Raw genomic sequence first — 57,671 nt, forward strand, 5'->3', positions numbered from 1 at the left:
CAATCCTGGGCTTCGAGGCGAAGTGTGTTCATCCGAGCAAGAATCTCGGAATCCTGCTGCACCAAACGATGAATGACTTCCTTCTCATGCTCACTGGCTTGAGTATCAGAAAAGTGCCCTATTAATTGATCCACGACCACCTGCCGCTCTTCAATAAAAACTTCAAGCTGTTCAAAGTCCAGATCATATAAACTCAATAGGGTATTTGAAGTCATAATCTCCAGTTGGTTAATACATGCTGCTCTATCCATGAGCATTAGCAGATTGCTCTCCCTGACTAGCTACAATTTTAGATGCCTGTATCCAGGTCTCGCGCAATTCTGACAAATAACCCACCGCTTCTTCAGCCTTTGATTCATCACGCTGGATATTCGCCTCAACGAGCAAATAATTAGTATACTCGTACAAAGAAAACAAATTTTTAGAAACATCATAAGATTGATCCAATGTGCTCATCAATTCGCTTATAATCGTCTGGGCCTTGCCCAGATTCAAATTAGTCTTCTCAATATCCTGCTGCTGCATTCCGGCAATGGCCGTCTTAATAAAACGAATAGCCCCGTCATACAACATAATAACTAACTGTGCCGGATTCGAAGTCTGGACAGAGGACTGACGATATTTATCATATGGAGAAGTGATCAAAAGTCTCACCCTTTATTATAAAATTAATTACCTAGTTGGGCTAGCAAACTGGATGACTGTGACTGCATCTGTGACATCGCTTTTTCCATAGCAGCAAACTGTTTATAGTAACGATCTTCCGTACTTGCAATATTACGTTGCATTAAAGCAATACGGCTATTATATTGTTTTAATTGTCTTCCCATTGGATTTTCTTCACTGAAAGTGCTGGTCACATCCGTTGTAAAACGGTTTGTACCTGAACGATCCGATATTCTTTGAATCGCAACGGAGGCACTATCTGCCAGTTTATCGAAGATCCCGTCATTTGGTGCACTATCAGAACCTTGAAAAAGGTCAATAACGGCCTGAGGATTCGAGCTGAGTGCAGTTTTTAATTTGGCCTCATCCTTTATAACAAGCTTACCGTTCTCTGAGTAAAGACCTGTCGTTATTCCCATGGAGTTTAAAGGGCCTAATTTCTCTGAGATTATAGATCTCATGTCAGAGAGCACAGATTTAATAATATCATTGTTCTTCAACAGTCCGCTTTTTGCTTTATCAGTCCAGGTTAGAATTTCAGACTCTTTCATTTCCTTTTTCTGCTCTTCCGTAAGTGGCTTGAAGTCAGAATATTTGGTTTCCCGGATTGTACTATTCAAGGATTTGATTAGGTTATTGTAATCATCTATAAAACCTTTAATGGATTCTAATGCTTTATCCGGATCTGTTTGATTCTTTATAATGACAGGATTATCAACACCATTTTTCAAGGTTTCTTCCTGCAGCGTCAGCTGCACGCCATTAATTGTAAATGTATTCGTTCTGATGTTATCCAAACTTTGATCATTCACCTTAACAATGGCATCCGAGCCATCTTTTACTTTAGTCAGGGCATTGGCATCCTCTTTGAAAGGAACTGCACCTTTGAAAAGTGAAAGAAATTCATAGGCATTGCCGCCCATTTTGATCTCGTTCCCTGTGTTTGCAGTGATCGTTAACTTGCCTTGATCAAATGCAGCTGTAACTCCAGCTTTGGTACTACCATTAATTTTACTAATTACACTGGAAATAGACTCTGTTTCACTAAATACAAAGCTCTCTCCGTTAATAATGAAGCTGTAACCTTTCATGGGCGCACCGGGCTCTGGAGCTTTCCCATCTTTTAATTTCTGAAGGTCACCCAGTGTCTGTGTATCCGTAACACTAGACCCGGCACCATTTGTTTCTATTACTGTCTTTTTGGAAAAGAGCGCAATCAAGGAATTCTTGCCTGAAGGCGTCTCTACTTTGATGTCCCCAGCGGCTCCACCTGAACGCGATGCTAGTGACAATTTACCTGTCGCTTCATCATAACTCGCAAATACATCTGCTTGTAAATTTGAATTAACAGTCGATATGAACGAAGAAATCGTTGTTCTTCCGTTAAAGAGTGAATTACCATCTTTGTCCTTAAAGCTCACACCGTTAATCGTGATATCGAAACCCTTATTCAAATAAGCTTCAAGATCCGATTCATTCATTGCTGACATCTCGACTCCATCAAGATTAGCAAGAAATGTATTTCTGCTCACCCCTTGACCTAAACCGGACGTTTCAAGCGTTTTTGCACTTGCCAGCTTTTCCACTGAAACCTTCATATCCGCGGTAGTCGCACTGGCACTTGCCTCTGCTTTGACAGCTGTCGTATTGCCTGAAACGACAGACTTATTGGCGTTCAGTGCAGATGAGTTACCATATTTAGTGGTGAGTTTATTAATACGGAAATCATACAATTTACTGCTTAAATCACGATAACTCTCCCGCTGCCATTGCAGAATCTGTTTGTCCTGGTTCAATCGATCCAGCCTGAGATTTTTGGTGGCCATCATACTCTTGACCATACTATCAATGTCCATGCCTGAAAAGCCATTAACACGTGTAACCATTATGCACCTCCAGATCTATATTATATCTTTTCATCCACTAAAATCCCGGCAAGCTCCATCATCTTAGCAACTAAATCCAGTGTTTTTTCGGGAGGAATTTCCCGGATCAGTTCACCCGTATCTTTATTAAGTACTTTGACCATAATTTCATGTGTTTTTTCGTGAATACTAATATCCAATGTTGTCTGCGGGCCCTGGAGCGATTTTACGGCGTTTTCAATAGTCCTGATTAACTGCTCTTGACCAACGGACAGAGAGGCCCCCTGCTTCTCCAATTGGCTCAAACTCAAGCCTTGATTCACGCCTGAATTCAAGTCTGCTCGTTGTGCTTCAGTTCCTGAAGATAAATCTCCCTGTTGACTGACGGATGATGACGTTTTAGCGGATAATGAGAACTGTACATTCATCTTTACCACTACCTCCGGCTGCATATTTACTTTTTATATCGGTTTTCCTCAACGTTCTGATTAGAGCTACATGAAAAATATGTATAAAAAGACCTCGGTTAATCCCGAGATCTCAAAATTTGAGTTTAATTTTTGATCATGATGGACATATAAGCCATAGATTTAAAATGGTTACTTTCGAGTAGGTCCAGTACATTATTCAGATAATTCGAGTTGTGCTCAACGGTTTTTGCAAAAGATTGGACCAGCTTCACTACAAGATCTGTAGTTAAACCTTTGTGGAAACCTGACATACCGATCAAATGCAATTTGATCATGGAGAAATGAACCACCATCATAACATAATCGTCGAATACTTGACTTCTGCCAAATGGAAACAGATTCTTGAACACATAATTTACAAGGTAATTTTCGAGAATATATTCATGTTCATCCATGAAAGGTGCATAGTATTCTTCACTCGCAGTTCTATACCTTTCAGCAATTTCTTCCTCAGTAGAGTCCTCCGTGTACATAATCCCATTCAATGTTTCTACAACACACTCCATGTATCTGCCACCTTTTATGCCGTGACCAAAGCGATAATCCATAAGTTCTTTAGATAGCTTGAGCTGCACAATGTTGTTAACCGGTATATCCATTAAAGAATTCTTGGTATCAGGGTCTTCCAGCATATTTGAATACGAGGTAATCGTATTGAGTATTGCATCATAATTCCCTTCATTAACTTGAGATTGAATTTTCTGATAAAACAAACCTAGAAAAATCAGCCTCTCAGCTAATGTATAAACACGATTTTGTAAAACTTGAATTGTAAAAATCCGTAAATTCCAAAAGTATGGTATTAATTTGTTTTTCCCGTTAGGATTATCCGTAATAATTTGCTTGTTAACCCACACTTTCCCCAATACCTCTTCAATTTCATTAAATTGAATTCCCTCTGGCTTCAGCAATGTAAGTCTTGCTGCCTCAGGGCAGGATAGAGTTGTTGATTTCTCAAGCACTCCGTCAATGCTATTGATGCTCCTTGGATAACTGCTGCATACGTTAGACAGATAGTCTTCTCCTAAACCAAGCTGAATTTTGCATAAGTTTTCTTCAGAAAGAAAACCACATCTCCCCTGTTCATCCATATTAATTTTCGCATATTTCTGAACAGTAGGCTCTGAACGATGCCTTGAGACATTTTTATCAAATAATGGCTTTAGCTCGATATTTCGAGATTTAGAGTACTTTTTATAAGTCTGCTGATCAATATCCACTCTCCAGCCAATGCAGCATGAATCTTCACAAGCAGATCCGATACAAGCGAAATCCTGCATATATTCCGGCACCAGAATCGTTCTATTTTTAACGGTCATGTAGTCTCTCCTTATACACCTTTTGTAAATAAAAATAGATACCCTCACGTGGAAGATATCTATTTTAACTTGCAAATCATTAAATTTCCGAAGGAATTGGATAACCAATTCCTTCAGAATGAGATTAAACTTAACGAAGCAATTGCAGAACACCTTGTGGCTGTTGGTTCGCTTGAGCCAACATCGCTTGAGCTGCTTGTGCCAAGATGTTGTTTTTCGTTTGGGACATCATTTCTTTCGCCATGTCTACGTCACGGATACGGGATTCCGCTGCAGTCAGGTTCTCGGAAGAAGTTCCCAAGTTGTTGATTGTGTGCTCCAGACGGTTCTGAACAGCACCCAGTTTGGAACGTTCGCTGGAAACAGAAGCAATGGCTTTGTCTACAACAGTGATTGCATTAGCAGCATTAGTTGAGCTTGTCAAGTCAAGTGCTTTTTCTGCATTAGTGTTGTTCGTTCCATCTGTAACGTTGTTCGCTGAAGAGAAGCCTGTGCCTGATCCAACGATACCCAGAGCCGCTGCACGCATATCATTTACGCCCAGAGACAGCGATTGGTTTTGGTTCGCACCGATTTGGAAAGTTGCAGAACGATCTTCGTATTCAGCTGGAGAACTAACATCCGGAGCTGTTTCTACTTTGGTTGTTGCAGTTTTCAGGGCGAATGAACCTTTGATGTTACCATCGTTGGATGTATCTCCTGTTGCAGTAAATGAAAACTTAATACCATCAGCATCATAGTTCAGAGTTTCGCCAGCATCTAAAGAGAATTTAGTTTCAGACAACTTAGTTGCACCTGAAAAAAGCGAAGCTGTAAATGATTTACTAGCCTCATCCCACTCGATATTGAGTTTATCAGCATTAGCAATGATAGACTTGCTGTCGCCATCAACAACAATATCGGAGACAACTGCTGCAGCATCACCAGTAGTACCGCCAACAACCAAAGGTACTTTTGAAGCAACTGTACTGTGCGTACCTGTAGCATCTGCTCCGATTGTTTTCAAGTTAATGGTTACAGACTCCCCATCATTCCAGTCTTTGGCATCTGCTTCAGTGAAAGAGAAGTTAATGCCTTGATTGTTGTATGTGTAAGTTTTAGTTGCTGGATCGAATGCAACGTCATCTGCATTGATTTCAAGGGTCTTAGGTGTACCAGCAGTCGTATCTACCCCATCGAAGTCAACAGTGAATTTGTCACCATCTCTAGTGATTTTGATCTCGTTTTTACCTGCTGCTGCTGCTGGATCGATTTTCGTGAAATCGAACCCGTTGTCAGCTGTACCCGTGATTTTAACATCGACAGCCGCTTTGGATGTTCCAGACCATGTAATTGGCTCAGGTCCAACTTTGATCGTTTGATCAACAGCTTTAGTAACGTCTACTTTTGCACCTGGTGTAGTTACAGCTGCTTTTGTCATGAATTTATCAGACAAGTCACCGTTCAACAATTTCTTTGTATTGAACTCAGTAGTGTTACCGATACGGTTGATCTCGGAAGTCAGTTGGTTCATTTCTTTTTGAAGCTCGGAACGGTCTTGAGTTGTGTTTGTATCGTTGGAAGATTGAACTGCCAGCTCACGCATACGTTGCAGGATGGAGTGAGTTTCGTTCAAAGCACCCTCAGCTGTTTGGATCAAAGAGATACCATCTTGAGCGTTACGAGTAGCTTGGTCCAAACCACGGATTTGTCCGCGCATTTTTTCGGAAATTGCCAAACCAGCAGCATCGTCACCAGCACGGTTGATACGAAGACCGGAAGACAATTTTTCGATGTTTTTGTTAGTGTTAGCAGTGTTAGTGCTCAGTTGGCGGTGAGTGTTCAACGCCGCAATATTGTGGTTGATAATCATTGAGTGTTTCCTCCCTGAAATAAGTTAGTTCCACATCCTTGTGGTAAACGCCGCGACATTAAGGTCGGCCGCCCTGCCGAAGCAGCGTCTAAATTATATATCGACAGGAGGTCTGCAACTGTTTATAGCAAACTGGAATATTTTTAATCTTTTTTCGGTACAGAATTACGAAGCCGTTCCATAAATGCTTCCACATTGGCGGCAAGCGGTGCAGCAGAATCCCGGTTAGCTTCTTGAATAGATGCGTAGATTTCCTGACGATAGATATCAATATGTTTAGGTGCAGTAATGCCGATTCGCACGGTATCTCCCTCTACTGCCAATACTGTAATCTCAATCTGATCCTGGATGATGATGGACTCGCCTTTTTTCCGTGAAAGTACTAACATCTCATACACCACCCTTTGCAGATTCCAACTGTTCTTCTGGCCAGATCAGACATCGTGTTTTATAGCCGGATTGATGAAGCACCACTTGTTTCCCCGTTCTTTTCTCTGGGTTCAATACTACAGGTGCCAGTAAATTCATGGTTGATTGGCTGACTTGCTCCTGAATGGTGACCATAGAATACACTTGAACTTGATCTGTAATCTCTAACTCCTCCCGATCAGCTTCCGGCAGTTCAAAGCTGTAATCCGATGCAAACAAGAAGGGATTAACCAGCAAAAAAGAAAGCTCAGGCTCCTGAAACGATTGCAAGTAAACAAAAGGGGTATCTTCCCAAGGGATCAATGCAAATTGATGCTCATCCTCAAATCCTGGAAGTCCCTTAGGAAAGTGGAATATATCCTCTTCCTGAACTTCAATCTCTCCCCACATGCTTGTCTGAATCATATTCATATTAACAAAGCCTCCCATACGAAGATTTTACGTAAAAAAGAGCTGTAGATGTCTGCTTCAAGACTGTCTACAGCTCTACTTATATATTAGTCTACATTCCTATATCAATAGCAGGCGGTGTATACTGAATCGATGCATACTGCTTCACATAAATGTCCAGCTTACCCCTTTGATACTCGATCTCAGGCCGATTAATGGTGACATTCATTTCAGAAACAGCCGGTGTATACTCCAGTTCCGGAGCACGAACATTGAATCGTATATCTACGTTATCTATGGATGCCGGCCCTCTCATCTCGGGAAAAGAGGTTCCCTGCCAATCCTCCCCAATAATATTAGCGATGGTATTGCCCGACTTGTGAATCTCGGCCAGTTGATTGCCCTGCTGCACACGGTTCGCAATATTTTGCAAAAAAATCTGCTGCATGCCCGAGTATATTCGAGCATTCATATCAATCATATTTCCGCCGTTGTATGCTGCAAACGCTCTGGATTGATCTACATTCAGCTCTGGAGCATGGCTTTGAACCTTCAACTGGGCAGGCCTTGTATGTAGCTGCACATCAGCCTTGGGCTGACGCAACGAAAACTGCCCAGGGTCAGCGTCAATACTAAGTATAGAAGGTGTCGTTCTAATCTGAACAACAGGAAGAGTATTCATACTGCTCCCCCTTTTATCTCAAGAAATCCACTAGAGAAGGTGATATGATCTTGGAACCCGCTGACAGGGAAGCATTATATATATTTTCCTGAATTTTGGATTTCATAATGAGTTCTGCATAATCCGCGTCCTCAACCTTGGCCTGAAGGTCTGTCAAGTTCACACCCAAATCATCCAGACGCCCCATCATGAGATCAATACGATTTGTTTTAGCACCGATCTCAGAGCGGATCGCCAGCATCTTGTCCATTCTGCTATCAATCGTTCCCAGTTGGCTGGAAAGCTCTTTTTGATCGCCGTCTTTTAATGCATCAATAATATTATTTAAAATCACGAACAGATTATCCTCTTCCGTTTCGCTGCCAAATACCTCGTTACCCGTTACATTGATCGGCAGTTGCACACTTTCACCCACAATAAAATTAATCTTTCCTGTATCCGTGATCACCGAAGCTGCATCCGTGGTATCTGAAGCTCCGTCCGCATCTTTGGTGAACTGATATGGTTTAATATCATAGGTTTCACCATTGAAAATGTATTTACCATTGAGCTTGCTGTTTGCTACGTCAATAAGCTGCTCTTTTAACTGCATAACTTCTTCTTTGACGCTATCCATAGCAGACTGAGGGTTCGTACCCGTAGACGCTTGAACGGTCAACTCACGTAACCGCTGTACGATGCTGCCTGCCTGGTCCATGACGGTATCATTAAAATCCAGCCACGATGTCGCACTATCTACATTCTTCTGGTACTGTTCATTGGAAGAGAGCTCGGCACGGTACCGAAGAGAATAGGTAATGCCTACAGGATCATCTGAAGGTTTGTTAATTTTACGACCTGTTGCCATCTGTGTCTGGGTATTATTCATCTGTTGTGCGTTGCGATTCAAGTTCAGCAGCAGCTGCGAACTCAGCATGTTATTTGTTATCCTCATTGCTTGAAATCACTCCTTCCAATCCCTTATCTACCTACTGTACCCGTAGAGTTAATCAGCTTATCAAGCAGTTCATCATATGTCGTCATAAAACGGGCAGAAGCACTATATGCGTGTTGAAATTTTATCATATTAGCCATTTCTTCATCCAGAGACACACCGCTTACAGACTGACGCCGAGTCTCGACCTGTTGAGTGAGGAATTCCGTATTGGCTGTCTGGCGTGCAGCCTCCTGTGACTGGACACCAAGTTGTCCAACAATGGCACTGAACTGGGCACCAATCGTTGCATTACGCAGACCGTCAGCTGTCTTCATAGGGGTATCTTTAAGATTGGCGATTAGAATAGCCAGGGTGTTATTCCCCTTTACCAGACTCTCCGTCCCAGAGGTATCTGTCGTTGTACGCAGCGAGGTAGCAATTTTATTCGGGTCTGCCTGTATTTCGGCATTCAATGAAATATTCCCGGCCGTAATGGTCGTTCCCCCACCCGCTGCCGTGAAGAACGGAACACCCGGGGCAGTACCGCCACTCAAACTGTATCCGAGTTGATGCAGACCGTTGAGGCCTTTCACTGTAACCTTCAGATCGGACGTTAGTGTACGCGCTGTTCCCGTGTAGGTAACGCCCTCCAACACGGTGTTATCAGGCAAAACGGAACCCGCTGGAATGGTAATCGACATTTCACCGTTTGCAAGGGTATCAGCGAGGGTATCCATTTGCTTTTGGTAATCTGTCACTAAGGAGTCTCTGGATTTAATCATCCCATGAACTTCACCATTGGTAAGTGTACCTGCAGTAAATGCATCATTTAGAAAAGCAGCATCTACAGCGACTCCCACCTCTGCACCGGCGACAAGTGTCTCTCCGCCCATCTGGATCTCATAGCCTTGTGGAGAATCCAGCACACTAATATTTATTATTTTGGATAATTTATCTGCCATCAAGTCACGCTGGTCACGCAAGTCATTGGCATTATCGCCAAGTGACTCCACTTTTACAATAGCACTATTAAGATTAGCTATGTTACCGAGGTAACCTTGAATCTCATTCGCCTTCACATCTATGTTGTTATTCAAGTCTCTATTCAGATTATCCAGCTGTCGGCTGATCTGGTTCATTGCATCTGTGAGTGCAAGTGTTGTTTCTTTAACAATCCTGCGTGCAGTTACATCCTCAGGGTTTTTGCTCAGATCAGACCAGGATTTATAGAAATTATCCATAACGGTTCGAAAACCGGTGTCTGATGGCTCGTTCACAATCGCTTCAAGCTTCTCTAATGTATCTCGCTGAATGGACCAACTTCCGAAGTTGGTGTTCTCATTGCGGTACTGATCATCCAGAAATTTCTCGCGCACACGTGTAATGGAGTCAAATTCTACCCCTGTACCGAGTTGTCCCGGTGTTGTACTGTGCAGGAATGCAAACGGCTCCATAGGAATAGATGCCTGCATGTTTACCCTTTGTCTGGAGTACCCTTCTGTGTTCGCATTAGCTACGTTGTGGCCTGTTGTGCTAAGAGCGGTCGTCTGTGTAAACAAACTGCGTTTAGCCGTTTCAATGGAATGAAATGTAGATGTCACCTGGTTTCCCCCTAATTTAATCAGGCACGAGTGTCGAACAGGCCGATTCGCCCTGGATTGCCATGCTTATCAGCAGGATGCTGATAAGTTGCATCCTGTTCTGGCCTTGAAGCAAAAATGTCCATCGATAAATCAATAAACATGAGCGACTGCTCGATCAGCTTTTGATTTAATTGATTAATTTCTTTCAGTTCCTGTAATGTTCCCGCCAGCTTTTTCTGAACTTCAAACAATCGCTGCTTGTCAGCCGGATCAAAGATCAGCTTGGAAATCTCGGTAATATTCAGGTGCAGCATGGACTTGATGCCACGCTCCTGAAGCAGTTCGTGAACAGCATGTTGTCGTTCCGTCTCAAGCGGCTCCTGCTGCTTCATAAACTTGGATTCCTTATTCATGATAGCAATAAGCTGGTCTACATCATTTTTGACGATAACCTCTCGTTTGATCTGACTGAGCGCCAGCATATCGCGGTGACTTTGCTCCATCTGCTGCAAAACTGCAATTAATCTGTCCAGTGCTGCCATTACATAATCACCTATTCCTTATCAAAAGACTTAAAATACGGCAGCAGCTTGTCGGCAAGCTTACTGCTATCTACCTGATACGTTCCCGAGCTTACCTGTTCCTTCAGTTCCTGAATTCGCTGCAATCGTCCCGCATCCTGCGTACGTCCTTGTTCTTCAAGCATCTTCATCGCCTCCGGAGAAATGGATACTTCGTCCTTACGGCGGCTTTTCTTGGTTTCAGCCTGCTGATTGGATTCAACATTCCTCTGATATGAATTGATGGCTCCAATTCGACTTGGTTCATTGATTTTCATTCGAAGTGCACTTCCTTTCAGTTAAAATGTGACGATTTACGTTTTTCTTTCTTTATCTTTATGTGTTTAAAACGAGTAGGATAATAAAAAAAACCGATAATCTTTAATAAGTTTATCGGTACGTTCCAAAACATTTGTTATAGCATTATTCGGATTTAAGACCACGTTCCTATTAGTCCCGTAGTTTGTCGACAGCATTGTAGGTTCGTCCGCCTACTTGGTTGTTCTCCTTCTGACCTACTTCACGAGCAGCACTAGCCAGATCTTTCGTTAGTCTTGTACGGCAGGAATCACACATATGACCTTCACGAATCAACGTTCCGCATACTTCACAAGGATACATCATATTCGGAGCGTTTTCGATGGAAATACGTCCCTCACGAATAAATTTGGTGATGGTTTTAATTGACACCTCGGTCGCATCCGATAATTCTTGTATATTGGCGCCTTTATTCTCGCGCAGATAGTCTACACAGATCTGATATTCCTGCTCCATTTCTTTGATACAGTTCGAGCATACATCACGAAAATTCAATGCATACAATCTGCCGCAGCGAGGACAATTTCCTAGATTCATCGCCAAAACTCCCCTCTTAATCTCTCTTTCCCGACTAGCTAATACCTATAGATTACCTTATTTTCTCATATGAAGTCCATATATTATTTGCAAATATAAAACGCAGGCAGTTTGCGTAGATACGCAATCTATTTTATAGCTAAACTCTGCTATTAAACATAAATATTTACCTTGAGAAAAATAATATTTGCGTTTAACTGTATTTTAGAGAAAAACGGAGTGAACAGAAAGAATCTAAAAAAGCAAACATTACAAATCAGGATCTTGCTAATGTCAACGTATAAATACGCAACGGAATACCGGCATTATTTGCAGCAGCTAGAATGACCTGCCCGCAAGCATCCAATGTACTGCCGGTTGTGTAGATGTCGTCAATTAAAAGGATTTGTAAAGCTTTATCTACATTGTTGATCTGATCGGATGATTCGGGCATGGGAGAATGATTCATTCTCCTGAAGAATGTTGCGATATTCTGTGGATGAGTTTCTGGGTTTTGAGAACTTGGGCGGCCTTTATCATCCCAAATCTTTGTAATGAGATCAAGCCCGTCAGGATGAATAGAGAAAGCATGTTTCATCGTCTCGAATCGTTCGGCGCGAGATTTGAAGCTTTGTTTCCCGGTGTTGATCTGGCGCTGCAACAGATCAACACCGGGTATCCGGGCGGCGGTGGCAAGCCCTGCTGCCAGCCGCTCCGCCTGATTGAAGCCGCGCTCGGCCAGGCGCTCCTCGCTCACGGGAACATAGGTGAGCGCGTCAGGTCGCCAGAGCGGCTTTAGGGTTTCTTTTCCACATATACGGGTCAGTTCTTCGCTCATCGCTTGAAAGGCTTGAATGAGAAGTGCCGTTAGCAGCGGGGCGTAGCGCTCGTGTCCTCTAAATTTATACATGCTGATCCATTCTCTCATTAATTCATTGTACTGTACGGCGCTGCGATTACAGATGAAGGAGCGGCGCTGCATATGCGGACGGACACAGTCAGGGCACCCTACTCCCCGTCCGCAACGCTGGCAGCGAATTGCGCGAATCCACGGAATCTGCTGCACACAGCGTGTACATATCCCCGGATAGCGGGAGGACAACAGCGCTCGCGTGCCGCAAGTCAGGCAGGAGGAGCCGGGCGGACCGAGCAGATGGTGGAGTCCTCTGGTTAGCTGATGCGCACGTTCGAAGAGATGGGAGATGTAGTTCAACATGAAGCAGGGCTCCTTTCTTTACAATGTAACTCCCTAAGTTTGTAATGAGCGTTTAGTACGATGTTTCATTAACGCTTGAGGAAGAGGCTGCTAATTTTAATAAAAAAATGAATGTTGGCGAAAAGACACTTTTGTATGAACGATGATCCTGTAGAGAGCCTTTTCGGGTTCAGCTGAGAGTAAGATGAGTTATGATCGTTATTTGGAGACGGGTGGGTGCAGGTAGCCTTTGCGGCGGGCGATGGCATTCATTTTGCAAATCTGGGATACCGCTTTGACTTGAGAACGAGTCCGGCGTGAGGCGGCGAACACAACCCGGCCTGCCGGATCATCCAGGGAGCGCCCGGCCCGACCAGCCATCTGTACTAATGAAGCTTCATCAAAGAGCCCATTGTCTGCATCCAGAATAAACACATCACTGCGAGGTATCGTCACCCCCCGCTCCAGAATGGTGGTCGTTACAAGCAGGCGTATGGAGCGCTCGCGAAAAGCAATGACCTTGGGCGCCCGGTCCGCGTCCTGCGATGAAGTGCCTTCAATCGAGATATTCGGAAAAGTTCGGCGCATCAGCTGCACAAAGGCTTCGATTTGTGCGATTCGTGTTACAAAAACAAACACCTGCGCATCACGCTCCAGCGAAGAGCGAATGCTGCTCACGATGGGAGCGGGCAGCTGTTTACGCTTGATGCACTGGGCTACGGTTATCATGCGCATCAGCTTGGGTACAGGCAGCGGATGCCGATGAAAACGGACAGGTACCTTGGCATGTGCGAGCTTGCCTAGAGCGGCCTCTCGCTGCAGCCGGGCTGGCGGTGTAGCCGATAAATATACGAAATGTCCATCCGGCTTGCAGGAAGAAGCGGCAGCGTGAGCCAGCATGGGATCGTTATGATACGGGTAGGCATCCAGCTCGTCGATAATGACCAGATCGAATCCGTGATAAAAGCGCATAAGCTGGTGTGTGGTCGCCAGCGTGAGCTGAGCGTCTTTCCAGCGCTCCGCGCTTCCGCCATAGAGCGTAGCAAGCGAGGTGTCCGGGAAAGCTTTCGCCAGGCGCGGAGCCAGCTCCAGCACGACATCCCTGCGGGGTGTAGCGACCAGCGCTTTGCCCCCGTGATCCAGTGTGTGCTGGAGCAGAGGGAAAATCATCTCGGTCTTGCCGGCCCCGGTCACGGCCCAGAGCAAGAACCGCCCCGGCCCATCCCCTGCGGGAGGCCGGGCCAAAAACGCAAGCGCCGCGGCTGCTGCCGCGCTCTGCGCTGCGCTTAGCCCCCACCGGGCGAGTCCGCCGCCGGTGGGGGCCAGGGCCGTGCCCCGCGGTGCTTCGCCGCGTGCGGGCACGGCCCCTTGCGCTGCACTGCGTAGCAGCAGCGCACAGGCACGGCTGCGCCCCAATGCGAGGCATGCCTCGCAGTAGGCGCACGCCGCCAGGCCGCAGGCAGCGCAGGGCACGCGCTGCCTGGCTTCGCTGCCACAGCGGTGGCAGCGGGGCGCGCTTCGCGCGCGGCCAAGCCACGCGAGCCGGCGGCGCGTGGCAGGCCCTTGGAGGGCGGCTGTCAGCTGCAGCCGCCCATGCAAGCGCGCGAGCTGCGCAGCCGCGCGCCAGCCCCCGGGCGGCATGGCGGGCTCCGCCGCCAGCAGCGCCTCGGCCTCGGCCGCCAGCAATTGGCGGCCGCTCATGCGCTCAGCCAGCAGAGCAGCACACTGCTGCAGCTGAGCCCAATGCTCGGCGGGATAGGCCCCAGGCATCCCGCCCACAATAAACTGTGCAGCTGCACCTCTTCCTTGAACTCCAGTTTCACCACCCCCATCTTCTCTTTTACTAGTCATCCACCCACCTGCTTCACTCCCCTTCTCCCCCCATCCGCTCGCTCCCATTGCCACAGTCACAGCTTCTCTAGCCTCAATCTCACCTGAGTCCCGCTCGTACTCGAGCAGCTTTGTGTTCAGATAACATTGCCACGCTTCAACATCCCATTGAGTCATGCTGCGCACAGGCACAAACTGCTCCACGAGCCATGCGGCCTGACTTAACGGCAGCTGCAAGCTTAGAACCAGCCACTGATGAACCTGCCTACCACTCACACCCTCCAGCCACCACACGACATCGACCTGAATATCAAGAGACAGGATCATACTCCACTTTTCATCCGTGCGACATACATACAACGCCACCTTCATCTCTCCAACTCCTCTCTCGTGCGATTCAAAGACTTATCCAGAAACGCAAAAAAGCACATACTGCCGGCGGCTTCGCCGGAGCATGTGCTTCATGTTCCTGTCGTTTCACAGATATGATCTGGCCTCAGTATAACGATATTGCCACTTCATAAACAACCGTTTACTTCCCAACCCAGACTTTTGACAGCTGATCTGAGCCGGATTGGATATAGATTGATTCTCCTGGCTGCAGTACTCGTCCATTTACTTCAAAAGTAAATGTCGTGTCAGGCGAGGTACGATATAGATCAGGAATCTCTTCTTCTCCCCCCAGTTCATCTAACGCCTGTATATGATCATCAGCATTCTTTTCTTTATTCGCGCCAAGCTTACTGCTTGCATTCTCTACATTGATTGAGTATGACATATCCAAAGAGTCCTTATTCCCCTCAACGGCTACTGTACCTGCAGACAATAGCAATACAAGCGGCAGCAACATCAACTTGGTGTACCTTGCAAAGCATCGTTTTATGATAATGCCCCGTCCTGCAATAAACCTTTTCAAAGGCGCCTCACTTCCTATTCCGAAACCTATATAAACTTAAATTTTCTTAAATTCAATTATATGGATATTCTTTATAACAGTCAATACAACCGATAATTCCAGCCCTATCTTATTCTATTGCTCTTGATTTTTTCTTTAAAAATCGCGCAACTTTTCCCAATTTTCTCAGTCTATACTTTTAAGTTAAGACTTCTGACTTCAAAATGCTTCTCGGGCTCTAACCAAAGCAATAAATCCAGTATTTAACCATAGATTGCAATAAAACCCATATTCAATTTAAAGGCAGACTTGGCTACAATTACAAAAAAAGACTACAGCGTTGCGCTGTAATCTTTCTCCATATGAATTGCATATCAACATCTGCATCATATCATTGTCTTGCTTGCCTGAATCCGGCTTCATCACTGGATTTACGCAGATCAATGAGACGATAACCGCCATGCGCCTGCTTGCTGCGTTCAAGATCTGATGGCACAGCCGGAAGATAAGAAAGCTCCAGGCCCTGCTTCTGCATCATCTTCTCAATGATCGTAATCGTCTCTGCATCATGATGATCAGCGACCACTGTTAATGTAAAGCTCTTTCCACGATATAATAATTCCCGGCAAAGTGCTCGAATAATGCCCTCAATCCGTCCTGCCTGATTGGAAGGAATGAGCAGAATCTGCTCGAAGCCTTCGGACTCCGGGCGGGAAATATGGCGCTGGTGCATAACATGAACGGCCACTGCCGCCAGGAAGTATATAAGCAGAATCATAGTCAAATGAGCAACCATGGCAACTGCACCTCCTCGGAAGGTCATGCTCACCCATGGCGAACATCCCTGTATACAGCAGTATATGCTGCGTATTCCGAAGGGTTACAACCAACGCCGGTCCGTGCTCCGATTTGAACAGATGTTCAGCTCGCCCTCGCACTTTGTTCATTTGCAGTGATAAAGTCCATCAACCCGCAAACCAATCCAGCTACTGGAAAGGGTGCGAGTGAACACGGATTAAACGAACAAATAGTTTAGAGCGTAACCCAGCCATATTTGATGGAGTTGATAACAGCCTGTGTACGGTCGTCCACTTCCATCTTTTGCAGAATGCTGCTGACATGGTTTTTGACCGTTTTTTCACTGATAAACAGGAATTCACCAATCATTTTGTTGCTCTTGCCCTCAGCCATCAGACGCAGCACTTCGGCCTCGCGGCGTGTAAGTGGATTGTTGTCACCCGCCACAAATTTAACGCCGGCTTCCTTCGCAGTGCCTTCACTCATTGCACCTGTTTCGTTCAGATACGTCATGCGGCGAAGCTGCATAATCAGTTTGCCCGTTACTTTAGGGTGAATAAATGCATGTCCTTCATGTACCGAACGTATCGCATTAATCAGTGACTCTGCCTCCATGTCCTTCAGCAAGTACCCGTTTGCCCCTTTACGGAGTGTCTCGAATACATAGCTTTCATCATCATGGATGGACAAAATAATAACCTTCACATCCGGGAACAGCTCACGCAGCTTCTCGGTAGCCTCCACACCGTTCTCTACAGGCATGTTGATATCCATCAGAACGATATCCGGTTTTTCCTGATTACAGAATTCAAGCACCTGAATGCCATCGCCACACTCACCGATGACCTCAATGTCGTCCTCCATATTCAAAATGCGTTTCAATCCTTCACGGAACAGCTGATGATCATCAGCCAAAAGAACTTTAATTGATGTTTTTCCAGTATCACGGTTTTCCATCCTGCTACTCCTTTCCCTTATCCACGTTAGTCGGGATATGAATGACTATTTTGGTTCCCTGGTTCTCTGCGGATTCAATCTCTATTCTTCCCTCTAACAGTTCAACCCGTTCTCTCATCCCGATCAGACCGAAGTGGTTGTGGTCCTTGCTTTTCTTCGCAAGAAGCTCCGGTTTGAACCCAAGCCCATTGTCCTGTACGACAATTTTGACGAGCTGAGCCTGGTATGTAATTTCTACGACAACATACGTGGGATAAGCATGCTTGGCAGCATTAGACAGACCTTCCTGCACAAGGCGGTAGATTGCTGCCTCCATTGCAGAAGAGAGACGATGTTCCTTGCCTCTTGTTTCAAAAAGCGACCGGATTTTTGTTTTTACTTCAAAATCCTGCACATACTTCCTCAGCGTCGGGATCAATCCCAGATCATCCAGTGCCATAGGACGCAGATTGAAAATAACTTTTCTCATTTCTTCAAGACTTGAACGAACCTGGCCTTTCAAATCTACTATTTCGGCCTGGACCATCTTAAAATCCTGCTTAATGAGCATTCTTTCTACAATTTCCGTCCTAAGCACTAGATTGGCGAGCATCTGCGCAGGCCCGTCATGAATCTCCCGGGCAATCCGCTTCCGCTCTTCCTCCTGGGCCAAAATAATTTTCAAACCTATCATTTGTCGATTCTTGGCAGACTCGATGATACGGGTCACTTGACCTAACTCGCCTGACAAGTATTCTAGCACAACGCCCATCTGCGAACCAATGGTCTCGGCACGCTCAACAGAAGCCTCCACATTTTTGGCACGCTTCTGCAGATCATCCCGCCGGGCCTTTAGATACATTTCCTTCTCACGATAAATCATCAGATCCAGCTGCAACTGTGTCGCTTTTTCATACGCCTGCTTGATATCATGCTCCGAATAACGGACAAAGTCGCGGCTCACCTCGGTAAGCCGAATCCGGGAACGGCGGTAATTCAGCTCTAACTGATCTACTTTCTCGATCGTTTCCGCCGTTTCCTTCAGCACCGACTTCAACTCCTCGTTGAGCGTCTTCAGCTCCTCACGAGTGGAGTCCATGATTTCAAACATTTGATATTTGCTGTTTTCCATGACTTGTATGGCGTTTTTTATGACGCGGTCTATGGCATCGGCTTGTAAATCCACGTTTGTTCGACTCCATTTCTATCGTTTCCGGTATATATCATACCATATCACGATGAGATGGTAACGGTCTTCGTGTTCTGTTCCCATTTTACAGTCAGACCAAGCTGCTCCGAAACGAGTCTGAGAGGGACTAAAGTCCTACCCCCGCTTACATAAGGTGCAACTGATGCGCTCTGTCTTTTGCCATTCAGAACAAACTCTTTCTGACCTACCACCAGATCGATCAGCTTGCTGCCGCGAATCACGGTAATCCGCTGATTTTTGCTGTCCCAGCCCGCCTGTCCGCCGAAGGCGTCCAGCACGTGTTTGATGGGCACATATGTTGTTCCATTTTTAATGACTGGTGCTGCATCAATCGCTTTGGTTGTACCATTCACCGTCATCGACTTCTTTCCAAGCACGAGAGAAGCTGTTCCCGTTGGCAATCCGGCTTCGCTGGACTTGGATGGCATCGTGAAGGCAATATTGTCAAATGCCACCGTTCCTGTCATGGCGCGCTCATCCTGCCCCTCTTCCACGTTAACGACATACACACGCTTCAGTTTCGCCGGATAAGCCATGTTCAGCCCGTTCAGGTCCACATTCACCTTTTTCCATCCATTCCAGTCAATCGCTTTGGCCAGATCGGCATATACCGTTTTACCCTTGGCATCGGTAAACTCGGCACGCAGCCAGTTCAGGCTCTTGTCACCCATAACATCCATAGACATGGAGGTTGCAGAAGCAGAAACCTCACGGCCTGTTGAACCGTTCAGCTGAGCGTAAGCGTACATTTTGCCCGTTCCACCTGTCATGTCGTAGCTGAGCTGCAGCACCTTGGAGCCGGCCTTTTCACCTGTTCCTGCAACGACTGCCGCTGACCCTGTTACTCCTGCCGCATTCGTTGTGAAATTAATCGGATAATTCACGCTTTCGAAGTTTTCCCAGATGGTCTCGCTATCTGCTGCCGAGAGCACAACGACCGTACTGAAGCCATCATAACGACCGATCGCATAACCAACCTGCGCTCCATCATTCACAGAGGATACCGTCAACTGATCTCCTGCCACCTTGCCTTTGAAGCCTACAAATTCCCAGGTGAGCGAGTCTGCCGGTACAGTTACACTTTGCCCACTCTTCGTTGTCGCGGTCACTGGAATCGAAACTGTCGTACCCGCCTTGAGCGAACCAAGACCTGATCCTGCCGTCAGGGACGCCAGCTCACTGCCGCCCAGCACCGTGACTTTGATGGAGGAGGAAGCGCCACTGCTTGTAGCTGTCAACGTTGCTGTGCCCGGCTTCACACCTTTAACCGTTCCGTTGCTTACACTTACAATGTTATTGTTGCTTGATTTCCAGGTCAACGGAATATTGCCTGTGGCGATCGGGTTGTAATACGTGTCATACCCTTTCGCCGTATACTTGCCTTCCTGACCGGCAAGCAGTGTCTGACTGCCACTTACCGCAAAGCCCTTCAGCTTGCCTTCCGGTGCTGTCGAGAATACACCGAGTGTGTTCACCACTTGGCGCTGCTCTGTGCCGTACTCGGTATTAAACGTCAGACTTGCAGATTGCTCCCCAAGCGGACGTGTTACCATCGTCGTTGAGCCGCCGCCGTCCAGATTCATACCTTTCCACACCCCGATGCTCGTCATAAACGACTGAAGCTCGGTCAGTGACAACCCGCTGCTGTTGCTGTTTTTCTCCGCTGCAACAATGTACACATAACGCCCGTCCTGAGAATAACCTACCGCTGTTCTCGCACGAACGCCGCCAATACCGGACGCAACAATATCCCGTGAGAACGGTGTCGCTTGTCCGCCGTTGACGAGAATCGTATGACCGCCGATCATCATCTCCAGATTGCTTGGATCAACAGATTGTCCTGTCGTTTTGGCAACCAGCTTGTAGTCCGCGCCCAGTGTCTGGCCAACCGACAGATGACTCATCACCCAGGTTGCTGCAGTACCATGTGCCCGCAGTATGTAGCCGTCCTTGGGTACAGTCATATTTAATGCTTTTTTATCCGAAATCTGTGTGATGACTCCGTTCTGTACAAGCACCTCTGTCGGTGTGGTGGATGGATCGTTCGGACGTTTGGTTGACGTCCAGGCAGGTGTATAAATATACATGGAGTTGGCATGGCTGTATGTACCTGAACCCGTCTCAACTGTATAGTCCTCCTTATTTATCCCACGCAGAGCGAAGGTTGAACCATCCTGTGCCTTAATTGTGCCGTCAAACGAATATTCGTCGATCATCGGCTTGCCATCTTTGGTTACGGTGAGGGCATACATGCCTTTCAGCTCTGAAGGTGTGGACACCAATACCCCGTCAGAGACTTGTCCGCCAATCGGCGCGAGTTCCCCGGATACGTTGAAATAATCCCCGTTCACGGCAGCGACTGCACCGTTTTCCTTGGCCATGCCGCCTGTGCTTTGTTTGCTATTCAAGTTGCCGCCCTTACCCGTCATCACGTCCAGCTTCACATACGGATTCTGCAAATCCACCTGCACGACATCTGCAAGTACATTTACCTTCGAGCCAGAACGTGTCGTTGTATATCTGTATTTCATGAGCTTCGCACCCGAAGTCAAAATTTCCTCACTCAGCTTGCTTGTATTGGTTGATGCTGCCGCTGCCACAGACTGCCAGGATGTTCCCGACCACATCTGTCCACCCGCACTCATCACCGGTGCAATCCAGATCACACCTGCCAATGTCACGATCGCCCACTTCTTTGCTTTGCTATGCTTTACGTCTTCCAGCTGTTTCCCATGTTTCCCCAGCATGTTCGAAACGTCTCTCCCATCTTGTATATCAATCTTAGATATCACATCTATGCTGCCAGACAGCAATACATAGAGCGACCCCTAGTATACTCTTCTATTAATAGACTGTTTTTTGTGGAAAAAGTTACGCCAAAAGCCAACAATCAGACATAAATTGGCTATTGTTTAATGCATAAGACTCCTATTCTCTGTGTAATCTGCAATTCCCGAGAAAAAGACGCTTCAAGAAATATGCATTCTCGAAGCGCCCCCATATGATAACCAAAGTATAAAGCTATATAACTGACTCTATCGCCTCACAGGTAACCGAGTTTATCCAGAACTCTTTTCAGCATAACCGCTGCCTGTGCCCGAGTTGCATTGCCTTGGGGTACAAACGTATTCGTTGTCATTCCTTGAATAATGCCCGCTTGAACCGCTTTGGCAACGGAATCTTTGGATTGAATTTTTTTGTTATCCTTGAACTTGGATAAGCTTGAATTGGCCGACGTTTGCAGCGATAATGTCTGCCCCCCGTAATTCATGGCACGAACCATCATAATCGCCATCTGTTCGCGGGTAATCGCACGATCCGGCTTAAACGTACCGTCCGTATTCCCCGTGATGATTCCTGCTTCCGCGGCTGCACCGATATAAGCACTTGTGATGCTTCCGCCCCGAACATCCCTGAAACGGCTGGCTGCACTAGGTTCTGCCTTTAACCCGAGTCCTCTTGCTACCAGTTCAGCAAACTCCGCACGGGAGATATTCTCGTTAGGGCGATAATAGGTACCGTTAGGTGTGCTAATAATCCATTTGGCGGACAATTCCTTAATCACATCATTAGCCCAATGCGAATCGGTATCTGGATAACTCACCACATGATTGACAGGAACAACAGCCTGATTGCCATTCAGCTTGCCTTGAATAACGATCCGTCCTGGCATGCTCTTGGAAGAGCTCGGAACATAGGACAGCTGGAACGTTGACATATCCAGTGCCGTCATGCCTGATGTGTTCATTGGTGTATTGAGTGACACTTGCATGGACAGTTCACTCTTAACCTGCTGTTCAATCTGCTGCTCTGAAGCACCCTTACTTGCAAACACACGTACGTCTGTGTAGTTGGCAAGTTTCTGCGCGCCCGCTCCAGCGATTAAACTTTCTACCGTGCCCGAATCAGATAACGGCACAGTTTCCAATTGAACGTACAAAGAAGGTACTACCGTTCTGGAAGAACTGCTTTCATTAATTGGCGTGACCACCGATGAAGCTGCAATCGTACCCACACTGCGGCTCATGCCTGCCAGATCCAGCTTGGACAGCGCTACGGTCCAGAGACGGTCACCATACTTCACTCCAACTGTACCGTTGCGATAATTTCCGGCAATTTGCGTAAGCGTCGTAATCGGGAATCCAACATACGCAGAGTACTCACTGTCTGGAACCTCAAATACAACAGGCTGACTCAGCTTACCGGATGCAGATGCATATTCAAAAGCCTGACTTAACTTTGCCGCATCTACATTAAATTGACGAGTCGTACGGTTGTAGTGCGACATCGCGGACACGGGGGATGCCGTGCTATTGCTCATGACGAGCAGCGGCTGACCATAATTGGACGCATCCAGCTCACTTATCCAAGCCGGACGTCCTCCCGTCTGATTGTTTACAGGCAAGCTGCTGCTGGTCTGCTGCAATGTTAACGGCCCAAACGCCGGCACCGTTGTATTAGACGCATCTCGCAGGGGTACCGCTCCAGGCATGTAGCTAATCGTACCTGTAGGATTGTCAGTCCCCGTAGTGGAGGATAAATCTAATTTCAAGGTCACCACAGAGCCGGAAGCAGATGCTGACAATAACTTGGGACTGCCGCTGTTAAGCAATACGCTGAATTGAGCTAACGTTAAAGCCGTTTCAGGCTGAATCGCTTCACGGAATTGGATCTGGATGGTATCCCCCTGAATTACAGCAGCCAGAATTCTCCCGTTACCATAAGTGTAAGCGACTGGCGTCAGATTAATATAACCTGCGGGGTTATTGTTCAGATCGGTTAGGCGTGTGGCTCCTGGCACATACGATAACGTGACATTTTGTGTATCTTTGACCGCAGAAGCAAGGGTCAGCGTAACAAGATCATCTTCAATGTCTGAGTTGGTTACAAAAACAGGTTTACCATCAACCAGCACAGAATACTGGCTGTTCTGTGGTTTATTGGCTGGATTCAACGGCTCATTGTACCGCATCCATAATTTGTTGCCACTCACCTCCGCGCTTCTGAATTCAGGCGGCTTGGTGTCAATTGAATTGCGGACATAGAAGCCGGTGAATCCGGCAAGTGCCTGTCCACGGCTATCCTTTACAGGCCATGATCCCGGAGCATACGTGACACGAACGACCTCGCCATCCGTAATTGAGCGGCTCAGATTAAGAGTAACCACCGAGCTGCTGTTTACAGAGATGCTATTTACCCCTACAGCGATCTGATCAGCAGTTACACTGAACTGTCTTGCCGCATCCTGTGAGTTAACGTACACCGTTTCAGGATAATACAATGTGATTGTGCTGTAGTAAACATTTCCTTCCCGCGGCTTCGACATTACGGAGTCCAGCCCGTTATCGACATCACGTGCACCAAATGCGGCTGCCGCATTGTTAGACTGATCCGTTACCCGGTTGCCGGTTCCTGGCGTATATGCAATACGAACCACTTGTCCTGCCGCTACACCTGTATCCAGCACAACATACACACTGTCACCCGAGACGTAGGTCTGGCTGACATTGCGCTTCTCTCCATTCACCGTTACCGCATATGCGCTGCTAAACGGGTTGATGCTGGACAACCACTTGTCATATGTCAGACGAATCGTAGTATTGTTATGCATTTTAGCAGTTTTCAGGACAGGGGCAGTGGTGTCTTTGCTCAAGGTTTTGAATGTCCATGAGGTTGAACCACTGAGGCCTGTAAAAATATTTCCCGCCCGATCCCGATATGCATTGGCAGGCAGGTCCACCACATAAGTTGTGTTACTCTCCAGTTCACTTGATGGAGTAATAATCAGCTGTCTGCTGTTTGAACTATTGAAGACCGTTCGGGTTGAAACAATGGTGCCATTCGATTTTTTGAGAACAGGCGCTGTGAAATACCTTGTATCAAGTTCCTTGTTAAAGGTCACCGTCAAGCTTCCAGATACAGGTACATTGGTAGCCCCATTAACAGGCGAAAGCGATGTAACGGTTAATGCAGTTGGATCAGAAATAATGTTGAAACCCCACACATTACCGCTTATGCCGCTAACATCATTTTTATCTGCATCCTGCAAATATCCTTCAGGCATGACGATGTAATATGTAGTATTATTGCTCCAATCCTTGGATGGATCAATCTTGATCTGGGTTGTTCCCAAACCTGTTACCCGAGGTGCACCTGCATTAATCGGAATCTGTTCAAAGATCGTGCCGCCAACCCGGCCCTGATAGATCGTCATCGTACCTTTGCCAGCATTCACGGGTTTATTAAACGTCATCACGATATCAGTGGATGGAGTTACAATCGTTGCATTATCTGGAACCCTGCTAACCATTGCAGCCGAGCCCAGGCCTTGTGTGCTGAACGTCCACTCTTTCTTGGTCAAACCTGCAAAAGGTGTATTATCATCAGCATATACAAAGGTTTTATCATTAATTTCTACGTAGTATGTAGCGCCTGGAAGCGGCTTGCTAAGTGTAATGCTTACACGATACCCGCTGACCGAAGAATCTGTGCCCGCTCCAGTATCCGGAGTAGAAGGATCGGTAATAGGCTGCTGCGGATCAATGGTTACTTGACTACCGGTTGAGAGGATAAAGTCGACAACCGAATCATCATCCAGACGTTTCACCAAAATCATATTATTCGGAGTATCTGCCTTCTTCACCGGTTTATCAAAATCAATGATAAGCGGGGCCGTGGTATCTACATTTGTTGCGTTCACTGACGGTACGGTGTCCTTAACCCCTTCAACTAATGCGTTAGCCGCATAGGAGCGCTGTTCAGCTCCAGTCCAGCCAGTAAACCAGCCTTGAGCAGTTAAAAGTACAATCAACAAGCCCAGCATGCTTTTTTGGGCTATTTTTCTCATGTTCACTGACGTTCCCCCTTATTCCCATGACTTCATATGTCTGATATACAGACCTCTATATGTATTTCGGCTACTAAAGAAATATTTGTTAGCGATTTGGATATAAATCCCAATATATTTTAGATAAGAATACATAACAAAAGCTCCTGATTCCTGAACGGAACCAAGAGCTTCATTGTCGTTGAATGGTTTACAGACCCGCTTGAGACTTCAGCAATTCTGCTTTGTCCACTTGCTCCCAAGGAACATCGAGGTCTGTACGGCCAAAGTGACCGTAAGCCGCCGTTTGTCTGTAGATCGGACGGCGCAGATCCAGCATACGAATAATGCCAGCCGGACGAAGGTCGAAGTTGTTGCGTACAAGCTCTACCAGCTTCTCTTCGCTGACTTTGCCTGTTCCGTAAGTATCCACGTTGATGGATACCGGATTCGCTACGCCAATCGCGTAAGCGAGCTGAATCTCCACTTTATCTGCCAGACCCGCAGCAACGAGGTTTTTCGCTACATAACGAGCCGCGTAAGCCGCAGAACGGTCCACCTTAGTCGGATCTTTACCCGAGAACGCACCGCCGCCGTGACGTGCATAACCACCATATGTATCTACGATGATTTTACGTCCAGTCAGACCTGCATCCCCTTGAGGTCCGCCAATAACGAAACGCCCAGTCGGGTTAATGAAATATTTCGTTTGCTCATCCAGCAGCTCAGCTGGAACGACCGGTAGGATGACCTGCTCTTTGATATCCTTTTGAATCTGTTCCAATGTTGTCTCTTCCGCATGCTGCGTAGACACTACAATTGTATCGACACGAACCGGCTTGTCACCGTCGTATTCAATCGTCACTTGTGTTTTGCCATCTGGACGAAGGTAATCGAGCGTACCGTTCTTACGTACTTCCGCCAGACGGCGAGCGATACGGTGAGACAAAGCGATTGGCAGCGGCATAAGCTCTGGCGTTTCGTTGGTTGCAAAACCAAACATCAAACCTTGGTCACCTGCACCAATGTTCTCTGTTTCACGTGCCATTTGCTCTGGATCACGATGCTCCAGGGCAGCGTTGACACCTTGTGCAATATCAGCGGACTGCTCGTTCAGTGACGTCAGCACCGCACATGTATTATAATCAAATCCGTACTTGGCACGTGTGTACCCGATTTCCTTCACCGTATTCCGCACGATGGCAGGAATGTCCACATATTCAGACGCGGAGCTGATCTCGCCAATAACAAGCACGAGGCCTGTTGCCACCGAAACTTCGCACGCTACGCGAGCGTTAGGATCATTCGCCAGAAATGCGTCCAGCACGGCGTCCGAGATCTGATCGCAGATTTTATCCGGATGTCCTTCAGTTACAGACTCCGATGTAAAAAGATGTCGGCCTTTAATAGACATGAAGTTTCAACCTCCCATAACTATATAGTATGGCGATTGCCCGAACAAAACATAACGACGATTCGTTCACTATGCTCCCGAAGGCGCTTTACAGCATAATAAGGATACTGATCCGCATTCACGAAGACAAGGATTTTTCAGGTAATTGCCTCAACAAAAAATCAACCTTTCCCTAGTGGAAAAGGTTGCATACCTCATCTGCCATCTTATCGTATTTGTCAAGTGGTGTCAATTCAGGGACACGTAACGTATGAGTGCTACAGGTGCAGTTCTGCCTGGCGAATCAGGCGTTTCGTAATCTCTCCACCAACCGAACCATTCTCGCGGGAAGTAAGATGTCCCCACCCTTTATACTGCCCATATGAATGATCTGTAATCTCGCCAAGCTCCCCGCCAAACTCGGTATCTGCACCAGCCAGACTTCCACGTCCGCCATAACCCACATTCAGACCAAACTCCGCAGCAATTTCATACTTCATCTGATCGAGCATTTGACGACTTTCCGGTACGACCTTCCGATTGCTTCTAGCCATCGTTCCTGCACCTCCATTGATTAGTTGTCTACAAATATAGAGTGAGCAGGAACATATCCGGCTAGCCGTATTAATGTTTGTTAGAACTGGTTAATCTGAACAATCCCGTACAATAATAATGAATAATTGCTGAGGTCGCTGCACAACCTATTTCAACGTATATCCACCGCGTACCATGACCGTCAGGCTGTATTTGTTACCGTCCAGAACCGTAATGCCCCGTCCATCCTTTGGAAAAGAAAGCAGGTGATTGGTCGGCGCCGCCTGTCCATTCGTCAGGTCTACCCCGTCCGTCAGATCGGCTACACCATTCGTACCCTCACTGACGATCACCGCTTTGCCGCTGCGTACAATGAACTCCGCGCCCGATTTGCCGAGCAGCTGTTGACCCGGCTTCACGGTTACAATCTCCACGGCATCGGTTGCACCTGATACCAGCGGAGGAAGCCCCGGATCGGTACTGGAAACGCCCGTGCTTCCTGTTCCTGCCGATCCATTGTTGCCCGTGGATGTGCCCGGCGTAGAGCCAGTATTGCTGCTTGTTCCATTACTAGTGCTGTTTCCGGATGGAAGCTTTCCACCCAAGGCTTGTTGGATCTGCTGATCGACATAACTCTTCGTCACAACCGGATCGTCTGCGGTTCCCGGCTGAATCGTGCCTGCACCGGTGGCTGTATCGTTATATACGGCCCCAATCCACACACCGGCACCAATTGCCAGTGCGGCCAAAGATACTTTCATATATGGTTTCATGTGTGATATGTTCCTCCTCTGGTAATCTATTAACTTTAACTATAGAGAAAAAAGAGTGATGGGACAAGCAAAACCTCGCTCCCTTTGCAATGGGGAAGCGAGGTCTGCCTAGCGATTAGGGTTAGAATTATTGTTATTTGTTGTTACCGTTATTGTTGTCTGAACCCTCTTCCGGGAATTCCGGCTCTTCTTTTGGCAGTTTGGATGTGTCATAGCTGTAACCTTGCTCGGCCAAGCGGATACGTTGTCCTTCAAATACATCATAAAGTGCAACACGATAGGAGCCGCCACGGATTTTATCAAACACCCTGTCATCAATACTCCAGGTTAACGTCTGGTTAATACCTGTTTTCAGGTCAGTGGCTAATGCAAGCTCTTTGTCAAACACTTTGCCTGAACCGTCCGTCACGGACAGGATGTATTTATGTCCACTTTCGCCGCTATCAACCGCCTCTTCCTGAGTTAAGGAGTAGACCATTTCGAATTGAACGGATGTACCGCCACTCAGATAACCTCTGATATTGGCACCAGAGAATTTGAACGGATACAGATCAATATCATTCAAGGATGACAGTACAGGCAGCGATTTTGGCTGAATTTCGAAGGAAGTAGCATTAACATAAGCTGTAGCATCGCCATCCCCGGTAACGAATTTGTTATCCGCGACCCCTTCACCCACAATCAGACGCATATCAGATAACGTTTTGACGCTCTTCGGTACTTTCGCCCAGAACGTTACAATACTCTTCTGCCCCGGCCCTGGAACACGGTTCGCTTGCTTCGCCTCTGCTTTGTAATACATACCATCGGCTGTTTTGTAGTAACCTACCAGCTTGCCCAGACCGTTCTGTCTGAGCGATTTGTTTGTCATCTCAAACTCAGTATATACGATATCGGAAGACGATCCCGGATAGACGAACGTTCTGCGTACGCCAAGCTCTGTTTCTTTCTCCGAAGTGCCTTGTGTGAAGGATTTTCCTTCGGCAACATAAGCCAGCGGCTGAATCAATCCAGAGGTACTGAGCGTAATCCAGTCATTGGTCTCCTGTTCGCTTACTTTTTCCAGCAAGGTCAGTTCCAGACGGCCCATGCTAAGCTCTGATGGAATCTTCGTCAAAAGATATCCCTCCGTAACCATACCTGGACCCAGCAGCTTCCCGCCTTGAGCTTGAATCAGCTTCGTATCTCCGTCTATACGGGCCGAGTCAATCGTGAACATCGCTCCCAGCTCCGGCAGTTGTACCGTCTTCGTCGATGCGTTACGAATCGTGACCTTGGCAGCAATGATATCACTATCCATCCATGGAAGACGCTGCAAGGAACCTACAGACACACCGAATGTTCCTTTACTGTTTTTGATGACCGTCTCCGTAGTAAGACCATCCCCGCTCGTCACCGATTCAGGAATGGCATAGATGCCTACAGGGTAGGAAAACTCAAATCCGGCGGCAGAACCTGCACTTGAACCCGTGTCTTCTTTGCTCTCGTCCTTGGAGGACGGGGTCATCACCACAAATTTGATCTTGCTTGTGTCGCCATCCCCTTGAAGCGTAGAGGTCAGCTTAATCGTTTTGGTTGATCCCGGTTTTAACTTCAGATCATCCAAAGCCTTGGTTTCGATCGGATATGAAGTACCATCTTCGGTTCGAATCTCCAAAGCATATTTCGGAATCTTCACTTCCTTCTTCCCCTGATTCTTCAGAACCCACTGCATCGTCAGCTCATATTCCTCATCTTCCGCACGCACACGAGCGGACTCCAGCAGAGTCGATACGGTCTGTCCATCAATCGAAATCAGGTTAGGCTGATTCACTTCCGTATTCACATTCGTTTGACTTGCTTCAGGAAGCTGTAATGAAGCCACAGGAAGTGCAGTTTTCTCTTCTCCCTGCTCTTCCACAAGCAGCAGTTCTGATTTTTCTAGCTTGACTGCTGTAGGTAAAGAAGCCATTAAACTTAACGTTTTGTTGGCCTGTGCCTGGATGCTGATGCTCGTGCTGTCCTTATCCAGAGTTAACGGATAGTTTGTGCCCCCTGGTGCACGCAGAATCCACTTCACATTGGGATTGTCCAGCAGTTTATAGCTAATGTTATTGAGATTCACACCAATTTTCACATACTGCTTCTTGTTTTCCCCAGGGTACACCTTAATACCGGAAACCTTAACCTTTACAGCCGAATCACTAAGACGAACCGTCTTTGTCTTGCCTACGGGTGTTGTGATGCTGTAGGCAGCAGGAACAACAAATTTGCCAATCGTACTTTCATAATTCGGTTTACTGAAATCCCATTTCACGATCAGGAAGTTCAGATCGCTCAGCTTCACTTCACGTCCAACCTTCATAACATATGTCAGATCAACCGTAGAACCCGGAGATACCGACTTCTTCTCCTGATCCTTCGCAATCAGCTTAGGCGAGAAGCTTGTGCCTCCGCTGGTCTTCACTTTACTCCAGTAATCCAGCATCATCATCGGTTTACTGTCGTTGTTCTTATACGTCAGGGTATACGTGACCGTATTTCCGTCATTCTGAGATAGTATATTTACATCCGTCAAACTCACCGTACTCCGAGCCGTGACTTTCACCGGAGGCACATTCGCCAAAGTATGTACAACTTTATTGGCAGCAGCAGCCTTCTTATCCGCAGCCGATTTATTCGCACTGCTGGAAGCATTTTTATCCGCATTCGCCGGATTCGTCGCAGCCGTAATATATCCCCCACTTGAACTGATCAACAACACACTTGATAACAAAGTCGTCATGACCTTTTTATGATCCACTTCCAAACCTCCCATAAGTTGCTTGTTGCTTTATAGTATAAACGTTTGAGAGAGAAAGAAAGTTACGATGTTGTTGTATAAAAGAAAAAAGCTTACCCATAAGGGTAAGCTTTTCTACAACTCACTGTTATTAGTTAGCAGAAGTTGTGATTGAGATGTTTTTGTTAGGAGCAGGAGTATTTGCAGTGATCACAACGTCAGCAGTTGTACCAGCAGCAACAGTATACCCTGGCAGTTTACCAGTCAAAGCAGTTCTGATCAATCCAGCTACTTGAACAGCAGTTTCATTGCCAGTTACCGTAATTGTAAATGTTTTACTTAATGTACCATCATTGAAAGTAATTGTGTTATTACCAGCAGCAGAAGCGCCTTGAGTAACTTTAAGCGTAACTTCCTGACCTTTAGCTGTAACTTGGTCTTTACCTTCAACTACAGTTTTAACTTCGCCTTTAACTCCAGCACCGCTCAACAGGATGCTAGTTGCCTTAGCTCCTACAGCTTTAGAAGTCAAAGTAATAACATTGTCATCACTTGCAATAGTGTAATCTGTATCCAAATCAGTACCAATTGCTGTTACAATGTTATTTGTTACTGTTTCCAAACTGTCAGTAGCCAAAACAGCAACAGTTTTAGAAATAGGAGTCACACCATCATTGAAAGCCAATTGCAAGTTACCATTAGCTGGAACACCAGTAACTTCAACTTCAAGTACTTGTGCTTCACCTGGGTATGCAACAGCTCCATCAACAGTAGTAGTTGCGGATGTAGTTACACCAGTAGGTGTAGATACATTAGTAGTTGTTCTGTATTCAGAAGACTCGCTTGCAAATTTGCTAGAGTCACCTAGCAAGTGAATGAAAGTTGCATTTTTGTTCACTTTAATGATATAAGGATTGTTATCTTTGTTCTCATCTGCAAACTTCACTTCAACAGACTTACCATCTGCGGAGATTTTTGCAGTATAATCACCTTTAGCAGCTGATAAAATTTCGTCATCTGCTTTATCAGCGCGTCTAACAGTAAGGTTACCTGCTACACCATTAGCATTAGTTTGTTCCAAAGTAGTTGTGAATGGAATTTTAACTGTTCTGTCTTGTTGATACAATTGTTTGTTTGAGTTAAAACCTGCTCCATTTTCATCAACTTTTGGTGCAACATTGCCGTTTGGAGTAACTTCTACAGAACCAATTTTGTTGCCTGCATAAGTTTGAATTCCATTATTGCTTACAGTGCTAACTCTGTTAGAAGATGTAACATCGGAATTAGTTTTCAAAGTCACTTTGTTTCCGCTAATGGATACAGAATTAATTACTGTTCCAGATACGATAAAGTCACCAGCAGAAGCATTAGCAATAGCTTTGTTGAACTCAACTTCGATTGTTCTAGCATCTTTAAGAGTTGCAGTATTAGCTGTCAACGCAACTTCATTCAATGTGTCAGCTTCAACCCAATCAGTTGCTTGACCTGTTTTAGATTTCAATCCAGCAATTTTAATTCCTTTTACAGAACCACCGTTGAAAGTAACTTCAGTTCCTTCGATGTATTGTGGAAGAATAACTACAACAGATTTACCGCTATCTACTACATTTACAGTAGCATCGCTCGGAAGAGAGATGTTTTGTACTTGAGTAGAGTTATTTTTTTGGAAAGCGATGTAGTAGTTAGCACGATTGTTCAGAGCTGTAAGATCAACTTCTCTGTCAAATGTCAGAGCGATTTTACGATCAGATCCACCTTTAACATCTACTCCGTAACCTGTCAGTCTTGGAGCTGCGCTATCACTTGCCAAGAAAGTACCTTCATAAGTAACCATTGTGTTAGAAAGAGCTGTTCTATCCTTCACATCAGAAACTTTCAGATTGTACGTACCAGACAGTTTGCTGAAGAATACTACATTGAATTCTTTGTTGTCATTTCCAACTGGCTCAACAGCTTTCACTGGAATATTATTACCATCTTTTTTAACAGAGTAGTACTTAATGTCATTAGCATCTACTGCTTTGTCAAAACGTACAGTCAATTTGTCTGCATACTTAGAACCATAAGTTGCTTCAACTACTTTAGGTTGAACAAGATCAACTGAAGCAGTTACTTTATGTTCTTTAGTAGCATTAGCATTACCGGAGTAGTCTTTCACTTCTACGAACAAAGTGGACTCATAACCTGGAAGACGGTTACCGGAATCAAATACAACTTCAAACACATTAGAAGACAATTGAGTTACTTTACCAGTCTTCTTGCTATCGCCATTTTTCCAGTAGAAGCTGTCGTTAGTTACAGAATTCGGATCAATCTCTTCGTCGAAAGTTACAGTTACTTTTTCCAAAGTAGCGGAGATTTCAGTTACTTTAGGACCTTCAGTATCAACTGCCACTGTGAAGTCAGTAGTTGCTGCCAATGATTTCAGACCAGCGTAGTCTTCAACCAAAGAAGTTGTCAGCTTGTGAGCACCTTCAGAGATTGTGCCAGTGAAATCACGAAGAATTACTTCTCTTTCATTAGCGCCCAGAGTTACTGAACCAACATATGCTTTGTCATCCAATTGGAAGTTGCTGCTTGTTGGTGCTTTAACTGGCTCAGAGAAAGTTACTTTAATCGCTTTAGTTCCCAAAGCTTTAACTTCAGTTACTGTAGGCAAAGTGTTGTCAGCAGATGAGAAGGAAACTTCACCTTGTGGCAATACTGTACCTGTGGAAGATTTCACGTTTTTAACAACTACTTTGTAAGTAGTTCCTTGTGTGAATGCACCTGCAGAAGTTGTATCCAACAAGAGACGTACTGTTTTACCATCTTCCAACAAAGTTGCAGATTTAACTTTACGGGAGTTGTTATCTACATTGTAGTTGTTTTTGTCAGTTGCAGTAGCTTTGTCTACTTTACCGTCAAAAGCAACGTCTACTTCTTTCAGGTTAACGGAAGAAGCGGATTGTACTTTAGTTGCAGCTTCTACAACGTAAGTAACTTTTTCAGTGAATTGCTTATCTTTGTAAGTGAATTTCACTTCAGTTTCTTTGTTAGCTTCGAGAGCTTTATCCAAAGTTACTTTTACTGTTTCGCCGTCACTGATTGTGAAAGTAACGACTTTACCAGCTTCGCTTACTTCGTATTTAGTTACTTTCAAGTTTTGTGCTTGGTCAACAGCATAAGCTGCGCCTACCAGCAATTCGCGGGAAGCGTTAGCGCTGAAGTTAGCTTTAGCGTCTACCAGACCAGCGTTGATTGCTGCTTGAACGTAACCTTTAGCCCATGCTGGAGCTGTGTTGTCAGTTTCAGCTGGAACTTCCAGATCCAATGCACGAGTCAGGATTGTAGCCATTTCTGCTACTGTTACTTTACCGTTGAAGTCGAAGATTTTCTTTTCAACGTTTTTACCTTCCATGATGCCCGCAGCAGTTACTGCTTCGATGTAAGGTACAGCCCAGTTTTTAGCAGTGTAGTTTTTGTCTGTGTAAGACAATTGGCCAGTGATCTCTTTCAGACCCAGCAATTTAGTGATTACTTTCGCGAACTCAGCGCGAGTCATTTCTTTATCAAGACCAGCTGTGCCATCCGGATATCCGTTGAAGATACCTTTAGCTTTCAATGCGTCAAACTGTTGTTGCGGGGAAACTGCTGTATCACCGAATGCTACAGAAGCAAACATTGAGAATGCCATTGCTGTAGACAATGCTACGGATAAAATTTTCTTCATAACCTTTTTTTCTCCTCCTTGGGTGTTCATAACATTTAAATTTTCTTTAATAGGGTCGCTCGTGTTCCTCATATATTGTTGCACCCCCTTTCCAGAGTTCTGAGCAAGTTAATATAAATGATGTCTGTGAGCATATCACAGAAACTTGTAACCTAGTTCAACAATCAGGTCCACACGTAAATAGAGTAGTTTCCTAATCCTACCTACGTATTATACAATGGGTCTTCCGAGTCGTAAAGCAATTTTTTCTAATAAATAGACAAGATTCTTCACGAGGTCATTCTTGGTAAGTTCCCCAATGTTTTTGACTCTACATCTTAAACGCAGTAGATTTCAAAAAGTTGCGCCTTCCACAAAAAAAGTTTTGAATTTATTTATGTATTGAAGCTGTGCGGGTTTGGACGTCATTCAAAACATGTGGAAACCCTTGATATATCAGCATTTCTGGATACCCTGTCTCGTTTGCATTCTCATGCCAACGTTTATTAATACCCACGTCAGAGACGCATGAAGCGACAAATTCCTCAGAAAATAAAAAATAAAAAGCACCCCGTTAAGGATGCTTTTGGTGTAAATCTTGTACTTGTCCTAGCGAATTTTCATCGCAAGTTCGATAATCTGTGCACGCATATTCGGATCACTGTTCAATCTCAGATACATATCATCAATTGCCAGTCTGTTCTCCCGATATGTCTTCTCATGCTTCATCGTTGTATGAGACCATTCAATAAGTTCATTTTCAGCCAGAACCAGATTATTATAGGCATCATGGAAGCCGGTCGTCTGAACAAGCTCTTCCATGACTTCCTGAGTGATCTCCTGAGTCTTACGTGTATCTTCCAGTTTCTTCTCCAGAATGACTGCCTGCTTCTCAAACTGTGTCTTTGCCTTCATGTATCCCAACTGGGACTTCGAATAAATCGGTTTCATTAGCTAACTTCACCCTCTAGATCATTGTGTATTTGTTGTTATTGTATCTTAATCTCTAGCAAATTACAAAAATAGTTATTGGTAAAAATTCGTTTCCTTCTATTATAAATGAGTCCGATGTCAATTCGATTAACCGTTATAAAAAGGACCTGTCCTTTAACAAAAGGGACAGGTCCTTTCCGAATAGAATCGATATTGATGAAATCTAGCTCAAGTTTTTAGGGAATACCTTGGTGCTCTTCTTGAGCAATTCAACAGCAATTTTACCTGCTTCTGCACGAGTCAGGTTCCCTTTCGGGTTAAATGCGAACTGTGACTTCTTCTGTCCAGCTACGTTAACCGGAGAGCCTTCCATGATTTTGGCTTTAGTCACTGCCAGTATAGATGGTTTCGAATAAGCTTCCATTGTACCAGAATCGATGAAGGACTTCGCCAGTGTAGCATTCAACTTATCATCATTGTTGGCCAGCTTCAATTCAAGTGCTCTTGCGATCATCACTGCTGCCTGTTCACGTGTGAGAGGCTGATCCGGACCAAAGTTTCCATCCGTCAGTCCTGATACAATGCCCGCTCTGGCTGCAGTTTCGATACTTGCATAATCCCAGGTAAAGGAGCTTGTTCCTGAACCGACATCCGTAAATGTTGGATTGCCATCTGCAGTAATTGGCAGATTCAGACCTTTAACCAGAATCGTAGCAAATTCCCCACGAGAAGCGCGATCATCGGTACCGAATTGTTCGAAGCGAATAGGCTGCATGAATCCTTTAGCATACAACGCATTCAGAATATTTCTTGCCCAGCCATGGTTGGTAATATCGTTATAGCTTCTTCTTAACTTCATGACTTTGTAATAACCAAATTGATCAAATGGCACGGTAACGGTGTGTTTCTTGGAATCCACTTCCCCACCGATCCGCTTCCATTCACGACCTGGCGTGTAATAAAACACGGAGATCGTAGTTCCGGCATCATCCACTACATTAGAATCATATGCCAATGTTAACGTTCCACGCTGAGAAGGTTTAATTTTACGTTCAGCAGGAGTCGATGGATCACCATACAATGCCTCCTGCGTATATGGACCCACACCGTTTGTAGGTGCCTTATACGTTGTTGAATCTCTTGATCCATATTCACCCAGTCCGCCATTAATCCAGTAGATATCAGAGATTGGGCTAAAATTCAGTGCATCTCCTACAGTAGCAGAGAATCTTCTGAAATACTCTTCCTGAACGTCAAACGTTACGGGATCGCCTTCGCCTCTTTCAGAACCTACCCCCATAACCGTTCCATAATCATTACGCCGTTCAACAATGCCGTTGTTCGGATCTGCAATACCGAATAAAAGCTTGTTATCTGGATAAAACTTTTTGATCCCGCGAATATCGGTACTTTCCATAACAGTACCTTTCGGGAAACTCAATTCAAGCTTTTTATTAAACGCCGAATATTTATTGGCTACTTTAGGTGCCATATACTGTGAATCCACACCTGGACTTGTCGTATAAAACACATCAATTGTATCTGTAGTTTTTACACCATCACGGTCAATGGTAAGTTTGATTTTATTGGATTTATCCGCTTTTAAACCCACATAATCGAGTACAAAACGATCTGTCTCTACACCTTGCAATTTCGTTGCATTATCTTTGTCAATAACAACACTTGTTGCCCCTTCAGCTTCGATATCAAATCGAACAAAGTTTTTATTGACAACGATATTATTCCCGGAGTTTGGTTTAGGCGACAGAATCCGATAGCCCGTTACCTCTTTGACAATTTCAAGCTTTTGACTCGTCTTGGCTCCCGTACGATTAAAGAGATCCAGTGTGTAAATATAAGTTCCTGGTGTCTCTATCTTCAGATTACGAAGTCGAATAACAAAGTCTTGCTGGCGTCCAGACTTGTCTATTGTGACATTGCCATTATCCAACGCGTATTGAGGATCAATAGTTGCATTGTCCCAAGTTGCAGTAGCTCCATCAGGAATTTCCTGTTTAAAAATATTTTGCGTACCCATGCTCAAACTCATTCGAGTCGCACCAGCACCACGTATAACAATATCGAATTCCTTGAGACTTGTAGTTATTTTATTGTTGGCAACGACAAACTCTGGCGACATATTAAATGCATCTTTTACCCATTGTGCATTCGGGTCTAATGGATCAACAAACTCCGGGCGTCCTTTCGTAATAGCCGGTTGAAAGTTTTGAATAGTTGAAATATTGTTGTCGTTAATATAAATACGAAGTTCTTTAGTAACTTCTTTAAGCTGCCCGTTCTCATCCTTGGTTGTACCCGTCAAGACGATTCGGTTTTCACCGAAGAACAACAACCCATCCGGCTCACCGATTGGAATGATAACATTGTTAATTGTTCCATCATCACTCAGATCAAGCTTACGTGGGAAAGCTCCATTCGCAGCACCCGTAGCGTCTGTAGAATACGCTTTGGTACCATTAGCAAAAATCTCAGCGACAAAATATGGGCTTTTCAGGGTGTCAAAACCGATATATTTACCCTGAATAGGCACTCCAGTGGCATTATCCTTCAGATCATGTGTCTGACCGTCTGTAAGATTCTCAACAGAAATGAAGCTCTTGGAAGCAAAGGAAATTGTGGCGTTTTTGCCTGTATTGGAACCCGCATACTTGAATTGCACAACCTGATTTCCTGTTTTAAAGCCTGTGATTTTGTAAATATTTTTGGTTGTGTCGGTTGGAGTAAGCGACCTTATATGATCAATCGTAATCGAACTTGTTCCTCTTGGTAGATACTCCGCTCCCAATGTCCCTGCATCAGCTGGTGCTCTGCTGGTTTCCACCAGAATATAAAATGTAGAACTACTAACACTGGAGCCATCCAGCGATACTCCATCCGGAACTGTACCGGTTCCATCATAATCTTTAAGATATTTTAAACCAGTAATTACAACAGCATCTTGAACATATTCAAAGTTCATATTGGATGTAACAACTTTATCGCCATACGTTACGGAAAGATTATGGTTCTGCAATCGATCTGGTGCACCTTTAAATGCAATACTATTAATATCAAATGAGATCAAAACATATGAAGGGGTGTTGTTCCCTACACTCGGAATAGGCTCAATGTCGACATTCGCAACGCCCGTAGGTCCACCTTCATCAACACTGATCGTGGGAGTTATTGATGTGTCAGTCGTTGGTAACAATAATTGTGCTTTGACATTCGCATCATTAGGAGCGCCGCCATAAGTCGGTCTGGCTGATGATAACATGCTTTGCGGAATGCCATTCGCTCCTTCAATCAGGTCGAGTCTCGTGAATGGTTTTGTCTCATCATAGTACAACAAGGAATAATTGAATATTTTCTTGTCAACGCCACTCTCAATCGTTAATTTGAGACTGTTTTCACCTGGTTTTAAAGTGAGCACAGGCGAGAAAAATGTACCATCCTGCAGCAGTGACGTTGGAAGCTCTGAACCCCCGTTTAGGGAAATCGTTACTTTAGTTGAGTTTTTGGCAACCCCCTGAAGTGTAACTTCACCTGAATTCACTACAACTTGAGATCCTTCATTCAGGTTCAGGTTATCAGGACCACCCAAGACTTGAAGCTTTTCAATATATGGCACAGAATCGTATAGAATATAAAAGCTTTCTGAACGCTCACTAGGCCCTTGTGATCCTGTAAACGTAACTCTGTTCATTCCGGGGAACAACGTAATGGTTGATCTGAAACGGTTATCGGGACGATTAGGATCCACAGTAACTACACCTGGGGCTACGCGAGTAGCATCTGCAACCCACTTGCCATCTTTAAGGTTCATCAATTGTATATTCACGCCAAGTGTAGAACCAGTAACATTAGTGAAGGTACCCGTAATTTCCTGCTCCGAACTGGTTACATTGTACGCATTTTCTCTTTTTAATCCATCTGTGAGGGTACTGTCCAAGTCTAGCCCCACAGTGCTCTTCAATGAAACATTGGCTGTATTATCTGGAGTAAAATAGCTCGTCTGTCCCGCCGCCGATGCGACTGGTGCCAGGCCTGCTGGTATCAGAGATACAATCAGAGCCACCATCATCAGCCAAATCATCGGCTTCTTCGTACGTTGCATGCAATCATCTCTCCTCTTTTTAAGTCAGTTACCGTTATTTATCGGCAATTAGGTTCCAATTATTTAGTAAAAATCTCAAAAAAAACAAAAAAGCCTTATCCACAGAGGATAAGACTTGGGGCTGAAATGATATTCAACAATAGCGGTAATCAATATGAATGTATTTAAGATCTAAGATTTCGAACGGGTCTGCGGATTCAGCTTGACGCGCATACGCATCAGGAAGTTGATGACCGGTTTTCTCGTTTTGCTCACGAGACCGATGACCTCCGCGCCCACTTGCAGGAAAAACATCATGATACAGATGACAACAAAGGTCACCCAGTTAGCTTCAAACATCGCTGCGGAGGACTGGATAATCGCCAGTACACCGAAGAAAGCAGCAATACCGTAAATGATCAGCACCGTCTGACGGTGGCTGAATCCAAGCTCACGCAAGCAGTGATGCAAGTGACCTTTGTCCGGTGAGAAGATCGGCTTCCGTTGTACCGCACGGCGAATAATGGCAAAGAGCGTATCCGACAGCGGCACGCCGATAATGATCAGCGGTGTAATGAAGGACACCACGGCAATCTGTTTAAATCCGAGCATCGACAGCATAGCCAGAGAGAAACCAAGGAATAACGAGCCCGTATCCCCCATGAATATTTTGGCCGGATGGAAATTAAAGAACAGGAATCCGATAATGCTGCCAAGCAGCACCAGACACATCAGAGCAATCATCGTATTACCCATCAGGAAAGACATCACTGCGATCGTACCAATGGCAATACCAGACACGCCAGCAGCCAGTCCATCCAGTCCGTCAATCAGGTTAATGGCATTCGTTACCCCGACAATCCATAGAATTGTCAGCGGAATCGATACCCACGTTTCAAGGGAAGAATACGCATCCTGGAACGGAATGTTCACGAAGTCTACGCGGATGTTAAAACCGAACACAACAACTGACGCAGCTACAATCTGGCCAAGCAGCTTGACTTTGGCTGACAATTCAAAGCGGTCATCCAGTGCACCAATCAAGACAATGATGGTACCCCCGATCAGAAATGCACTGACAAAGCTCATATCCCTGGTCGTAAACCATGACGATACAAATGGAAGCAGCGCTGCAACCGTAACGATAAATGCCAGATAAATCCCGAGACCGCCAAGACGAGGCATAATCCGGGTGTGCACCTTACGTGCGTTTGGCTTATCCATAGCACCGATGCGGACTGCGAACTTTTTGACAAGTGGTGTCAGAGCTAAAGCAAGTCCCATTGACACAAGAAATCCAATGATAAAGATCGCTACCATTTGAACATTCGACCCCCAATTATAATACCGTACAAAAATTATAAATCCCCTGATCTCTTTTTCTTTCTATATATAAAAAATATTGTTTGTCACTGTTGATGAAAATGTTCCTGTTGCAGGTAATCACTAGTTACACGCTACGAAGAGTGCAGGGGAAGACCTGTAGAAACGAAGTGGCCGCATTTATCACCGAATTTCATCCTTGAACAAGGATAAATAGAAATTTGGGGATAAGGGCGATCGGAAGGTTGCCTTGCAATCGTAGTAATAAGTGTAACAACTCCAGTTCTAGCCGGAGTGGTTATGTGCAACAAATCCGGTTTTCATGGAGTGGCACACGTGTGCCGGAATGAATTATACGCTGATCACCTGTGAAAAGCTATCTTCAATTTCTAGCAAAAACACGCAATTATCTCGCAATTACCTGTTTTTAACGGGCTTTTGTCACGTTTTCTTTGTCCCGCATCACTTTCAGAGCGAATTTCGGGAGCGCAAGCATACGTCCAGCCCGGCTAGGCTCACGAAGCAAACGATAAAACCATTCAAGCCTCAGCTTTTGAAACAACTTGGGGGCACGTTTCATTTTGCCTGAGATGATATCAAAGCTGCCGCCAACCCCCATGGTGACAGGAACCTGCAGCTCCTGCTTGTATTTGTGAATCCAGGGTTCTTGCGTATCCGCCCCGCGAGCAACGAACAACAGATCCGGTGCAGCCTGCCGAATAGAAGCGACAACCTGCTCATCCTCGGCCGGACCAAAGAAACCGTCTCGATAACCCACAATACGAATAGCCGGATATTGCTGTTGTAACCGATCTGCCGTAGCTTGAATCACCTCAGATGTGGAGCCAAGCAAGTACACGCCCCACCGATAGTTTTCTCCAACTCGAAGCAATTCATGTAAAAGATCAAACCCAGGTACCCGCTCGGCTACAGGATCACCGCAATAATTGGCAGCCCACACCACGCCGGTTCCGTCTGGAACAATCATCTCGGCATCCTGCATGACCTGCATCATCGCCGGATTTTCCAGTGCGGCCATGACCATTATCGGATTGGCTGTAATGATCTGATGCGGCTGTTTGGACAGCACCGCTTGCTCAAGCACCTCGACCGTTTCTTTCATCGTTAACTTGGAAAAAGGAATACCATAGATCGAAACGGTAGGAATAGATCCCGTCTGACTCATTGTTATCTCATCCTTTGCGGCCTAAATAGGTAATAATTTGCTTTGCAGGCTCTCTGGCCTCCTGCTTCAACGCCGTAATGCGATCCTCATGCTGCTTCAACCATTGGGAACGCTGGTCCAGCAATCCGGCTACCTGCTCGGCAAGCTTGTCGCCATCCAGTGAGCCGGTATCTCCCGCTGGTTCACTCTCCAGTCGAAGCAGGAACTGATCGATCTTGGGATCATAAGAAATGCCGACTGGCGGAACGTACTGGGAAGCGGCGTAGATCAGACTGTGCAATCTCATACCGATCATGAGATCACACCGGCTCACTTCCTCCAGCATCAGTTGAGGATCGGTAAGGTCCTCTGTGATACTGATCTCACTGCCTTTACGGGTTATATCATCGAGCATCTCCATAATAAAACGCGAGGCCTGCACATCATCGGGCAGATGGAATGGCATGAAGCGCAGGTGCACTGCCTTCCTTGCAGCCAGCTTCTTCAATCCGGCAGCAATAGCCGTCAGCTCCTTGCGATCTGCTTCCCAGAAACGAACGGACACACCGATCACTGGAAGCTTGACATGTTTCGTCTCTGATGTATCCGAGCCTACTTGCTGCCGCTCCAACGTAATATTAGCGTCAACATCTACACCAGAAGCATCATGGGCAACCACAGTGCTGTTACCACCATCAGCAGCAGTTGCATCTACAGTATCAGAAGTAATATTTCCTCCAACACTTTGTACAAAAGCTTTCTCCGGCAACGGCAGTCCCATCACCGGATCAGGCACAACATGAATTTGATTCCATTTCAGCCCGAGTCTGCGTAAATAATCGGCGGACTGCTCATCTCGTACCGATACGTAGGTACAGGACTTGAATACCGATCTGATCATCGGGTTAAATATTTTACGGTTCACAGGGCCAATGCCCTGAGCATAGATAAATGTAGGCTTTTTCAACCACTGAGCCAGCTTGATCACACCCAGATAATAAGGGATGGACTTCAAACCCGTTGCATCCTGAAGCAGACTGCCTCCGCCGCTGATGAGTCCATCACTCTCCTTGAGCGCTTCACGAACTTCCTTTAGCTTCATTCGGTGTACCGCACGAACGCCATACATAGAGGTTGTCCATGCAGGGTCGATCGAGAGCACAATCGGTTCAATCGTCACATTGGATCGCTGACTCTCTTCCTCCAATGCGGTCAGGATGGATTTCAGTACAGCCTCATCTCCGCTATTGCGAAATCCGTAGTACCCTGAAATGACTAGCTTTTTAGTAGTGGGGACCATTTTTTCCAACATCCTTCCGCGACTTGCCACACACCCACAGCAATGATACCAATGATCAAGCCAAGTCCGAGTCCCATCACACCGCGAATCAGTGACAGTACAGCCGGTGTATGAATATGCGCAAATGTATCCACCATAGACAGTTGACCCATCGTAGCGATAATCAGCGCAAAGATGACTTTACGGTATTTTAAAGCGGCGAACACGCCAACGATAAACAGTGGGTGTCCCAGCACAAATTCTTTAAATCTCGGCCGAACACCAAAGGTATCCTCCAGCGTTGTACGCAGGAACATCTCAAATGGCGTAACCGAACCGGAGTTGCCTGTACGGCTCAAATAATAATATCCAACAACAGCAGCAACAAGTGCCAGTATCACCATAATGACGGTAATTGGCATACGGAGCAAATCCTTGATCTGTTTCACAGAGATTGAACCGGAGCCGCGATAGAACACAATATAGAGTGCTACCAGCCCGATCGGGGCAAAGTGCAGCAGGCTCACACCACGGAACTGGTTAATCACCAGACTGTACGTAATGTTATTCAACAAAGCAATCACAAAAGGTACAGCTACGAATGTAAGAATTGAAGTTCTTACATACAGAATAATCGTCTGTTTCAAACGGCGACCCGCAGAAGCATCCGGTTGACGAAGCTGCTGCGCATTAACAGTGCGAACTGCAAGCACCATTGCAATGGTAGGTGCAGCAATCGCCGCCAGCAAGGCAATCGCCTGCTCTAACAGCGTTGGCTTCAGCAGGAACAGACCTGCGCTGCCCACCAATCCAAGAAGGAATACCGCAATCGTGATTACAGGTACAAAATAAGAAACCATAAGTGATATTAAAGCGATAGCGCCAATGAGCGCAACCAGCTTGGCATACCGCTGAATGGATGAATCCTTCACCGTGAATGCTTCGGCTTGTCCGAGCTCAAAGCCATGCTTGGCCATACGCTCAACGGCATGTCCCGGCTCACCCAGACTGTTGATCAGATTTTCAATCGGATCGGTAATCGCCGCTTTTGCCGTATTCCGGCTTGGTGAAGCGTTCATGTAGATCATACGAATGTTGCGGTCCTTCGTTGCCAGCACGAAACGGTCTGCAATCGTATCCACCGTCAGATTCGCATCTGCATCACTTAACGAGTACAGACGAGCTACGTTGTAATCAATTTTGTAAGCCAGCGTCTGGAATCCAGCCTGCGGTTTCTTGAGATTTTCAATAGCTGCCAGACCGATATGATGTTTGTTAAGCAGTTCAGCAAACTGATCCAGGCTTTTCATCTCTGCATTATCATTGTACCCTTTGACTGCATCTCCATCAAACAGTATACGTGTCACACCATTCTCTTCGAAGAAGGTAAGCAAACGTTCCATCGATTGCTGGTTGTATGGCACACTGTCCGAGATACGGGGTAAAATATGAAAACCTTTATCACGCAGCATTTTCACCGCGACCGGATCGGGCTGCATCGGCTGCATGTTGGCATTCTCAGGTGGTGTCTGCAATATTAAGCCGCTGCGACCTTCATATTCCCATGGTTCAACAGGAATCTGACGCTCAGCGAACGTTTGTTCAATGATAGGGGTGTAGGTCTTTGCGTTCTCTTCCGACGTGAACAACACGTACGTATAATTCGCATTGGAAGGAATGTTGCTTTTCGTCATATTGGCAATATCCTGACCAGAGTACACCATTAAGCGGCGTGTTTTCTTGAGCTCGTCCAGCGTGCTCTCAAACACGGCCATCGTTGTCACGCCAGCCTCTTTGAGCCGCGCTGCTTGTTGATCAATAAAATCCTGGGGATGAGCCTGATAAGCTGAAATATCCAGCAGTCCTCGATAGTTGAAGACCAGCTCCACTTTATTTGCCGAAGATTCCGTCTGCACCCGATCACGGATGACAGGAATGGATGCTACCAAACCGATAATAACGATGAGCCACAACCACTTCCGGGAAGCATTATTCCATAAAAGCCATTTTTGACGCACTACATGTACCTCCTCAGTTGTTGGAACCAAAACTTGTTTTTGCATGCCCCGAAGGGATTAGTCTCAGCATGTGTTAACATGCCCTCTTATATGCCAGCATACCTGCTCTTTTATTTCAAAGAAAAGCCCCTCCGCCAACCAACCTTACGGTGCGGAGAGGCCTTCTCATCTTTTTATTGCAACACAATCGATTTTATTGTGCGTCTACACGGGACATCACAGCTGATGCCAGACGCTCCACTCTGCCCTCTGCATCTTCCAGGCTCTCACCACGTACTGCAAAGTAAACTTTGATCTTAGGCTCTGTACCGGAAGGACGCAGGCAGAACCAGGAACCGTCCGCCAAAATGAATTTCAATACGTTCTCCTTAGGCAGGCCATCGAGACCCAAAGAGTAATCCAGTACATCCTGAACCGCGATGCCAGCCACTTCCTGTGGCGGATTGCTGCGCCAGTCCGTCATTTTCGCCTGAATCTGCGCTACGCCGTCTTTGCCCTTAAGTGTGCGGGACTCCAGCTTCTCCAGGAAGTAGCCAAACTGGCTGTACAGCTCCTGCAGCACATCATAGAGTGTTTTGCCCTGGCTCTTGTAATAAGCAGCCGCTTCAGCAATCAGCATCGAAGCAAGGACAGCGTCCTTGTCACGGGCATAATTGCCGGAGAGGTAGCCATAACTCTCTTCATATCCGAAGAGGAAGGTATGACTTCCGGTGGCTTCGAACTGGTTCATTTTTTCACCGATATATTTGAAGCCTGTCAGGGTGTTCATCACTTCTGCACCGTAATGCTGAGCGATCACTGCCCCCATCTCACTGGTTACAATTGTTTTGATTACCGCACCGTTGCTAGGCAGCGTACCTGTCTCCTGCAAACGGCTTAGCAGATAATGTACCATAATGGCACCAGACTGGTTGCCAGACAAGACGAAATATTTGCCATCCTTGTCCTTCACAACCGCACCCATGCGGTCAGCATCCGGGTCTGTACCGATCAGAATGTCTGCGCCAACGGACTCACCCAGCTTCATCGCCAGTGTGAACGCCTCGCGCTCTTCCGGGTTCGGGGATTTTACTGTGGAAAATTCGGCATCCGGCTGCTCCTGCTCGGCAACGATGTATAGCTGCTCGAATCCAATCTGCTCCAGTACGCGGCGAACCGGGAGGTTGCCTGTGCCGTGCAGCGGAGTATATACGATTTTGAAATCACGGCCGATGCCGGATTGAATCAGTTCACGGCTCAGACTGCGACTTGCCACCGTGTCGATGAAGGCCTGATCTTCTGCTTCACCGAGCCAGATTAACAAACCTTGTGCTTCTGCCTCTTCGCGGGTCAGCTTTTTCACATCAGCCAGAGAAGGAACCTCTTGAATATATTGAATGACCTTCTCTGCTTCATGAGGAACCAGCTGACCGCCTTGGTGGTTGTACACTTTATATCCATTGTACTCTGGCGGGTTATGGCTCGCCGTTACAACGATCCCCCCTGTAGCTTGCAGATGGCGCACGCTAAAGGAGAGCTGCGGTGTAGAGCGCAGGGATGGATACAGCTTGGCTACGATACCGTTCGCTGCCAGTACAAGCGCCGCATCCAGCGAGAATTCAGGTGAGAAGTGACGGGAATCGTGAGCGATGACCACCGAAGGTTTGCCTTCCTTGTCCCCATGCTGCTCCAGCAAATACCGGGCAAAGCCTTGTGTCGCACGACCGACCGTATATTTGTTCATCCGGTTGCTGCCGGCACCAATCACACCGCGTAATCCACCTGTTCCAAACTCCAGGTTTCTGTAGAAACGCTCTTCCAGCTCTTTCGGTTGATCCTTCAGATCACGAAGCTCCTGTTTCGTTGCTTCGTCAATAGAAGCATCCTCCAACCATTGCTGTAGTGTCTCGGCTGCTGCTGCGCTTAACTGTTCCATATCCAATAAGCCCCTTCCGTCTATAAGAAATTCTGTAATCAGCTTAGCTGTTCTGCATGTTCATAAGTAGAACTAAATCAGCTTGGGTCTGACAGTGCAAACATGATTTCGCCTTCAGCGACGATTTTGTCATCTACGCGAGCTGTCGCTTGACCTTTGCCAATCGAGCCCTTCAGACGTGTGATCTCCACCTCAAGAATCAACGTATCTCCAGGCACAACTTGTCCACGGAAACGGAAGTTATCCAGTCCCGCCAAAAAGCCGATTTTGCCTTTGTTTGCTTCCAGATTAAGCATTGCTGCTGCACCAACCTGAGCCAAAGCTTCGGTGATCAATACACCTGGCATTACCGGGTATTCAGGGAAATGTCCTACGAAGAACGGTTCATTGATCGTTACATTTTTCAAACCTACAGCACGCTTGCCATCCTCCATCTCCAGAATGCGGTCCACCAGCAGGAAAGGCGGGCGATGCGGAATAATGGATTGAATTTGTTTGATATCTAACACAATATAATCTCCTCTCGGGGTGTTTATACGAGGGCTCTCCATCATAAAGTTTTCAGGTACTCACTGAGGTCGTTCCGGGAACAGATCGTGATAACAAAAAACAGGTATGATCAAGTCGAGCCTCATATAAGTGGTTTTCGTTTTCTTTTCATTTTTAATTGTATGAAATGTGGTTTAAGGGTTAACAATAGTTATATCCTTCATGACTGCAGTAGTGAAGGTTGAGATAAGGGGTCTCTCTTCGCGATGACAGCAAGTCTTTCGCAGGGGAGGCCTCTTCTGACGTTAAACGTCATCAATCATTATACTGTTTTCAACACCAAAAAGAAAACTCCTGCCTGCGCAGGAGTTTTCGCTGAACTCGTTATCTTATGGAGCAAATACCAGATCATAGACATGCTTCCAGGTACTCCATTGCCATACGGAACCGATATCCTGTTTGCCCAGTACCACATATCCAGCGACCATTCCGCCAGCGAGGGCAAGAACAAGCAGAATCGGAATCAGGAACCATCTTGCGATGCGCCACCAGCTCTTCTTTTTCTTCTTGACTTCCTCCGGTTCCGGCTTGCTGTTCTGCTGCTGTGTTTCTGTCATCCCATCCACCTTTATGCTCTCATATTATTGGCAAGACCCGCCATGGAATCACTGGACGTCAGCGCCCGTGCAGCCAGTTGATATGTTCGCTGTCCTTGCATGAGCAGCGCCATCTCCTGCGTCAAATCTACATTTGACTGTTCAAGGAATCCGGTGCGAATCGACGCCTGAGGCTCACGTGTTGCCGCATTAGCCCCGAACACATCGTCCTCGGTTAATCCTGCATCCAGTCCAAACAGATTATCTGACAGCTGTACCAGCCCATCAGGACGTTCCACATCTACCATTTGCAGTTGTCCAGCAATGACAGCGTTAGCCGCATTACCCTGACGCACCAGCAAATTGCCTTTCTCATCAAAAGCAACCGTGCTGTCCTTAGGAGCCGTGATCGGCTGTCCTTGACGATTGAGTGCGAAGTAACCCTGGTCATTCACCAGCACCATCTGGTCCGGGGCATTAGGATTGGCTTTGGGACGCATATCCGGCACAAAATGAAACGCGCCCTGACGTGTCCACACCTTCTGACCATTGGCCTCCACAGCAAACAATGCATCCCCTTCAATTGCCAGATCTGTTGGATTGCCTGTTTCCTTCATGCTTCCCTGGGACATATCTCTGGTGAGATTAACCAGACGGGCACCAAAGCCCAGGTTATATCCCATTGGCGTCGAGCGTCCATCCTGCTTGTACTTGTCATCCTGCTGCTGCACACGCGTCAGCGCATCCTCAAAACTTGCCTGCTTGCTCTTATAGCCTGCCGTATTCACGTTGGCAATATTATCGGAAATGACATCCAGCCGCTGCTGAATCGCGGTCATGGACACCTTGGCACTAATCATGGAATTGTTCATGCGATCGTCTAACCTCCCGGTATGCTTCGCTAGGGGCATGCAACCCATCGCTATACATATATATCATTAAGCTGCGCTTCGTTATACACGTCCAACTTCATTAACGGCTTTATCCAGACTGCGGTCGTAGAATTGAACCACCTTCTGGTTGGCTTCATAAGCACGGAATGCGGCGTTCATGTCAACAGTTGCCTGAGAAGCATCTACATTCGAGCCTTCCAGATACCCCTGTTGAATCCGCACAACATCGGTAGCGCCCATGCCCCGTGCAGTTGCACCAGCATCTTCATTCAGGCTAAAGTTACCATCCCCCTGACGAACCAGCTGGTTCGGCTGGTCGATAATGTTGATGCCCAGCGTCACCCCTGTCGGTGCACCCGTAGCAGCATCAAGAAGGCGGCCCTGCTCATCCACTTTAAATTGCTCTACAGCGCCTGTCAATACAATGGGTTGACCATTACTATCCAGCACTTGAGCGCCAGTCGAGCTGAGCAATTGTCCTGTTCCGTTCACATCAAAGTGACCATCACGTGTATAACGTGTGTCGCCGTTCGCATCCCGAACCGTAAAATATGCCTGTGGCTGATAGATTACGGTTCCGTCTGCCCTTACGAATTTGCCGGAAGCATCAAATTGTATAGGTTCTCTTGTCTGCGGATCATTCACACTCAGATTCGAGGAGATCGCAAAATCACTTTTGCGCTTCGTTTCCATAAGAGCACCCTGAACATTCATTGACAAGCTCTCTTCGGCAAATACACCCGAGTTCAGCTTGCCGAGCCGCTTCGTGGGCAGATTGGCATCCCCGCCCATCAACGTAATGAGCATTTCCGGGAATGCACGGTTCACACTGTTCACCTGTTTATATCCCGTTGTGTTCATATTGACGATATTTTGTGTCGCTGTGTCATGGCGGCGCTGCTCTGTAATCATTCCCGCAGCAGCAGTGTACAGACCTCTTAACATGAATGAACCCCTCTCCTCAAACGCCTCGCCTGCATCGCAGACCGCTGTTTGTCCGTTCTGTTCACCTGAAAGTGAACCTGCTTGCTTTTTATATCGGCAGACTAGAACTTTTTCTTAACGACTTGATCCAAATTATTCAACATAATGCCTGTGCCCTTAACGACACAATGCATGGGGTCCTCTGCAACCCATACCGGTACATGCAGTTCATTCGATAAAAGCTCGTCCAGTCCGTTCAGCAATGCGCCGCCACCCGTCAGAACAACCCCACGGTCAATGATATCCGCAGACAGCTCAGGCGGTGTGCGTTCCAATACGGACTTGGCCGCAGCGATAATAGATTGCACGGAATCCCATAGCGCTTCCTGTATTTCACTTGCCGACACGGTTACGGTCACAGGCAGACCTGTTACCATATCCCGACCGCGAATGTCCATCTCGGCCTTGTGTGCAGCTGCATTCACGGTACCAATCGCGATTTTGATATCCTCTGCAGTGCGTTCCCCGATCATGAGCTTGTATTTTGCTTTGATAAACTTGGTAATTGCTTCGTCGAACTTGTCCCCTGCGACTTTAATAGAAGAGGCGGTGACTACGTCGCCCATAGACAGGACTGCAACGTCAGTCGTTCCGCCGCCGATATCCACGACCATATTGCCGCTCGGCTGAAAAATATCCATTCCCGCGCCGATGGCTGCCGCTTTCGGCTCTTCTTCCAGAAATACTTCTTTGGCACCGCTGCGCTCGGCCGCTTCACGGATGGCCTTCTGCTCTACGGAAGTAATATTCGTAGGTGCACAGATCAAAATTCGCGGGTGGCTGTACCAGCTTCTTGCCCCTACACGATTAATGAAATGTCTCAGCATCGCTTCCGTAATTTCGAAGTCCGCAATAACGCCGTCGCGCAGCGGTCTGATGGCAACAATGTTACCCGGCGTACGCCCTACCATCCGACGCGCCTCTTCCCCGACAGCAAGGACCCGCTTCGTATCGCTTTCAATGGTCACGACGGAAGGTTCATTGAGCACAACTCCGCTTCCTTTCACGTGAATAAGCACGTTCGCCGTGCCAAGATCAATACCGATATCCTTGCTTAACATAAAAGAGCCCCCAAAGTGATATTATTTGGTCAGCGTATCCTGTGAAAAAGAGTCTCTTATCACGTCACCGCTCGTTCGACAAAGTGCAACATATATATGTAAAAATCGGGCTGATAAGATGTCATAATTCGATCCTGTACCAGCTTTTAACATATCATACTTCAGGGGAGGGATTCAATCCATGCTGTGAGCTTTTTGGCCTAGTTCTTGAAGAATATGCCTATGATTTAGCGGAAGCCAGCACCTCACGTTTTTTACCACTCGTTTTTTTGTACTTGATTTTGGTCGCCTCCCCGCCCCGCAAATGACGGATGGACTTGTGATACTCGAGAATGTGTTTGACCTGGTCAGCAAGATCAGGGTTGATTTCCGGTAAACGCTCCGTCAGATCCTTATGCACAGTGCTCTTTGATACACCGAACTCTTTGGCAATGGTACGGACCGTATTTCTCGTCTCAACAATGCAGCGACCAATTTTGATGGTCCGTTCCTTGATGTAATCGTGCACGCTCCCGCCTCCCTACTGTGTGGATAGTTTGGTACATTATATGAGGAGCATGCCTATATATTCGCGGTTTAAAGGTGTGACAAGCTTCGAAGGTCCCATAATTTTCTGAAAAGCATAAAAAAAGCAGAGGTTACTCACCCCTGCTCATGTAATTGCTGCGGTAAAAATCATTTATTTTTCCGGAAGATATCCTTGCGGGTTCACAGGCTGACCATCTTCATACACTTCAAAGTGAAGGTGGTTCCCCAGGTTTTTGCCAAGCTCACTCACACCAGCAGATGCGATGGCATCTCCTTGCTTCACTTCATCGTCCTGTTTTACTTTGACGTCGGCAAGGCTTTGGTACACCGTTTTCAGGTTGTCGCCGTGCGTAATTTCCACCACTTGACCTGTGAGCGGGTTCTGCTCAACACGTGTAACTTTTCCGCTGAGTGCTGCTTTGACTTCAAATGTCTTGTTATCACCACGAGCCAGATCCACGCCTGTGTTTGGAATAAATGTGTCATTGTACTGTACCATTGCCGCCTCGTGTTCCTCGCTGGAAGCTTCGTTGTCATAGAATGGCTTCACAACTGAAATTTCGGACGGGGTGGATACGGGCCATACGAAGTTTTCCGACTTTGCAACCACTTCTACGCTTTCCTCGCCGCCAGTTGTCGTTCCCTCGGTGCTCGCTGCGCCTGTTTCTACTACTTCTTTAGCAGAGTCCGGGTTGAGCGCTTTGTCGCCTGTTCCCTGATAGACCCACACTAGAGTTAGTATAATGCCTGCTGCTGCGATGTAAACTGCCGGGAAAACCCAACGTTTGGACATTGCTTTTCTCCATGAAGAGGGCTGAGCTGCCGGTACTCCCTGCGTTGTTTTAGGAGTTTCTTCTTGGACTGTTTTTTTGTTGTTTTGTTCATTCATCTTGATCACCTCAGTAACAAGTGTTACCGGGTGCAACTCTTTTATACACGCGCGACTCTAAAAATTTTCACACAGCTTTCAAAGAGTGCTATATATGTTGGGGGTGAGTGTTAGTTGTAACGAATCTCAGAAGCTCTATTTCATCATTTCCCACAACTTTTGGATTGTAACGATTCTGAGAGACTCTATTTTACTAATGGGCTACTGTTACGCCTTAGATGATCAACTTTTTCAAAAATAGCGTTTCTGGAGATCGTTAGCTTGGGAAATATACGTTCAGGGCCCATATAAGGCTTCTGGGAATTGTTAGCCCCTACTTTGAGGCGAGCATTCTGGATGCCTGTCCGAAGGAGATCCCCGTGTAATAATGTTTCAAAATCTCGGTAGCCGTGTGTCCCTCCTGCGCCATGCCATTCGCACCCCACTGACTCATGCCCACACCATGTCCGTATCCATACGTTGTGATCTCTACTTCATCACCTTCTACCTTCCAGCTGAACTGGCTAGATCTCAATCCGAGCAGCTTGCGAACCTCCGGGCCGCTGAATGTTTCGCCTGCAATCTGTATCTCTTTAATTCGATGCCCCTCTGTAGTAGATAACACCTGCATCCATGAACCACCCTGCTGTACGCTCGCCGGAACACTATCCAGGTTTAATTTCTGCAAAATTTCACTGCGCTTCATCGTAACCGTTTCTTTGAAGCCTGGTGCCAGCTGTTTATCCCACGGACTATCCACACTTTTCAAATACGGAACCACGCTGCCCCACACGTCCTCTGCATTCTCCGTATAACCATTGCTGGTGGAAAAGAAAGAAGCGGTAATCGCCCGTCCTTCATAGGTCATGACGGCATCGCGACTTTCGCGGACAGCCTGCTGCAGCTTCTCCCACTCCTTCTCTTTGCCCAGCCGGATCCACTCCGCCTTCACCTGATCTGGTGGAATGAACACCTGATGACTTACCGTGTCCGTAACATCTGCCGCACCAGACGGTACTCCGCTTGTATCGTTCGCAGCCAGCCTTCTTACAATAAAGGTGCGAGCTGCAATCGCTTGTGCCTTCAATGCTTCCAGCTTGAATTCTGCCGGCATCTCTGCTGCAACAACTCCAGTCACATAGTCCTCCAGTGGCAGTTTCATCGTTGTATTTGCAGCTGACAGGTATACTCGTACATAGGGCTCGGGATAGGTTGCAGGTATGGCAGGCGCTGGCGTTTGTGTACTTGTTTCTCCTGCGGAGCTTGGAGAGGGTACAGGATCAACCTGCCCGCTCGCTCGCGGCCAGACCAGAATGACGGGGATTGCCAAAGCCAGCACGAGCAGTACAGATACTGCGGCTACAGGCTGCCAGCGTCCGGGGTTACGTCCCCATCGCTTGCGACCAAAAGCTCGCATACGGCGCTTTTTTACTTTTTGGAACGCATCTAATTCAATGACAGGTGTATGCACCTGCTGCTCAGCAGCTCTCTGCTTCGTTCCTGCTGCAAGATCAGCCTCATTTGGAAGAGACACGATCCCGGAACGGCTTGTCTTCATGTTCTGGACAGTTGACCTTCTCTCCTTCGCTAGAGCTGGGGCTAAAGGTGGAACGGGCTTGTCTTTCTCAACATGCTTTGCTGGGCTATCTCCCCATTCCTGCATCCCGGATCGCGGGACAACAGGTATTTTCACCTGTACACGAGCTTCTTTCATCTGAGCTAACCCTCCGTTAAGCATCACCGGACTGTGGCCGGTTCCTCTTTGATCTAATCCATAGTTTAAGGTATGAGTTTGCTCGATCTGATAGAACCAGTTTTGAGAGAAACGAGGGCTTTCTGGAAGGGATCTGGCAACCCCCGCCATGATATAACAATGCCCACTAAACATGAATGCAGCGCCCTTTTCCATACCGAATCCCCACTCACTGACACTTCGCGAATGCCCTCTCATTTCGTTCAGAATCCGTACAGAATAGTTTGTTATGCTATTCAAGTTAGGACCAGCTATTAATAGAATCAGGTACTTAGAAGGTGAGCTTTCTTAGATTTCATTGAAAAACAGGACACAAAAAAAGCCAAGCCCGAAGGCTTAGCTTATGACAATTCCAACGTATGCATTTCCTCACGTATCCGCAAGCCACAGCCTGCTGTGGCAATACGAGGTAATACTCTGTTAGCCTTATTATCGTTTGCAGACCAGACCTCTGACTAGTGTCAAACAGATCAGGTAAACAGAATTTTTACACCCAGGTCGGCTGTACTTTGAACATTGGTGCTTCTTCCTGAACCTTCTCACTAGGAGCTTTGGAAGCTTCTTTTGAAGTTTCTTTGGAAACATCCAGTTTAGGCTCATCCACCGAAATGCGGTAAATATCTGCACCCAGACCATTCAGCTTTTCTGCCAAATGTACGTAACCACGGTCGATGTGATGCACACCGCCCACCTCGGTTGTACCTTCAGCTACCAAGCCAGCAATGATCAGAGCAGCCCCTGCACGCAGGTCTGTAGCTGTCACTTTGGCACCCTTCAGCTTGGCATTGCCCGTGATGATGGACGAACGTCCCTCAACTTTGATCTCGGCATTCATCAATTGGAACTCATCAACGTGCATGAAGCGGTTCTCGAACACCGTCTCGGTTACTACGCTGGTTCCTTCAGAAGCAAGCAGCAAAGCCATCATCTGGGATTGCATATCTGTCGGGAAGCCTGGGTATGGTAATGTTTTGACGTCCACTGCTTTGAGAGGACGATCTGCAATTACACGAACACCATTCTCGTCCGGCTCTACGGTTACACCCATCTCTTCCAGCTTGGCAATAACAGAACCCAAGTGGTCGGAGATCGCACCTTCAACATAAACATCTCCACCAGAGATTGCAGCAGCTGCCATATACGTGCCTGCTTCAATGCGATCCGGGATGACCGTATGTTTGACACCAGACAGCTTCTCCACACCTTCGATGCGGATCACACCCGTACCTGCACCACGAACTTTGGCTCCCATTCCGTTAAGGAAGTTAGCCAGATCAACGATCTCAGGTTCCTTGGCAGCATTCTCCAGCACTGTTACACCTTCGGCTAATGTTGCAGCCATCATAATATTTTGAGTGGCACCTACGGAAGCCACATCCAGATAAATTTTTGCACCGCGCAGCCGCCCTTGGCTGCGTGCTTCGATATAACCCTGGCCCAAGCTAATCTCGGCTCCCATGGCTTCAAAACCTTTGAGGTGCTGATCAATCGGCCTTGTACCGATCGCACATCCTCCAGGCAGTGAGATTCTGGTTTGACCCAAACGCGTCAACAAAGGCCCCATGACCAGAAAAGACGCCCGCATCTTACTAACCCATTCATACGGGGCTTCACAAGAAGTCAGATTCTCCGCATTCACGGTAATCACTTCGTCCCGGTATGTAACTCCCGCTCCCAGCGATTCCAACACTTTGTTAATCGTCATCACATCGTCTAGAGGAGGTGCGTCAATAATAACGCTTTGTCCTTCTTCCCCTAAGAGAGAGGCAGCGATGATCGGAAGAACAGAATTTTTAGCGCCGCTAACTTTGACACTTCCGGTCAATCTTTTGCCACCGCGGACGATAAATTTGCTCATCATGGTTCCCTCCGCGCTTTTATTCCCTTTTCCTCATTCCGGAATACGTAAGCCCCACTGTGTTAGAAAGGACTGTTGCTGTGTGTGGAATTTCGACATATTCTGGCATGGTTGCTCAGATGTCTGTTCAGAAAAGAATTGGTTTGTATAATTCATGATCAATGATACCATGCGTACTGCTTAACCTGCTTTATGGCTTGTAAAACATCATACAGGCCATCAAAGCATCGAAACAGACCCATTGGGATGATTTTTAGCCGGTTGCTACCGGGTATCCCGTTTATAACCTGCATAATTAATGAAAAATTGTGAATTCCCTAACTTCCATCATAACATTGTTGAATTGAACGATACAAGCATTTTTACATAAAACATTACAAATTGATCAAAATAAATGTTCACATTTCATTCTTAATTTCTTAGGCCGTCAACTCATACTCTAATTGTTAACACAATTAATCGATGTTATTCGACATTGAGCCGCTTGAAGAACCTAACAGATGATTAACCAACCATCTCAACATTAAAACAAATTTTTCAGCATTTGGGTCCATGACAAATAGTCAATGACAAAGCCAGCAACGGCATGCCCCAAAATAATGGCAAGCAGCAAATGCAGCAGTCTTCCCTGAGCACCTTTTGGTTGTCGGATGACCAAATCCAATTTCAGATTTTGCAGAGCCCACCATGATATCGCTATACATAAAAGGGAGACGACCATTGAGATCAGGCTATTTGTGCTCAACGTCTGGTTCACCTGATTCGCCAGATCATTAACCATACCTTCTTACCTCCACCTCGATTGTTGCAGCGATTCAGCATATCATATGCCAAACACCCATAACATGTTAGTAGATAGAATGTTTAGGGCATGTATGAATGCCGGTTCAGCTGACAGTTATACTCCTGTTTTGAAACATCATTTGCTGACTCTAAGGAATATAGGCTGTTTCACTATCTTTTGTCAATTACATTGATTTCCACTTCAAAAACATTTTAATTTTAATTGATGAGAATTGGGTGACTAAACCGACATAAAAGAACGTTATATCGATATCGATTCTGTCATTTCCTCGGAAATAATTCAACTTTTTATCGTAAAAATGGTTCTATATAAGTTGAACTAAAGATCTTACACAGCCCACTCCGATGACAGAATAACCTTCCAATCGCTGTTATCCCCAGATTTTTTGATCCCTTTTTCCAAAGGGGAAAATCCGGTGATAAAGGCGACCGCTCCGCTTTTTCAGGTTTTTTCTGTCCTCTCCGTTCACGTGTAAATGAAGAGTTCAACTTATATAGTAGCGGTATCCGCCTATAATTCTTTAGTCCTATACGTTATTCATCCTGAAAGATAACGGTGATCGATTAGAACATTTATACTATATAAAGAGGTTTACCTCTAGTCTTCTAATTCATTAGTATCAGCAAACAAAGTAAAAGAACCCGGCAGACTGTGCTGCCGGGCTCTACAAATCACATTATTTGCCGTGTACATTGATCC

The 57,671-nt window shown here is 46.3% G+C and carries 46 protein-coding genes (2 of these 46 cut by a window edge); 1 reads left to right on the forward strand and 45 read right to left on the reverse strand.

Annotated elements, in window-relative coordinates:
• The 15 genes from ACQSGY_RS12055 to ACQSGY_RS12125 form a co-directional block, all read right to left on the reverse strand.
• Positions 1-251, reverse strand: partial view of a hypothetical protein gene (locus ACQSGY_RS12055; RefSeq protein ID WP_427052059.1) — the 5' portion only. Its footprint begins 91 nt before the window's first position; 251 of the gene's 342 nt are visible here — the first part of the coding sequence; its start codon is at positions 249-251; its stop codon lies off the left edge, out of view.
• A complete protein-coding gene (gene fliS / locus ACQSGY_RS12060; RefSeq protein WP_427052060.1) occupies positions 244-645 on the reverse strand; it encodes a flagellar export chaperone FliS in 402 nt (133 codons plus the stop codon). The genes ACQSGY_RS12055 and fliS overlap by 8 nt, the downstream gene beginning before the upstream one ends.
• A gap of 23 nt (positions 646-668) precedes the next feature.
• On the reverse strand, positions 669-2,552 hold the full coding sequence (gene fliD / locus ACQSGY_RS12065) for a flagellar filament capping protein FliD (RefSeq protein ID WP_427052061.1): 1,884 nt from the start codon (positions 2,550-2,552) through the stop codon (positions 669-671).
• 20 nt (positions 2,553-2,572) lie between these two features.
• Positions 2,573-2,959 carry a flagellar protein FlaG gene (locus ACQSGY_RS12070; RefSeq protein ID WP_427052062.1) on the reverse strand — a complete coding sequence of 129 codons (387 nt, stop codon included), beginning with the start codon at positions 2,957-2,959 and terminating at the stop codon, positions 2,573-2,575.
• A 125-nt stretch (positions 2,960-3,084) separates the two neighbouring features.
• Entirely contained in the window at positions 3,085-4,320 is a 1,236-nt protein-coding gene (gene fliB / locus ACQSGY_RS12075) for a flagellin lysine-N-methylase (RefSeq protein ID WP_427052063.1), read from the reverse strand.
• A gap of 130 nt (positions 4,321-4,450) precedes the next feature.
• Entirely contained in the window at positions 4,451-6,172 is a 1,722-nt protein-coding gene (locus ACQSGY_RS12080) for a flagellin (protein ID WP_427052064.1), read from the reverse strand.
• Positions 6,173-6,315: 143 nt separating this feature from the next.
• Positions 6,316-6,561, reverse strand: coding sequence for a carbon storage regulator CsrA (gene csrA, locus ACQSGY_RS12085; protein WP_110895549.1), 246 nt, complete (start codon positions 6,559-6,561; stop codon positions 6,316-6,318).
• Position 6,562: 1 nt separating this feature from the next.
• A complete protein-coding gene (gene fliW / locus ACQSGY_RS12090; RefSeq protein ID WP_427052065.1) occupies positions 6,563-7,012 on the reverse strand; it encodes a flagellar assembly protein FliW in 450 nt (149 codons plus the stop codon).
• Between the two features lie 91 nt (positions 7,013-7,103).
• On the reverse strand, positions 7,104-7,673 hold the full coding sequence (locus tag ACQSGY_RS12095) for a DUF6470 family protein (RefSeq protein ID WP_110895552.1): 570 nt from the start codon (positions 7,671-7,673) through the stop codon (positions 7,104-7,106).
• A 13-nt stretch (positions 7,674-7,686) separates the two neighbouring features.
• Positions 7,687-8,607: a flagellar hook-associated protein FlgL gene (gene flgL, locus ACQSGY_RS12100; protein WP_427052066.1), complete on the reverse strand. Its 921-nt coding sequence runs from the start codon at positions 8,605-8,607 to the stop codon at positions 7,687-7,689.
• Between the two features lie 26 nt (positions 8,608-8,633).
• The gene (flgK, locus tag ACQSGY_RS12105) at positions 8,634-10,190 is read right to left on the reverse strand and encodes a flagellar hook-associated protein FlgK (protein WP_427052067.1); all 1,557 of its coding nucleotides are present in this window, start codon (positions 10,188-10,190) and stop codon (positions 8,634-8,636) included.
• A gap of 20 nt (positions 10,191-10,210) precedes the next feature.
• Positions 10,211-10,714 (reverse strand): flagellar protein FlgN, encoded by a 504-nt coding sequence (locus ACQSGY_RS12110; protein WP_427052068.1) that lies wholly within the window; start codon positions 10,712-10,714, stop codon positions 10,211-10,213.
• Between the two features lie 11 nt (positions 10,715-10,725).
• Positions 10,726-11,010, reverse strand: coding sequence for a flagellar biosynthesis anti-sigma factor FlgM (gene flgM, locus ACQSGY_RS12115; RefSeq protein ID WP_123065336.1), 285 nt, complete (start codon positions 11,008-11,010; stop codon positions 10,726-10,728).
• Positions 11,011-11,182: 172 nt separating this feature from the next.
• Entirely contained in the window at positions 11,183-11,587 is a 405-nt protein-coding gene (locus ACQSGY_RS12120; protein ID WP_427052069.1) for a TIGR03826 family flagellar region protein, read from the reverse strand.
• Between the two features lie 256 nt (positions 11,588-11,843).
• On the reverse strand, positions 11,844-12,548 hold the full coding sequence (locus ACQSGY_RS12125; protein ID WP_427052070.1) for a ComF family protein: 705 nt from the start codon (positions 12,546-12,548) through the stop codon (positions 11,844-11,846).
• On the opposite strand from ACQSGY_RS12125, the gene ACQSGY_RS12130 reads away from it, so the two are divergent.
• Complete coding sequence (locus tag ACQSGY_RS12130; RefSeq protein ID WP_427052071.1) at positions 12,549-12,740, forward strand: hypothetical protein; 192 nt, start codon at positions 12,549-12,551, stop codon at positions 12,738-12,740.
• Between the two features lie 240 nt (positions 12,741-12,980).
• Here the strand turns inward: ACQSGY_RS12130 and ACQSGY_RS12135 are convergent, their stop codons facing one another.
• From ACQSGY_RS12135 to ACQSGY_RS12280, 30 genes are all read right to left on the reverse strand, one after another.
• Complete coding sequence (locus ACQSGY_RS12135; protein WP_427052072.1) at positions 12,981-14,963, reverse strand: helicase-related protein; 1,983 nt, start codon at positions 14,961-14,963, stop codon at positions 12,981-12,983.
• A 160-nt stretch (positions 14,964-15,123) separates the two neighbouring features.
• Positions 15,124-15,507, reverse strand: coding sequence for a hypothetical protein (locus ACQSGY_RS12140; RefSeq protein WP_427052073.1), 384 nt, complete (start codon positions 15,505-15,507; stop codon positions 15,124-15,126).
• 370 nt (positions 15,508-15,877) lie between these two features.
• Positions 15,878-16,282, reverse strand: a complete 405-nt coding sequence (locus ACQSGY_RS12145; RefSeq protein WP_427052074.1) for a hypothetical protein — start codon at positions 16,280-16,282, stop codon at positions 15,878-15,880.
• 236 nt (positions 16,283-16,518) lie between these two features.
• Entirely contained in the window at positions 16,519-17,241 is a 723-nt protein-coding gene (locus ACQSGY_RS12150; protein ID WP_111269098.1) for a response regulator transcription factor, read from the reverse strand.
• Positions 17,242-17,245: 4 nt separating this feature from the next.
• Positions 17,246-18,406, reverse strand: a complete 1,161-nt coding sequence (locus tag ACQSGY_RS12155) for a sensor histidine kinase (protein WP_111269097.1) — start codon at positions 18,404-18,406, stop codon at positions 17,246-17,248.
• A 47-nt stretch (positions 18,407-18,453) separates the two neighbouring features.
• Positions 18,454-21,177, reverse strand: coding sequence for a stalk domain-containing protein (locus ACQSGY_RS12160; RefSeq protein ID WP_427052075.1), 2,724 nt, complete (start codon positions 21,175-21,177; stop codon positions 18,454-18,456).
• 296 nt (positions 21,178-21,473) lie between these two features.
• Positions 21,474-25,277 carry an Ig-like domain-containing protein gene (locus tag ACQSGY_RS12165; protein WP_427052215.1) on the reverse strand — a complete coding sequence of 1,268 codons (3,804 nt, stop codon included), beginning with the start codon at positions 25,275-25,277 and terminating at the stop codon, positions 21,474-21,476.
• Between the two features lie 190 nt (positions 25,278-25,467).
• Positions 25,468-26,670, reverse strand: coding sequence for a methionine adenosyltransferase (gene metK / locus ACQSGY_RS12170; protein WP_427052076.1), 1,203 nt, complete (start codon positions 26,668-26,670; stop codon positions 25,468-25,470).
• Positions 26,671-26,927: 257 nt separating this feature from the next.
• Positions 26,928-27,203, reverse strand: coding sequence for a small, acid-soluble spore protein, alpha/beta type (locus ACQSGY_RS12175; RefSeq protein WP_427052077.1), 276 nt, complete (start codon positions 27,201-27,203; stop codon positions 26,928-26,930).
• 147 nt (positions 27,204-27,350) lie between these two features.
• Positions 27,351-27,956: a hypothetical protein gene (locus ACQSGY_RS12180; RefSeq protein WP_427052078.1), complete on the reverse strand. Its 606-nt coding sequence runs from the start codon at positions 27,954-27,956 to the stop codon at positions 27,351-27,353.
• A 133-nt stretch (positions 27,957-28,089) separates the two neighbouring features.
• Positions 28,090-30,738, reverse strand: coding sequence for a hypothetical protein (locus tag ACQSGY_RS12185; protein WP_427052079.1), 2,649 nt, complete (start codon positions 30,736-30,738; stop codon positions 28,090-28,092).
• Positions 30,739-30,868: 130 nt separating this feature from the next.
• Positions 30,869-34,501 (reverse strand): S-layer homology domain-containing protein, encoded by a 3,633-nt coding sequence (locus tag ACQSGY_RS12190; RefSeq protein ID WP_427052080.1) that lies wholly within the window; start codon positions 34,499-34,501, stop codon positions 30,869-30,871.
• 516 nt (positions 34,502-35,017) lie between these two features.
• Complete coding sequence (locus ACQSGY_RS12195; RefSeq protein WP_216518954.1) at positions 35,018-35,359, reverse strand: hypothetical protein; 342 nt, start codon at positions 35,357-35,359, stop codon at positions 35,018-35,020.
• 205 nt (positions 35,360-35,564) lie between these two features.
• The gene (locus ACQSGY_RS12200; protein WP_427052081.1) at positions 35,565-39,458 is read right to left on the reverse strand and encodes an S-layer homology domain-containing protein; all 3,894 of its coding nucleotides are present in this window, start codon (positions 39,456-39,458) and stop codon (positions 35,565-35,567) included.
• Between the two features lie 171 nt (positions 39,459-39,629).
• Positions 39,630-40,757: a glycosyltransferase family 4 protein gene (locus ACQSGY_RS12205; protein WP_111269088.1), complete on the reverse strand. Its 1,128-nt coding sequence runs from the start codon at positions 40,755-40,757 to the stop codon at positions 39,630-39,632.
• 430 nt (positions 40,758-41,187) lie between these two features.
• Positions 41,188-41,946, reverse strand: coding sequence for a WecB/TagA/CpsF family glycosyltransferase (locus ACQSGY_RS12210; RefSeq protein ID WP_426333585.1), 759 nt, complete (start codon positions 41,944-41,946; stop codon positions 41,188-41,190).
• 7 nt (positions 41,947-41,953) lie between these two features.
• Positions 41,954-43,225 (reverse strand): polysaccharide pyruvyl transferase CsaB, encoded by a 1,272-nt coding sequence (gene csaB / locus ACQSGY_RS12215; RefSeq protein WP_427052082.1) that lies wholly within the window; start codon positions 43,223-43,225, stop codon positions 41,954-41,956.
• Complete coding sequence (locus tag ACQSGY_RS12220) at positions 43,201-45,222, reverse strand: DUF5693 family protein (protein WP_427052083.1); 2,022 nt, start codon at positions 45,220-45,222, stop codon at positions 43,201-43,203. The genes csaB and ACQSGY_RS12220 overlap by 25 nt, the downstream gene beginning before the upstream one ends.
• A 193-nt stretch (positions 45,223-45,415) precedes the next feature.
• Entirely contained in the window at positions 45,416-47,137 is a 1,722-nt protein-coding gene (locus ACQSGY_RS12225) for a phospho-sugar mutase (protein WP_145404423.1), read from the reverse strand.
• Positions 47,138-47,214: 77 nt separating this feature from the next.
• Positions 47,215-47,646: a 3-hydroxyacyl-ACP dehydratase FabZ gene (gene fabZ / locus ACQSGY_RS12230; protein WP_111269083.1), complete on the reverse strand. Its 432-nt coding sequence runs from the start codon at positions 47,644-47,646 to the stop codon at positions 47,215-47,217.
• Positions 47,647-48,015: 369 nt separating this feature from the next.
• Positions 48,016-48,243: a DNA-directed RNA polymerase subunit beta gene (locus ACQSGY_RS12235; RefSeq protein ID WP_216518942.1), complete on the reverse strand. Its 228-nt coding sequence runs from the start codon at positions 48,241-48,243 to the stop codon at positions 48,016-48,018.
• 11 nt (positions 48,244-48,254) lie between these two features.
• Positions 48,255-49,094 carry a flagellar hook-basal body protein gene (locus tag ACQSGY_RS12240; RefSeq protein WP_427052084.1) on the reverse strand — a complete coding sequence of 280 codons (840 nt, stop codon included), beginning with the start codon at positions 49,092-49,094 and terminating at the stop codon, positions 48,255-48,257.
• An 81-nt stretch (positions 49,095-49,175) separates the two neighbouring features.
• Positions 49,176-50,060, reverse strand: a complete 885-nt coding sequence (locus ACQSGY_RS12245) for a flagellar hook-basal body protein (RefSeq protein ID WP_111269081.1) — start codon at positions 50,058-50,060, stop codon at positions 49,176-49,178.
• A 101-nt stretch (positions 50,061-50,161) separates the two neighbouring features.
• Positions 50,162-51,160: a rod shape-determining protein gene (locus ACQSGY_RS12250; RefSeq protein ID WP_427052085.1), complete on the reverse strand. Its 999-nt coding sequence runs from the start codon at positions 51,158-51,160 to the stop codon at positions 50,162-50,164.
• 220 nt (positions 51,161-51,380) lie between these two features.
• Positions 51,381-51,668 (reverse strand): sporulation transcriptional regulator SpoIIID, encoded by a 288-nt coding sequence (gene spoIIID, locus ACQSGY_RS12255; RefSeq protein ID WP_024632710.1) that lies wholly within the window; start codon positions 51,666-51,668, stop codon positions 51,381-51,383.
• A gap of 171 nt (positions 51,669-51,839) precedes the next feature.
• Positions 51,840-52,577 (reverse strand): M23 family metallopeptidase, encoded by a 738-nt coding sequence (locus ACQSGY_RS12260; protein WP_184184997.1) that lies wholly within the window; start codon positions 52,575-52,577, stop codon positions 51,840-51,842.
• Between the two features lie 313 nt (positions 52,578-52,890).
• On the reverse strand, positions 52,891-54,549 hold the full coding sequence (gene spoIID / locus ACQSGY_RS12265; protein WP_427052086.1) for a stage II sporulation protein D: 1,659 nt from the start codon (positions 54,547-54,549) through the stop codon (positions 52,891-52,893).
• A 247-nt stretch (positions 54,550-54,796) separates the two neighbouring features.
• Positions 54,797-56,167, reverse strand: coding sequence for a UDP-N-acetylglucosamine 1-carboxyvinyltransferase (gene murA / locus ACQSGY_RS12270; protein WP_427052216.1), 1,371 nt, complete (start codon positions 56,165-56,167; stop codon positions 54,797-54,799).
• Positions 56,168-56,690: 523 nt separating this feature from the next.
• The gene (locus ACQSGY_RS12275; protein ID WP_111269076.1) at positions 56,691-56,948 is read right to left on the reverse strand and encodes a DUF1146 family protein; all 258 of its coding nucleotides are present in this window, start codon (positions 56,946-56,948) and stop codon (positions 56,691-56,693) included.
• Between the two features lie 700 nt (positions 56,949-57,648).
• Positions 57,649-57,671, reverse strand: partial view of a F0F1 ATP synthase subunit epsilon gene (locus ACQSGY_RS12280; protein WP_111269075.1) — the final stretch only. The gene runs 382 nt beyond the window's last position; 23 of the gene's 405 nt are visible here — the last part of the coding sequence; its start codon lies off the right edge, out of view — the gene reads right to left on this strand; it ends in the stop codon at positions 57,649-57,651.

The sequence above is a fragment of the Paenibacillus sp. TC-CSREp1 genome, from assembly GCF_050171015.1.
Taxonomy (GTDB): Bacteria; Bacillota; Bacilli; order Paenibacillales; family Paenibacillaceae; genus Paenibacillus; species Paenibacillus silvae.

What these genes read in the sequence shown, in the direction of transcription:
- fliD (WP_427052061.1), bottom strand. Translation starts at nt 2,552, where the DNA reads ATGGTTACACGTGTTAATGGCTTTTCAGGCATGGACATTGATAGTATG.
- ACQSGY_RS12070 (WP_427052062.1), bottom strand. Translation starts at nt 2,959, where the DNA reads ATGAATGTACAGTTCTCATTATCCGCTAAAACGTCATCATCCGTCAGT.
- fliB (WP_427052063.1), bottom strand. Translation starts at nt 4,320, where the DNA reads ATGACCGTTAAAAATAGAACGATTCTGGTGCCGGAATATATGCAGGAT.
- ACQSGY_RS12080 (WP_427052064.1), bottom strand. Translation starts at nt 6,172, where the DNA reads ATGATTATCAACCACAATATTGCGGCGTTGAACACTCACCGCCAACTG.
- csrA (WP_110895549.1), bottom strand. Translation starts at nt 6,561, where the DNA reads ATGTTAGTACTTTCACGGAAAAAAGGCGAGTCCATCATCATCCAGGAT.
- fliW (WP_427052065.1), bottom strand. Translation starts at nt 7,012, where the DNA reads ATGAATATGATTCAGACAAGCATGTGGGGAGAGATTGAAGTTCAGGAA.
- ACQSGY_RS12095 (WP_110895552.1), bottom strand. Translation starts at nt 7,673, where the DNA reads ATGAATACTCTTCCTGTTGTTCAGATTAGAACGACACCTTCTATACTT.
- flgL (WP_427052066.1), bottom strand. Translation starts at nt 8,607, where the DNA reads ATGAGGATAACAAATAACATGCTGAGTTCGCAGCTGCTGCTGAACTTG.
- ACQSGY_RS12110 (WP_427052068.1), bottom strand. Translation starts at nt 10,714, where the DNA reads ATGGCAGCACTGGACAGATTAATTGCAGTTTTGCAGCAGATGGAGCAA.
- flgM (WP_123065336.1), bottom strand. Translation starts at nt 11,010, where the DNA reads ATGAAAATCAATGAACCAAGTCGAATTGGAGCCATCAATTCATATCAG.
- ACQSGY_RS12120 (WP_427052069.1), bottom strand. Translation starts at nt 11,587, where the DNA reads ATGAATCTAGGAAATTGTCCTCGCTGCGGCAGATTGTATGCATTGAAT.
- ACQSGY_RS12125 (WP_427052070.1), bottom strand. Translation starts at nt 12,548, where the DNA reads ATGCAGCGCCGCTCCTTCATCTGTAATCGCAGCGCCGTACAGTACAAT.
- ACQSGY_RS12130 (WP_427052071.1), top strand. Translation starts at nt 12,549, where the DNA reads ATGCGGACGGACACAGTCAGGGCACCCTACTCCCCGTCCGCAACGCTG.
- ACQSGY_RS12135 (WP_427052072.1), bottom strand. Translation starts at nt 14,963, where the DNA reads ATGAAGGTGGCGTTGTATGTATGTCGCACGGATGAAAAGTGGAGTATG.
- ACQSGY_RS12145 (WP_427052074.1), bottom strand. Translation starts at nt 16,282, where the DNA reads ATGGTTGCTCATTTGACTATGATTCTGCTTATATACTTCCTGGCGGCA.
- ACQSGY_RS12150 (WP_111269098.1), bottom strand. Translation starts at nt 17,241, where the DNA reads ATGGAAAACCGTGATACTGGAAAAACATCAATTAAAGTTCTTTTGGCT.
- ACQSGY_RS12160 (WP_427052075.1), bottom strand. Translation starts at nt 21,177, where the DNA reads ATGCTGGGGAAACATGGGAAACAGCTGGAAGACGTAAAGCATAGCAAA.
- ACQSGY_RS12165 (WP_427052215.1), bottom strand. Translation starts at nt 25,277, where the DNA reads ATGAGAAAAATAGCCCAAAAAAGCATGCTGGGCTTGTTGATTGTACTT.
- metK (WP_427052076.1), bottom strand. Translation starts at nt 26,670, where the DNA reads ATGTCTATTAAAGGCCGACATCTTTTTACATCGGAGTCTGTAACTGAA.
- ACQSGY_RS12175 (WP_427052077.1), bottom strand. Translation starts at nt 27,203, where the DNA reads ATGGCTAGAAGCAATCGGAAGGTCGTACCGGAAAGTCGTCAAATGCTC.
- ACQSGY_RS12180 (WP_427052078.1), bottom strand. Translation starts at nt 27,956, where the DNA reads ATGAAACCATATATGAAAGTATCTTTGGCCGCACTGGCAATTGGTGCC.
- ACQSGY_RS12190 (WP_427052080.1), bottom strand. Translation starts at nt 34,501, where the DNA reads ATGAGGAACACGAGCGACCCTATTAAAGAAAATTTAAATGTTATGAAC.
- ACQSGY_RS12195 (WP_216518954.1), bottom strand. Translation starts at nt 35,359, where the DNA reads ATGAAACCGATTTATTCGAAGTCCCAGTTGGGATACATGAAGGCAAAG.
- ACQSGY_RS12200 (WP_427052081.1), bottom strand. Translation starts at nt 39,458, where the DNA reads ATGCAACGTACGAAGAAGCCGATGATTTGGCTGATGATGGTGGCTCTG.
- ACQSGY_RS12205 (WP_111269088.1), bottom strand. Translation starts at nt 40,757, where the DNA reads ATGGTAGCGATCTTTATCATTGGATTTCTTGTGTCAATGGGACTTGCT.
- ACQSGY_RS12210 (WP_426333585.1), bottom strand. Translation starts at nt 41,946, where the DNA reads ATGAGTCAGACGGGATCTATTCCTACCGTTTCGATCTATGGTATTCCT.
- csaB (WP_427052082.1), bottom strand. Translation starts at nt 43,225, where the DNA reads ATGGTCCCCACTACTAAAAAGCTAGTCATTTCAGGGTACTACGGATTT.
- ACQSGY_RS12225 (WP_145404423.1), bottom strand. Translation starts at nt 47,137, where the DNA reads ATGGAACAGTTAAGCGCAGCAGCAGCCGAGACACTACAGCAATGGTTG.
- ACQSGY_RS12235 (WP_216518942.1), bottom strand. Translation starts at nt 48,243, where the DNA reads ATGACAGAAACACAGCAGCAGAACAGCAAGCCGGAACCGGAGGAAGTC.
- ACQSGY_RS12240 (WP_427052084.1), bottom strand. Translation starts at nt 49,094, where the DNA reads ATGAACAATTCCATGATTAGTGCCAAGGTGTCCATGACCGCGATTCAG.
- ACQSGY_RS12245 (WP_111269081.1), bottom strand. Translation starts at nt 50,060, where the DNA reads ATGTTAAGAGGTCTGTACACTGCTGCTGCGGGAATGATTACAGAGCAG.
- ACQSGY_RS12250 (WP_427052085.1), bottom strand. Translation starts at nt 51,160, where the DNA reads ATGTTAAGCAAGGATATCGGTATTGATCTTGGCACGGCGAACGTGCTT.
- ACQSGY_RS12260 (WP_184184997.1), bottom strand. Translation starts at nt 52,577, where the DNA reads ATGAATGAACAAAACAACAAAAAAACAGTCCAAGAAGAAACTCCTAAA.
- murA (WP_427052216.1), bottom strand. Translation starts at nt 56,167, where the DNA reads ATGAGCAAATTTATCGTCCGCGGTGGCAAAAGATTGACCGGAAGTGTC.
- ACQSGY_RS12275 (WP_111269076.1), bottom strand. Translation starts at nt 56,948, where the DNA reads ATGGTTAATGATCTGGCGAATCAGGTGAACCAGACGTTGAGCACAAAT.